General features: G+C 59.0%; 50 protein-coding genes and 1 tRNA gene (1 of these 51 running past the window's edge). 27 read left to right on the top strand and 24 right to left on the bottom strand.

Annotated features, from left to right (window positions below):
* The 3 genes from ALO80_RS16210 to ALO80_RS16205 all read right to left on the bottom strand — a co-directional run.
* On the bottom strand, nucleotides 1–147 hold the 5' portion of the coding sequence (locus ALO80_RS16210) for a cellulase family glycosylhydrolase (protein ID WP_054987062.1). The gene continues 1,026 nt to the left of window position 1, outside the view; only the first 147 of its 1,173 coding nucleotides appear in the window; its start codon is at nucleotides 145–147; its stop codon lies beyond the left edge, outside the window.
* Between the two features lie 10 nt (nucleotides 148–157).
* A complete protein-coding gene (locus ALO80_RS29690) occupies nucleotides 158–343 on the bottom strand; it encodes a Com family DNA-binding transcriptional regulator (RefSeq protein ID WP_082441191.1) in 186 nt (61 codons plus the stop codon).
* A gap of 271 nt (nucleotides 344–614) precedes the next feature.
* Nucleotides 615–1,058 carry a hypothetical protein gene (locus ALO80_RS16205; protein ID WP_055006377.1) on the bottom strand — a complete coding sequence of 148 codons (444 nt, stop codon included), beginning with the start codon at nucleotides 1,056–1,058 and terminating at the stop codon, nucleotides 615–617.
* A gap of 189 nt (nucleotides 1,059–1,247) precedes the next feature.
* Here ALO80_RS16205 and ALO80_RS16200 point away from each other — a divergent pair, with 189 nt between their 5' ends.
* From ALO80_RS16200 to estP, 4 genes are all read left to right on the top strand, one after another.
* The gene (locus tag ALO80_RS16200; RefSeq protein WP_055006378.1) at nucleotides 1,248–1,859 is read left to right on the top strand and encodes a LexA family protein; all 612 of its coding nucleotides are present in this window, start codon (nucleotides 1,248–1,250) and stop codon (nucleotides 1,857–1,859) included.
* Nucleotides 1,860–2,010: 151 nt separating this feature from the next.
* Complete coding sequence (locus tag ALO80_RS16195; protein WP_054987059.1) at nucleotides 2,011–2,259, top strand: DUF1654 domain-containing protein; 249 nt, start codon at nucleotides 2,011–2,013, stop codon at nucleotides 2,257–2,259.
* Between the two features lie 119 nt (nucleotides 2,260–2,378).
* Entirely contained in the window at nucleotides 2,379–2,621 is a 243-nt protein-coding gene (locus ALO80_RS16190) for a pyocin activator PrtN family protein (protein WP_054987058.1), read from the top strand.
* A 105-nt stretch (nucleotides 2,622–2,726) separates the two neighbouring features.
* Complete coding sequence (gene estP / locus ALO80_RS16185) at nucleotides 2,727–4,649, top strand: esterase EstP (RefSeq protein WP_055009721.1); 1,923 nt, start codon at nucleotides 2,727–2,729, stop codon at nucleotides 4,647–4,649.
* Nucleotides 4,650–4,721: 72 nt separating this feature from the next.
* On the opposite strand, the gene trpE is transcribed toward estP, so the two are convergent.
* The 9 genes from trpE to ALO80_RS16140 all read right to left on the bottom strand — a co-directional run bounded on the left by trpE (nucleotide 4,722) and on the right by ALO80_RS16140 (nucleotide 15,478).
* Nucleotides 4,722–6,203, bottom strand: coding sequence for an anthranilate synthase component I (gene trpE / locus ALO80_RS16180; RefSeq protein WP_054987056.1), 1,482 nt, complete (start codon nucleotides 6,201–6,203; stop codon nucleotides 4,722–4,724).
* Between the two features lie 70 nt (nucleotides 6,204–6,273).
* A complete protein-coding gene (locus ALO80_RS16175; RefSeq protein WP_055009720.1) occupies nucleotides 6,274–7,092 on the bottom strand; it encodes a phosphoglycolate phosphatase in 819 nt (272 codons plus the stop codon).
* Entirely contained in the window at nucleotides 7,089–7,763 is a 675-nt protein-coding gene (gene rpe / locus ALO80_RS16170; protein ID WP_054987054.1) for a ribulose-phosphate 3-epimerase, read from the bottom strand. Before rpe ends, ALO80_RS16175 begins: the two co-directional genes overlap by 4 nt.
* Nucleotides 7,764–7,882: 119 nt before the next feature.
* Nucleotides 7,883–8,704 carry an ABC transporter permease gene (locus ALO80_RS16165; RefSeq protein ID WP_054987053.1) on the bottom strand — a complete coding sequence of 274 codons (822 nt, stop codon included), beginning with the start codon at nucleotides 8,702–8,704 and terminating at the stop codon, nucleotides 7,883–7,885.
* A gap of 11 nt (nucleotides 8,705–8,715) precedes the next feature.
* Nucleotides 8,716–9,963, bottom strand: a complete 1,248-nt coding sequence (locus ALO80_RS16160) for an ABC transporter permease (protein ID WP_054987052.1) — start codon at nucleotides 9,961–9,963, stop codon at nucleotides 8,716–8,718.
* A 77-nt stretch (nucleotides 9,964–10,040) separates the two neighbouring features.
* Nucleotides 10,041–11,075 (bottom strand): polyamine ABC transporter substrate-binding protein, encoded by a 1,035-nt coding sequence (locus tag ALO80_RS16155; protein WP_055009719.1) that lies wholly within the window; start codon nucleotides 11,073–11,075, stop codon nucleotides 10,041–10,043.
* Nucleotides 11,076–11,157: 82 nt separating this feature from the next.
* Nucleotides 11,158–12,282 carry an ABC transporter ATP-binding protein gene (locus ALO80_RS16150; protein ID WP_055009718.1) on the bottom strand — a complete coding sequence of 375 codons (1,125 nt, stop codon included), beginning with the start codon at nucleotides 12,280–12,282 and terminating at the stop codon, nucleotides 11,158–11,160.
* Between the two features lie 521 nt (nucleotides 12,283–12,803).
* Nucleotides 12,804–13,433, bottom strand: coding sequence for a response regulator (locus ALO80_RS16145; protein WP_055009717.1), 630 nt, complete (start codon nucleotides 13,431–13,433; stop codon nucleotides 12,804–12,806).
* Complete coding sequence (locus ALO80_RS16140; RefSeq protein WP_055009716.1) at nucleotides 13,430–15,478, bottom strand: sensor histidine kinase; 2,049 nt, start codon at nucleotides 15,476–15,478, stop codon at nucleotides 13,430–13,432. Before ALO80_RS16140 ends, ALO80_RS16145 begins: the two co-directional genes overlap by 4 nt.
* 78 nt (nucleotides 15,479–15,556) lie before the next feature.
* Here ALO80_RS16140 and ALO80_RS16135 point away from each other — a divergent pair, with 78 nt between their 5' ends.
* Complete coding sequence (locus ALO80_RS16135; RefSeq protein ID WP_055009715.1) at nucleotides 15,557–16,543, top strand: alpha/beta hydrolase family protein; 987 nt, start codon at nucleotides 15,557–15,559, stop codon at nucleotides 16,541–16,543.
* A gap of 15 nt (nucleotides 16,544–16,558) precedes the next feature.
* Here the strand turns inward: ALO80_RS16135 and ALO80_RS16130 are convergent, their stop codons facing one another.
* From ALO80_RS16130 to ALO80_RS16120, 3 genes are read right to left on the bottom strand one after another with little or no spacing between them, the layout of a single operon-like run.
* Nucleotides 16,559–17,326, bottom strand: coding sequence for a TerB family tellurite resistance protein (locus ALO80_RS16130; protein ID WP_054987046.1), 768 nt, complete (start codon nucleotides 17,324–17,326; stop codon nucleotides 16,559–16,561).
* The gene (murU, locus tag ALO80_RS16125) at nucleotides 17,327–17,998 is read right to left on the bottom strand and encodes an N-acetylmuramate alpha-1-phosphate uridylyltransferase MurU (RefSeq protein WP_055006385.1); all 672 of its coding nucleotides are present in this window, start codon (nucleotides 17,996–17,998) and stop codon (nucleotides 17,327–17,329) included.
* Between the two features lie 54 nt (nucleotides 17,999–18,052).
* A complete protein-coding gene (locus ALO80_RS16120) occupies nucleotides 18,053–19,078 on the bottom strand; it encodes an aminoglycoside phosphotransferase family protein (protein WP_055009714.1) in 1,026 nt (341 codons plus the stop codon).
* 129 nt (nucleotides 19,079–19,207) lie between these two features.
* On the opposite strand from ALO80_RS16120, the gene ALO80_RS16115 reads away from it, so the two are divergent.
* From ALO80_RS16115 to ALO80_RS16065, 11 genes are all read left to right on the top strand, one after another.
* Entirely contained in the window at nucleotides 19,208–21,988 is a 2,781-nt protein-coding gene (locus tag ALO80_RS16115; protein WP_055009713.1) for an LPS-assembly protein LptD, read from the top strand.
* Nucleotides 21,969–23,291 (top strand): peptidylprolyl isomerase, encoded by a 1,323-nt coding sequence (locus tag ALO80_RS16110; protein WP_055009743.1) that lies wholly within the window; start codon nucleotides 21,969–21,971, stop codon nucleotides 23,289–23,291. The genes ALO80_RS16115 and ALO80_RS16110 overlap by 20 nt, the downstream gene beginning before the upstream one ends.
* Nucleotides 23,288–24,277: a 4-hydroxythreonine-4-phosphate dehydrogenase PdxA gene (gene pdxA / locus ALO80_RS16105; RefSeq protein WP_055009712.1), complete on the top strand. Its 990-nt coding sequence runs from the start codon at nucleotides 23,288–23,290 to the stop codon at nucleotides 24,275–24,277. The genes ALO80_RS16110 and pdxA overlap by 4 nt, the downstream gene beginning before the upstream one ends.
* Nucleotides 24,274–25,080 (top strand): 16S rRNA (adenine(1518)-N(6)/adenine(1519)-N(6))-dimethyltransferase RsmA, encoded by an 807-nt coding sequence (gene rsmA / locus ALO80_RS16100; protein WP_055009711.1) that lies wholly within the window; start codon nucleotides 24,274–24,276, stop codon nucleotides 25,078–25,080. The genes pdxA and rsmA overlap by 4 nt, the downstream gene beginning before the upstream one ends.
* Nucleotides 25,081–25,193: 113 nt before the next feature.
* Nucleotides 25,194–25,574: a Co2+/Mg2+ efflux protein ApaG gene (apaG, locus tag ALO80_RS16095; RefSeq protein ID WP_054987095.1), complete on the top strand. Its 381-nt coding sequence runs from the start codon at nucleotides 25,194–25,196 to the stop codon at nucleotides 25,572–25,574.
* A complete protein-coding gene (locus tag ALO80_RS16090; protein ID WP_055009710.1) occupies nucleotides 25,574–26,449 on the top strand; it encodes a symmetrical bis(5'-nucleosyl)-tetraphosphatase in 876 nt (291 codons plus the stop codon). The genes apaG and ALO80_RS16090 overlap by 1 nt, the downstream gene beginning before the upstream one ends.
* A gap of 23 nt (nucleotides 26,450–26,472) precedes the next feature.
* Nucleotides 26,473–26,793: a thiosulfate sulfurtransferase GlpE gene (gene glpE / locus ALO80_RS16085; RefSeq protein ID WP_055009709.1), complete on the top strand. Its 321-nt coding sequence runs from the start codon at nucleotides 26,473–26,475 to the stop codon at nucleotides 26,791–26,793.
* A 285-nt stretch (nucleotides 26,794–27,078) separates the two neighbouring features.
* Nucleotides 27,079–29,001: a PrkA family serine protein kinase gene (locus tag ALO80_RS16080; protein WP_055009708.1), complete on the top strand. Its 1,923-nt coding sequence runs from the start codon at nucleotides 27,079–27,081 to the stop codon at nucleotides 28,999–29,001.
* 121 nt (nucleotides 29,002–29,122) lie between these two features.
* On the top strand, nucleotides 29,123–30,394 hold the full coding sequence (locus tag ALO80_RS16075; protein WP_054987037.1) for a YeaH/YhbH family protein: 1,272 nt from the start codon (nucleotides 29,123–29,125) through the stop codon (nucleotides 30,392–30,394).
* The gene (locus ALO80_RS16070; RefSeq protein ID WP_055009707.1) at nucleotides 30,391–31,953 is read left to right on the top strand and encodes a SpoVR family protein; all 1,563 of its coding nucleotides are present in this window, start codon (nucleotides 30,391–30,393) and stop codon (nucleotides 31,951–31,953) included. Before ALO80_RS16075 ends, ALO80_RS16070 begins: the two co-directional genes overlap by 4 nt.
* A gap of 97 nt (nucleotides 31,954–32,050) precedes the next feature.
* Nucleotides 32,051–33,280, top strand: a complete 1,230-nt coding sequence (locus ALO80_RS16065; protein WP_055009706.1) for a multifunctional CCA addition/repair protein — start codon at nucleotides 32,051–32,053, stop codon at nucleotides 33,278–33,280.
* Nucleotides 33,281–33,406: 126 nt separating this feature from the next.
* On the opposite strand, the gene folK is transcribed toward ALO80_RS16065, so the two are convergent.
* Together folK and folB are read right to left on the bottom strand one after the other, a co-directional pair.
* Entirely contained in the window at nucleotides 33,407–33,931 is a 525-nt protein-coding gene (gene folK / locus ALO80_RS16060) for a 2-amino-4-hydroxy-6-hydroxymethyldihydropteridine diphosphokinase (protein WP_055009705.1), read from the bottom strand.
* Nucleotides 33,922–34,275: a dihydroneopterin aldolase gene (folB, locus tag ALO80_RS16055; RefSeq protein WP_003377271.1), complete on the bottom strand. Its 354-nt coding sequence runs from the start codon at nucleotides 34,273–34,275 to the stop codon at nucleotides 33,922–33,924. The genes folK and folB overlap by 10 nt, the downstream gene beginning before the upstream one ends.
* A gap of 74 nt (nucleotides 34,276–34,349) precedes the next feature.
* Between folB and plsY the strand changes: the two genes are divergently transcribed.
* On the top strand, nucleotides 34,350–34,919 hold the full coding sequence (gene plsY, locus ALO80_RS16050; RefSeq protein WP_055009704.1) for a glycerol-3-phosphate 1-O-acyltransferase PlsY: 570 nt from the start codon (nucleotides 34,350–34,352) through the stop codon (nucleotides 34,917–34,919).
* Nucleotides 34,920–34,954: 35 nt separating this feature from the next.
* On the opposite strand, the gene tsaD is transcribed toward plsY, so the two are convergent.
* Entirely contained in the window at nucleotides 34,955–35,980 is a 1,026-nt protein-coding gene (tsaD, locus tag ALO80_RS16045) for a tRNA (adenosine(37)-N6)-threonylcarbamoyltransferase complex transferase subunit TsaD (protein ID WP_055009703.1), read from the bottom strand.
* A gap of 198 nt (nucleotides 35,981–36,178) precedes the next feature.
* Between tsaD and rpsU the strand changes: the two genes are divergently transcribed.
* The 6 genes from rpsU to ALO80_RS16015 all read left to right on the top strand — a co-directional run bounded on the left by rpsU (nucleotide 36,179) and on the right by ALO80_RS16015 (nucleotide 44,745).
* The gene (gene rpsU / locus ALO80_RS16040) at nucleotides 36,179–36,394 is read left to right on the top strand and encodes a 30S ribosomal protein S21 (protein ID WP_002551877.1); all 216 of its coding nucleotides are present in this window, start codon (nucleotides 36,179–36,181) and stop codon (nucleotides 36,392–36,394) included.
* A gap of 493 nt (nucleotides 36,395–36,887) precedes the next feature.
* Nucleotides 36,888–38,843: a DNA primase gene (gene dnaG, locus ALO80_RS16035; protein ID WP_055009702.1), complete on the top strand. Its 1,956-nt coding sequence runs from the start codon at nucleotides 36,888–36,890 to the stop codon at nucleotides 38,841–38,843.
* A gap of 67 nt (nucleotides 38,844–38,910) precedes the next feature.
* Nucleotides 38,911–40,761 carry an RNA polymerase sigma factor RpoD gene (rpoD, locus tag ALO80_RS16030; protein ID WP_055009701.1) on the top strand — a complete coding sequence of 617 codons (1,851 nt, stop codon included), beginning with the start codon at nucleotides 38,911–38,913 and terminating at the stop codon, nucleotides 40,759–40,761.
* A 279-nt stretch (nucleotides 40,762–41,040) separates the two neighbouring features.
* Nucleotides 41,041–43,518, top strand: coding sequence for a bifunctional diguanylate cyclase/phosphodiesterase (locus tag ALO80_RS16025; RefSeq protein ID WP_055009700.1), 2,478 nt, complete (start codon nucleotides 41,041–41,043; stop codon nucleotides 43,516–43,518).
* Between the two features lie 15 nt (nucleotides 43,519–43,533).
* A tRNA-Ile gene (locus tag ALO80_RS16020) sits at nucleotides 43,534–43,610 on the top strand.
* Nucleotides 43,611–43,929: 319 nt separating this feature from the next.
* Nucleotides 43,930–44,745 (top strand): formate/nitrite transporter family protein, encoded by an 816-nt coding sequence (locus ALO80_RS16015; RefSeq protein WP_055009699.1) that lies wholly within the window; start codon nucleotides 43,930–43,932, stop codon nucleotides 44,743–44,745.
* Nucleotides 44,746–44,918: 173 nt separating this feature from the next.
* Here the strand turns inward: ALO80_RS16015 and ALO80_RS16010 are convergent, their stop codons facing one another.
* The 6 genes from ALO80_RS16010 to ALO80_RS15985 all read right to left on the bottom strand — a co-directional run bounded on the left by ALO80_RS16010 (nucleotide 44,919) and on the right by ALO80_RS15985 (nucleotide 53,385).
* Nucleotides 44,919–45,494 (bottom strand): LysE family translocator, encoded by a 576-nt coding sequence (locus ALO80_RS16010; protein WP_055009698.1) that lies wholly within the window; start codon nucleotides 45,492–45,494, stop codon nucleotides 44,919–44,921.
* Nucleotides 45,495–45,543: 49 nt separating this feature from the next.
* Nucleotides 45,544–46,380: an AraC family transcriptional regulator gene (locus ALO80_RS16005; RefSeq protein WP_055009697.1), complete on the bottom strand. Its 837-nt coding sequence runs from the start codon at nucleotides 46,378–46,380 to the stop codon at nucleotides 45,544–45,546.
* Nucleotides 46,381–46,509: 129 nt separating this feature from the next.
* Nucleotides 46,510–47,103 carry a 4'-phosphopantetheinyl transferase family protein gene (locus ALO80_RS16000; protein ID WP_055009696.1) on the bottom strand — a complete coding sequence of 198 codons (594 nt, stop codon included), beginning with the start codon at nucleotides 47,101–47,103 and terminating at the stop codon, nucleotides 46,510–46,512.
* Nucleotides 47,100–51,140, bottom strand: a complete 4,041-nt coding sequence (locus tag ALO80_RS15995) for a Pls/PosA family non-ribosomal peptide synthetase (protein ID WP_055009695.1) — start codon at nucleotides 51,138–51,140, stop codon at nucleotides 47,100–47,102. Before ALO80_RS15995 ends, ALO80_RS16000 begins: the two co-directional genes overlap by 4 nt.
* A gap of 329 nt (nucleotides 51,141–51,469) precedes the next feature.
* Complete coding sequence (locus ALO80_RS15990; RefSeq protein WP_055009694.1) at nucleotides 51,470–51,973, bottom strand: GNAT family N-acetyltransferase; 504 nt, start codon at nucleotides 51,971–51,973, stop codon at nucleotides 51,470–51,472.
* A gap of 116 nt (nucleotides 51,974–52,089) precedes the next feature.
* Nucleotides 52,090–53,385 (bottom strand): M20 family metallopeptidase, encoded by a 1,296-nt coding sequence (locus ALO80_RS15985; protein WP_055009693.1) that lies wholly within the window; start codon nucleotides 53,383–53,385, stop codon nucleotides 52,090–52,092.
* A 337-nt stretch (nucleotides 53,386–53,722) separates the two neighbouring features.
* Here ALO80_RS15985 and ALO80_RS15975 point away from each other — a divergent pair, with 337 nt between their 5' ends.
* The 4 genes from ALO80_RS15975 to ALO80_RS15960 all read left to right on the top strand — a co-directional run.
* Nucleotides 53,723–54,790, top strand: coding sequence for an FUSC family protein (locus tag ALO80_RS15975; RefSeq protein ID WP_054988196.1), 1,068 nt, complete (start codon nucleotides 53,723–53,725; stop codon nucleotides 54,788–54,790).
* Between the two features lie 9 nt (nucleotides 54,791–54,799).
* Nucleotides 54,800–55,261 carry an Lrp/AsnC family transcriptional regulator gene (locus tag ALO80_RS15970; protein ID WP_002555556.1) on the top strand — a complete coding sequence of 154 codons (462 nt, stop codon included), beginning with the start codon at nucleotides 54,800–54,802 and terminating at the stop codon, nucleotides 55,259–55,261.
* Between the two features lie 151 nt (nucleotides 55,262–55,412).
* Nucleotides 55,413–57,092 carry a flavin monoamine oxidase family protein gene (locus ALO80_RS15965; protein WP_055009691.1) on the top strand — a complete coding sequence of 560 codons (1,680 nt, stop codon included), beginning with the start codon at nucleotides 55,413–55,415 and terminating at the stop codon, nucleotides 57,090–57,092.
* Nucleotides 57,093–57,107: 15 nt separating this feature from the next.
* Nucleotides 57,108–57,671, top strand: a 564-nt coding sequence (locus ALO80_RS15960) for a nitrilase-related carbon-nitrogen hydrolase (RefSeq protein ID WP_055009690.1), incomplete at its 3' end; no start/stop codon positions are given.

Below are 57,671 nucleotides of genomic sequence, written 5' to 3'. Positions count from 1 at the left end.
GGTAGTGATGGTTCCACGAGTGGGCCACTGGTAATGAGTCCCTGCCTCGCCCGGCACGATCTGTCCGGCGTTAGCCACCGAACCCAGGTTGATACCTACCAGCGGAATATTCTTGAGCTGGCTGACCGCAGAACTGTTATTGGACATGATGACACCTCTAGTTAGCACCGCGAGGCAGCAACGACGTTGCTGTACCTCTTTCGCTCAACGGCGATAACTCGAGGCTCGCGGCCTTCACATGATTCAACGTCCCGCAGCGGGAACATTTGATCTGGAGTTCTGTGTATTCACCCATGCGGGCCAAGAGCTTCTTGCATTGCCCACATCGAAAGTCTTTCAGCATGTGCACTGGCCTCCGTGTGCCTGGCCCAACGAAAAAACCCGCCGAAGCGGGTTCTGGGTTCGTTGCGAGTGGCCGTTTGTTGTTGCTGATCAGCCTGTTTCCGGCTGCTGTCCTGAGGCGCAAATCGCATATCGTGGTGCCTTTTTACCCCCCTCCGGAAAGCCTGGGAAGGGGCAGTTTCGGGGTGGGTCGAGTTTGACCGGAGTTCAACACGGGTTCGGCCACAGCTGTGCAATCGACCCGGATAAACGGCGTGAAACAGTGCTTTCATTCACCCCTGTGCGGCCTTGTTGACGACGGCGTTGTTGCTTCTGGAAGCGCTGCGCTCAGCGAGAATCGCCAGCACTTGTTGGTGAAGCCTGTTGATCCAGTTGCGGTAGGTGCGGTCTGCGCCTTCATTGATGCCCACCAGGCGCATCTGCTCGCGCACCGGCAACGACTCGACATAACGCAATGTCGCCAGCTGGGCCAGTTCAGGCCAACGACTCTTTGCCGGGCTGCGCGACAGCTGCGCAATAGCCGCCTCCACTTCGCTGCTTATATAGTCCAGACCGCTGCCATTACCCACCAGCGCGCGCGAGCCGGGTGTGCGACGCGGAATGTACGCGCCCCATTCCATGATCCCGGCCATCGGGCTGCTCAATCCGCCGCCCAGGCCAATGCGCTTGCGCTGTTCGCCCCAATGCTGCATCACGGCTTCTACTTTCTCGATCATCGTGTCTCTCCTGTAGGACCTTTCTAAAATCACTGCACAGCGTCTTTCGCTGCACAGAACCAAGGCCGAACAATACATTTTGTATTTTTTAAGTACAATAAAGCATTACATTCTGTATATTGATCAACACCCTACAGCCTGTATGATTCGCGCATGAACAGAAAATGGTATGAAGTCGCAAGACAGGTCATGGAAACTCAGGACATCAGCCAGGAAGAAATGGCTGAGCGAATGGGCGTAACGCCCGGTGCCGTGGGGCATTGGCTGAATGGCAAGCGTGAGCCGAAGATCGAGGTCATCAATCGATTGCTAAGCGAGCTGGGCCTGCCTATCCTCGCAACCTCGATCCCGTCGAGCGAGCCCGGCCTGCATAACGTGGCACCTACGGTGCAGCCTTCGCGTTTCTATCGCTATCCGGTCATCAGCTGGGTTGAAGCCGGTGGCTGGAGCGAAGCGGTCGAGCCCTACCCCGCAGGCTTTTCCGACACCTTCGAGATCAGCGATTACAAAGCCAAGGGCCGTGCTTTCTGGCTTGTGGTGCGCGGCGACTCGATGACCGCACCCGCAGGCCAGAGCATTCCCGAGGGCATGCTGATCCTTGTCGACACCGGAATCGAGCCCACGGCCGGCAAGCTGGTCATCGCCAAGCTGCCTGAAAGCAACGAAGCCACGTTCAAAAAGCTGGTCGAAGACGCCGGGCGTTATTTTCTCAAACCGTTGAACCCGGCCTATCCAATCCTTCCGGTCACAGAAGAGTGCAAGCTTATTGGTGTCATCAGGCAGATGACCATGCGCCTCTGAAACCCGCATGATCCGCTCAAGCCCCGCTAGCCGGGGCTTTTTTGTACGCCTTGTTCGGCTTCGGCTGATGTCCACGTAGGAAACATTTGTAGCTTGCGTGGGATACACCCCTCAATTACTGTATGCACATACAGTAAAAAGGAGTCCACTCATGCTCGATCAGCCCCTCGACACCCCGCAACACGACGCTTACCTGGCCCTGGCACAGCGGATTCAGGACGCCATTGCCAGCGACAAGGCACAGATCGAGCATCAGGTCCTTTTGATCAGAGAACCTGGCGAATCAGTTGCGCATTGGGAGCGCCTCATTGACCAGATCAGCGAAGCCGAGGGAATTACTGTGACCCGCAACTCTGAAAACGGCACCGCCCATGTGTCCTGGTACATCGACTCCCTGTGAACGAAATGATACAGAATGTATTTAAAATACAAACTGTATTGTAAAAGATCGCTACATATCGTATTGTTTGCCTGTGCCCTTCTTGAGGGCTTCACATGCAAACCACAGGGAGTCATGGAATGAACGAAATACTGGATCAACTTCGCAAAGAATTCGCCACGCCGTGCCCTTCACTGAGTGCCGTCAGAGAGCGTTATTTTTCGCACCTGTCGAACGACAGAAACCTGCTGCGCAAGATCAACGCAGGGCGCATCGACTTGAAGGTCAGCCGTACAGGCGGCAGCCGCCAGGGCCACCCTTTCGTCTATCTGCACGATCTGGCCGATTACCTGAGTGCCATCGTGACCAACAGGGCTGCCTGAGGTCAAAAAAGCACCGCCGCCGATCGATTACGTTCATCAAACTTTGCAGTCATGAAAAATCTTGCTACGTTTCCGGTACAAAACAAAAACAATCAGGATCCTTTCATGACCAAGACATCGAGGCGCTGGCCGTTCGCGGCCTGCCTGTTATCGCTGGCCTGCGGCACCACTGCGGCTGCGCCCTATTCGACCATGGTGGTGTTCGGCGACAGTCTGGCCGATGCCGGACAGTTTCCGGACACTGCCGGGCCGAGGGGCTCTACGCTGCGGTTCACCAACCGTGTCGGGCCCACGTATCAGGACGGCAGCGGTGAAGTCTTCAATCTGAACTCGTCGACGCTGATCGGCAGAATGCTCAACGTCCCGGCAGGTGATCTGGCGGCGTCTACATCGCCGGTCAATGCAGCACTGGGCGCGCCGGATGGCAATAACTGGGCAGTCGGCGGTTATCGAACGGACCAGATTCTGAACTCGATCAACTCGCAATCCACTGTCGTCGACCCGAACACCGGCACGCTGTTACGCAGCCGGACCGGTTATCTGCCCGCCAACAGTTTTCGCGCTGACCCTAACGCTCTTTACTACCTGACCGGAGGCGGCAACGACTTTCTGCAAGGTCGTGTGTTGAGTGCCAGCAGCGCCGCGCAAGCCGCCAATCAGCTGGCTGACAGCGCGCAAGCCCTGCAACAGTCCGGTGCGCGCTACATCATGGTCTGGTTGCTGCCGGACATCGGTAAAACGCCAGCCTTGAGCGGTTCACCTTTGGCCTCGGCGAGCTCCGCACTCAGCGCGGGCTTCAATCAGCAACTGGTCAGCCGACTGGCGCAGATCAATGCCCAGATCATCCCGCTGAATGTTCCGTTGCTGATCAATGAAGTCCTCGCCGAACCGGCCCGCTTCGGTTTCGATCCCAACGAAAACCTGATCGGCACCTGCTTCAGTGGCGACAGCTGCACAGAAAGCGCAGCCAATGGCCGATCCAGTGCGACGCCGAACCCGAACCGGGTATTTTTCAATGACCGCGTCCACCCGACCGAAGCCGGGCAACGACTGCTGGCCGACTACGCCTATTCCTTGCTTTCGGCACCCTGGGAAATAACCCTGCTGCCAGAAATGGCCAATGGCACGCTGCGTATGCATCAGGACGAGATTCGTGCGCAATGGCTTAGCGACTGGGGCAACTGGCAAGGCATTGGCCAGTGGCAAAGCATCGTCGCCGCAGGCGGTCAGAAAATGGATTTCGACGCGCAGGACAGCTCGGCTGATGCGGACGGAAGAGGCTATAACCTGACCATCGGCGGCAGCTACCGGTTTGCCGAGAATTGGCGCACAGGGGTTGTCGCCGGGGCGTATCGTCAGAATCTCGAAGCCGGGCCAAGGGATTCGGACTACAAACTCAACAGCTACATCGCTACTGCTTTTCTGCAATATCAGGCCAATCATTGGTGGGGAGATCTTGCAGTATCCGGCGGCAAGCTTGATTACGAAAATGCCGAGCGCAAGTTCGCGCTGGGCGTCAGCGAGGGCCAGGAAAAAGGCGATACCGACGGTGAATTGTGGGCGGTCAGCGGGCGAGTCGGTTTCGACATAGCAGAAGCTGCCAGTCGCTGGCATCTGTCGCCCTTCGTCAGTGCCGACTACGCGCATATCGATGTCGATGGCTACTCGGAAAAAGGCGATCGTTCGACAGCGCTGACCTTCAGTGACCAGACCCGCAAGTCACGACGTGCAGGCGTCGGTGTACAGGGCAAATTCGAGGTGACCCCGAGCACGCAGGTCTGGGGCGAAGTGGCCCGCGAGCGCGAGTTCGAGACCGACCAGCAGAACGTGACCATGGCACTCAACAGCATACAGTCCGTCGACTTCACCCTGGAAGGCTACACCCCGCAACGCGACCTGAACCGGGCAACGCTGGGCGTCAGCCAGAAGCTCACTCAGGACCTGACACTGCGTGGCAACTACAACTGGCGCAAGAACGACGACGTGACCCAGCAAGGAGTGAATGTTGCGTTGAGCCTGAGCTTCTAGACAGGCCGCTGGACAGCCTCACTATCGTGCGATGCTCTGCGTCCACTTTGGAACGCAGAGCAGCAAGCCTGCTCAGTCCTCGGCAGTTTGCGAGGCCAATGCTACGGCGCGGAACATGGCGCGGCGTTTGTTGAGGGTTTCTTCCCATTCCAGTGCCGGCACCGAGTCGGCGACGATGCCGCCACCGGCCTGTACATGCAGCTCGCCGTTCTTGATCACCGCAGTACGAATCGCGATAGCAGTGTCCATGTTGCCATTCCAGGCCATATACCCCACGGCACCGCCATAGACGCCGCGCTTGACCGGTTCCAGCTCGTCGATGATTTCCATGGCGCGGATTTTCGGTGCGCCGGACAACGTGCCCGCCGGCAGAATCGCCCGGAGCGCATCCATTGCAGTCAGCCCGCTTTTCAGCTGGCCAGTGACATTGGACACAATGTGCATCACGTTGGAGTAACGCTCGATGACCATCTTTTCGGTCAGTTTGACCGTACCGACCTCGGACACCCGCCCGACGTCATTACGCCCCAGATCGATAAGCATCAGGTGCTCGGCAATTTCCTTGTGATCGGAAAGCAGGTCTTCCTCCAGCGCACGGTCAGCCTCTTCAGTGGCTCCGCGAGGACGGGTACCGGCAATTGGACGCACGGTGATCAGGTTGTCCTCGACCCGTACCAGCACTTCAGGCGAACTGCCGACGACATGGAAGTCGCCGAAGTTGAAGAAATACATGTAAGGCGTCGGATTGAAGCAGCGCAACGCCCGATACAGGTCGATGGGCGCGGCCTTGAAATCGATGGACATCCGTTGCGACGGCACAACCTGCATGACGTCGCCTGCGAGGATGTATTGCTTGATCGTATCGACCGCTGCCTCGTAATCGCCCTGGGTAAAGCTGGAACGAAACACCGGATCGGCCGCCGGTGGCCTGTCCAGGTCCAGACCACGACGCGGTGTGATCGGCTGACGCAGCTTGTGCATCAGCTCGTCGAGCTGGGCAACGCCACTTGCGTAGGCCTCCTGCTGCGCCGGATCGACCAGCACGATGGCGTGCATCTTGCCCGCCAGGTTGTCGAACACCACGACCGCATCAGACACCATCAACAGGATATCCGGCACGCCCAACGGGTCCGGGTTCGGGCAGTTGGCCAGACGCTTCTCGACATAACGCACGCAATCGTAGCCAAAGTAGCCCACCAGCCCGCCGTTGAAGCGCGGCAGCCCGGTGATGGTCGGTACGTTGTAGCGCGCTTTGAAGGTCTCGACGAAGTCCAGCGGGTCTTCAACATCCAGGCTTTCGATCTCGACGCCGTCATGGGTCACGCTGACGTGATGACCATGCACGCGCATCACGGTGCGGCATGGCAGGCCGATGATCGAATAACGCCCCCATTTCTCGCCACCCTGCACCGACTCCAGCAAGTAGGAGTTGGGCTGGTCGGCAAGCTTGAGGTAGATCGACAGCGGCGTATCGAAGTCGGCCAGGGTTTCGCGGGCAAGCGGAATGCGGTTATAGCCTTCAGCGGCCAAACGCAGGAATTCTTCACGGTTCATGAGCAACCTCGTGGTTTGAGGAAAAAACGGTCAGTCAGGCAAACGCGCCGGCAGGCCGGCCAGAATCAAGTCAGGCGCGCCAACGCCAGCGGGCCAGGGCCTTTATGACTTTCATCCAGAGTTTGCGAGTGACCACCACGACGGATTCTCTTGAGGAGGGGCGTTTGATGTCGGGCAACAGTATCTCAGCGTCCATGTCCAGGCAACCGGGAATCAGCCTGCGCAAATCATCGATCACCATTGCCGGGTTTTCTTCGGCAATCGGCCGCCCGTGGTTGTAGCCATAGCTCAGCGCGACGCAAGCCACACCGGCAGCCCTGGCGGCCTGCACATCACTGCGCGAGTCGCCGACAAACAGCGATTGCGAGGCCGGCACACCCGCCATTTTCATCACGAAAAACAGCGCAGCAGGATCAGGTTTTTTCTGCGGCATGGTGTCACCGCCGATGATCCAGCGAAAGAAACGCCCCAGTTTCATCTCATCAAGCAGCGGCGCGACAAAACGCTCCGGCTTATTGGTGATGAGGGCCATTTCGACGCCCATCTTCTGCAGCCATTTCAGGGTTTCACGCACGCCGGGGTATACCACGGTGAACGCGTGTTTTTGGGCATAAGCGCGCATGAAGATTTCCAGGCCCTGCTCGGCCAGTGCGTCATCGACACCACTGTGGTCGAGGTTATTGGCCAGCGCGCGGCGCACCAGTACCGGCGCACCGTTGCCTACCCAGGCCCGCACTGATTCCAGCCCGGCAATCGGGCGACCGAGTTCGCAGAGCATGGTATCCACCGCCACGGCCAGATCGGGAACCGAGTCCACCAGCGTCCCGTCCAGATCGAACATGATCAGCCTGGGCAACTTGCCTGCAAACAGCTGCTCGAAGCCGCTCATGCGCGGGATGACGCCAGTTCTGTACGCATTTTTTCGATCACTTCCCGGTAGTCCGGCGCGTTGAAAATGGCCGAACCGGCAACGAAGGTGTCGGCACCTGCCGCTGCAATTTCGCGAATATTGTTGACGTTCACGCCGCCGTCGATTTCCAGGCGGATGTCGCGTCCGGAGGCATCGATCAGCGCACGTGCCTCGCGCAGTTTGTTAAGTGTTCCGGGAATGAACTTCTGCCCGCCAAAACCCGGGTTGACGCTCATGAGCAGGATCATGTCGACCTTGTCCATGACGTACTCCAGCAGGTTCAACGGAGTGGCCGGATTGAATACCAGGCCCGCCTTGCAGCCGCCTTCACGGATCAGTTGCAATGAGCGATCAATGTGCTGGGTCGCTTCCGGGTGGAAGGTGATGTAGGTGGCACCGGCCTCGATGAAATCACCGATGATGCGATCCACCGGGCTGACCATCAGGTGCACGTCGATCGGTGCAGTCACGCCATATTTACGCAGGGCGCTGCAGACCATCGGACCAATGGTCAGGTTCGGGACGTAATGATTGTCCATGACATCGAAGTGGACGAAGTCAGCGCCGCAAGACAGCACATTGTCGACTTCCTCACCCAGACGGGCGAAGTCAGCGGAAAGAATCGATGGGGCAATAACGAAGGGCTGCATGACGCACCTGTTTGAGCAGAATCACGGTGCGCGGATTGTACGCCAAGCTTCGCCTGGAGCGTTAAGCTATGAGCGGCAAGCCAGAGCAAACCATAAGGCTTGCGGCTTGCCACTGCACGTCAGTGCCCCGTTCTCAGTTTTTCGCTACGCCCCCTCAGCCATTCGAGCACCAACAGCAGCAGCACCGAGAAGCCGATCAACAACGTCGCAGCGGCGGCGATGGTCGGGCTGAGGTTTTCGCGAATACCGCTGAACATCTGCCGTGGCAAGGTCGCCTGCTCCGGTCCGGCGAGGAACAGCGTGACCACCACTTCGTCGAACGAGGTTGCGAAGGCGAACAGTGCACCGGAAATAACACCCGGCGCAATCAATGGCAGGGTCACGCGCCGGAACGCAGTCAGTGGCGAAGCACCAAGGCTCGCAGCAGCGCGCACTAGATTGTGATTGAAACCCTGCAAAGTCGCCGACACGGTAATGATCACGAACGGCACACCCAGCACCGCATGGACCAGAATCAGCGAGGTGTAGCTATTGCCCAGGCCCAGTGGCGCGAAAAACAGGTAACTGGCAACACCGACAATGACCACCGGCACCACCATCGGCGAAATCACCAGCGCCATGACCAGCGCCTTGCCAGGGAAATCGCCACGGGTCAGACCAATTGCCGCCAGCGTGCCGAACCCCATCGCCAGAAGCGTCGCGGCGGGGGCGACGATCATGCTGTTCTTCAGAGCGCGCATCCACTCTGCGGAGTTGAAGAAGTCCTGATACCACTGCAAAGAGAAGCCTTGCAGCGGATAGACCAGAAAACTCCCGGAATTGAATGAAAGCGGCACGATGACCAGCACCGGCAGCACAAGAAAGAGCAGCACCAGCGCACAGATAATGCGCAAGGCGTAATACCAGATGCGTTCGATCGGCGACGTGTAGGGGTTCAACATGGTGACACTCCTCAGCTCAGGCGCAGGCGGCTGGCGCCGACCAGCCAGCTATAAATCAGGTACAGCACAATGGTCGCCAATAGCAGAAGCCCGCCGAGCGCTGTAGCCATGCCCCAGTTGATGCTGGTGTTGGTGTAGAAGGCGACGAAATAGCTGACCATCTGATCGTTCGGGCTGCCCAGCAAAGCCGGGGTAATGTAGTAGCCGATCGACAGAATGAACACCAGCAGACAGCCGGCGCCGATCCCGGCATAGGTCTGCGGGAAATACACGCGCCAGAAACTGGTAAACGGATGGCAGCCCAGCGAAATGGCGGCACGCATGTAAGTCGGGGAGATGTTCTTCATCACGCTGTAGATCGGCAGAATCATGAACGGCAGCATGATGTGCACCATCGAGATGTACACACCCACCCGGTTGAAGACCAGTTCCAGAGGCTTGTCGATGATGCCCATTGCCAGCAACGCGCTATTGATCAGGCCACTCGACTGCAACAACACGATCCAGGCGGCAACGCGCACCAGAATCGAGGTCCAGAACGGCAATAGCACCAGAATCATCAGCAGGTTGCTCTGCCGCGCAGGCAGGCTGGCCAGCAGATAAGCCAGCGGATAGGCCAGTACCAGGCAGATGGCGGTAATCACCAGGCCCATCCAGAAGGTACGGGCGAAGATATCGAGATAGATCGCCTGATCCGGGGTCGCCGGGGCAACTTCCCCCAGATCATCGATGCGGTGGTCCACCGCCGCCAGCAGGTAATAAGGCGTAATACTGCTGGTATTGCGGCGCACCGCCTGCCAATAGGCCGGGTCGCCCCAACGTTCGTCCAGTGCTTCGAGCGCTTCTTTATAAGAGGCCGGTTCAGTCTTGAACGGCAGCGCGCGCGCGGTCTTGCTCAACAGGCTGCGATAGCCGGCCAGTTCTATGTTCAGACGCTTGGACAAATCGCCCAGCGTGGAATTCTTGCGCGTTTCGGCCAGGTCCAGGCTCAACGCCTTGTAGACCGACTCGGGCGGCAGCCCTTTACCATCCCACTTTTGCACTTCGACCACAGTGCCGGGCAGCGCAGCCACCACTTCAGGGTTGTCGACACTTTTGTAGAGCAACGCAGCGATCGGCACCAGAAACACCAACAGCAGGAAAATCACCAGCGGAGCGATCAATGCCTGAGCCTTCCAGCGATTGACCCGTTCGGCGCGAGCGAGACGTTGCTTCAAGTTAGGGCTGGCGCCTTCAGTCAAGGGCACGGCGATGGCCATAGCGAACTCCGGAATCTTTCAACGAGAGGGCGTTCCCTAGAACAGGGAACGCCCGGATCTGACGCGATGCAGCCTGATTACTTGGCAGCCCAGGCAGTGAAACGCTGCTCGAGGGATTCGCCGTTGTCGGCCCAGAACGCCACATTCATCTGTACCTGATCCTTGATGTTCTCAGGTGTGGTCGGCATGTTCTGCAGGGTCTCCTTGTCCAGCAGCTTGACCGCCTGAGTGTTGGCCGGGCCGTAGGCAATGTTCTGCGAGTAGATCTTCTGCTGCTCGGGTTCCAGCATATAGGCGATGAATTTCTTCGCCGCTTCTGCGTTTTTCGAACCCTTTGGAATGGCCCATGCGTCGAAGTCATACACGCCGCCGGTCCACACCACTTTGAGGTTGCTTTCTTTCTGCACGGCGGCGATCCGACCGTTATAGGCAGAGCTCATCACCACGTCGCCGGACGCGAGGTATTGCGGCGGCTGTGCGCCCGCTTCCCACCATTGAATGTTTGGCTTGAGCTCATCGAGCTTCTTGAACGCGCGGTCCTGGCCATCTTTGCTGGCCAGCACTGTGTAAACGTCCTTGGGCGCTACGCCGTCGGCCATCAGAGCGAATTCCAGAGTGTATTTGGCACCTTTGCGCAGGCCACGCTTGCCAGGGAATTTCTTGGTGTCCCAGAAATCCGCCCAGCCGTTCGGCGCGGTGGCGACCTTGTCGGCGTTATAGGCCAGCACCGTCGACCAGACAAAGAAGCCCGCGCCGCAATTGGTGATTGCACCAGGCACGAAGTCAGCGGCATTGCCCAGCGCCTTCGGGTCCAGTTCTTCAAACATGTCTTCGTCGCAGCCGCGGGCAAGCTCAGGCGACTCCACTTCTACCAGGTCCCAGGAAACGCTTTTGGTGTCGACCATGGTTTTGACCTTGGCCATCTCACCGTTGTACTCACCGGCGATGATCTTGCCTTTGCCGGCCTTTTCCCACGGCGCGTAGAAAGCTTTCTCCTGGGCGGCCTTGTTGGCACCGCCAAAGGAAATCACAGTCAGATCGGTCGCGGCCATGGCTTGCGCCGCGCACATCATGCCCAAAGTGATGGCGGTGAACTTCAAAGATTTCAACATATGTTCTTTTCTCCACGAGCAGTGTTGGTAAGCGATTGGGATGGGCGATCAGGTCGCCTCTGTTATTGCTTTTTTTGGTAGATCAATGCACTTGCTGCAAGGGGTCGAGCGCACGAACGTGCTCGACTTGCCAGCCGATGGGCACCACGTCGCCCACGCTCAGGCCAGGGTCCAGTTCGGCAATCGGCTGTTTGACGAAGAAGTCGTTTTTGCCTGCTACCTCCAGACGCACGCGAACGTGGTCGCCCAAGTAGATAAACTCGGCAACACGACCGGAAAAACGGTTTGCACAGCTCTCGCTGCGACCGTTGAGACTGATGCGCTCGGGGCGGATCGACAGGGTCACCGGACCGCCAGGCTGGCCGACGTTGATCGCCAGCGCATGTACTTTCTCGCCCCGTTCGAGTTCGACGACACAGCGGTCGCCGTCCTGACTGACCAGACGCCCGTTGAGACGGTTGTTTTCACCAATGAAATTGGCCACAAACGTGTTCTTCGGCTCCTCGTACAGGCTGCGTGGCGGCGCGATTTGCTGGATCTCGCCCTGATGGAAAACGGCTACCCGGTCGGACATGGTCAGGGCTTCGCCCTGATCGTGGGTCACGTAGACCACCGTTACACCCAGACGCTGGTGCAGGTGCTTGATCTCCATCTGCATGTGCTCGCGCAGTTGCTTGTCGAGCGCGCCGAGCGGCTCGTCCATCAGCACCAGTTGCGGTTCGAATACCAGCGCACGGGCCAGGGCAACACGTTGCTGCTGACCACCGGACAACTGCGCCGGGTAGCGATGCGCAAACGTGTCCAGCTGGACCATGCCGAGCGCCTTTTTCACTTTCTCGCCGACATCGGTCTTGCTCATGCCCCGCACTGACAGGGGGAATGCGAGGTTCTCGGCCACCGTCATGTGCGGAAACAATGCGTAGTTCTGGAACACCATGCCAATGTCACGCTTGTGCGGCGGCACATTGTTGATGGCGCGACCACCGAGCAGGATCTCGCCGGCAGTCGGGGTTTCGAAACCGGCCAGCATCATCAGACTGGTGGTCTTGCCGGAGCCCGAGGGTCCGAGCAAGGTCAGGAACTCACCTTTGCGAATATCCAGGTTGAGGTCTTTGACGATCAGTGCTTCGCCGTCGTAGCTCTTCTGCACACCACGAAAGCTGACCAGAACATCACTTGCTCCAGCGCTTGTATCGACGTCGCTCATTACCCACACCTTTGTTTTGTCTGCGTGGGCTCAAGCCTAGAGCAGCCCGTATGCCACGCAAATCGGGGGCCGGGAGAGAATCGCCTAGGCGAGGTGGAAGGCTGGGGGTAGGGATTGCCCTACAGAGATGGCGCGATTGAGCACGTCGGCGACGTCTGATCGTTCCAGCGCTCAGCGTGATACACAAGTCCTGACGAGCGCAAAAAAAGAGGTTTCGGGCTTCTGCCCGAAGGGCGTGGGAGCGGACCGGGCGACGCTTCGCTTGTCCGCGAAGACGGTATTTCAGACGATGCATTCCGGCGCTTACACCGGCCCATTCGCGAACAAGTTCGCTCCCACGGCCTCCGGCCAGAATCAAAGGCAGACTTGTGTACAACGATGAGCGTTCCAGCGCAGGGTGTGGGAGCGGACTTGTCCGCGAAAGGGCTGGTGCGTTCACCGAAAGAGCATCGTTTGAATACTGTCTTCGCGGACAAGCGGAGCGTTGCACGATAGTGATGAGCAGAGTGTCGTTTTCAGACTCAGAGCAGCTTGTGCTCCATCGCGTATTTGACGAGATCGGCCAGCGAGTTGAGCTTCATTTTCTGCATCAGCCGCGCCTTGTGGGTGCTGATGGTCTTGCTGCTCAAGGCCAGTTGCTGGGCGATGTCGTTGACGTTGGCACCCTGGGCCAGACGCTCGAATACCGAAAACTCGCGTTCCGACAATAAAGAATGCAAAGGCCGGCTATCAGTGAGGCCCACTTCAAAGACCATGCGGTCGGCCAGGTCCGGATCGATATAGCGCCCGCCCGCCGCCACCCGACGGATCGCCGTCAGCAGCAGCGCAGGATCACTGTCCTTGGTCGCGTAGCCCGCCGCGCCGACTTTCAGCGCACGTGCCGCCATTTGCGCTTCGTTGTGCATCGACAGCACCAGAATGGCCGGTGGATTGGCCAATGCGCGAATCCGCGGAATCGCCTCAAGACCATTGACGCCGGGCATCGAGATGTCCAGCAACACCACTTCGCAGGGCACGTGGCGCAAGGTTTCGAGTAACTGCTCGCCGTTGCTGGCCTCGCCCACCACCTGCAGATCCCTGGCCAGGGCGATCAGTTGTTTGATCCCTTCACGCACGATGGTGTGGTCTTCGGCTACCAAAACACGAATCACTGTCTTCGCTCCTGTGCGACGGGGTCCAACGGGATATAGGCGCGCAAGGTTGTGCCTTCACCCACCTCACTGTCCAGCTCAAGTCTGCCACCGAGCATCAGCACCCGCTCACGCATCCCTACCAGACCGAATGAAACCGCCCTGCCCGACTCGATGGAAAACCCCTGCCCGTCATCGGCGATACTCATGCACATCACGCCATCCTGCAACGTCAGGCTGATCTCTACGGTATGCGCTTGTGCGTGGCGCATCACGTTGGTCAACGCCTCCTGAAGAATCCGGAACATGCCAGTGGCCCTGGCGTCACTGAGTGCCGGGAGATTATCCGGCACCTGCACCAGACAAGGGATCTGCGTGCGCGCCTCGAAACGGCGCGCCTGCCACTCGATGGCCGACGCGATGCCCGCGTCGAGAATCGGCGGCCGCAATGCAGTGGCCACATCACGCACCAGTTGAAACAACTGCGCGATGAGGCGCTTCATACTGTCCAGCCGCTCACTCAGGCCGGGGTCCAGGTCGGCATAGGCCAGTTCGCACATCGAGGTTTCCAGCTTGAGTACGGTCAGCATCTGCCCCAGTTCGTCATGAACCTCACGGGCAATACGCGCCTTCTCTTCCTCACGCACGCTTTCCAGGTGCGCGGACAGTTCACGTAACTGATCATGTGCGCGGCGGCGCTCGCTGGCATCACTGAGAAACACCACCAGGTATTCCGCCTCTCGGAAGCGCAGGAAGCTCAACGAGACATCGGCAGGCAGCAGGCTGCCATCGGCGCGCAGGCAATGGGTCTCGAACACTTGCGGGCTGTCTTCGCGAGTACGCGCGTTCTTCCACAGGTTGAGCCAGCGATCCATGTGCAGACCGGGCTCGAAATCGATCAGCGGCCGCTCTACCACGTGCCCCGGCGCATAGCCCAGCATGAATTCCGCTGCGCGGTTGGCATAGCGCACCCGGCTGTCCCAATTGACCCAGAGGATGCCCACGGTGCTCTGGTCGATGGAAAATTGCGCCAGGCGCAGCGCTTCCTCGCCTTCGACACGAAGGGCGAGTGCTTCACGCGCAGAGAGCAGCTCTCGCTCCAGCGCCTGCTGCTGACGACGCTGCCAGACCACGATGGCAAAACAGGCCAGCAGCATCACCAGCAGCAGAATGCACAGGTTTTTCCAGAGCTTGGTCGACTCGATGAAATGCGAAGGGGTCAACGGCATCCAGCGTGCGTGCAGTTGTTCCAGTTCCTTGGCCGGAATCACCCGCAACGCTTCGCTGATGATGTCGGCCAGCTCGGGCATGTCGCGGCGTGAAGCCACCCGTAACAATTGTGGCAGCCCGATATCCCCTACTACCGCCAACCCGGCAAACTCCGGCTCGCGGAGCAGACGGCTGAGCTGCGCCTCATCGACCACGGCATAACGTGCCTGCTGACTGAGCAACAATTGCAGCGCCTGACGCTCCAGCGGCACCCCTTGAAGGTTCAGGTGCGGAAAATTGCTGCGCAGGTAATCGGCGGCAGAGCCTGGCATACGCACTGCAATGCGGGAAAGGCTGTCGAGCTTCTCCAGGTCCACGGTGGTGCCGCCGTCACGCTCGCCGATCAACAGTTGCGAAACACGCAGATACGGATCGGAAAACAGCCACAAGCGCAGCCCCGCAGGGGTCTGCATCAGGCCTGGGGCGACATCGATCTCACCATTGGCCAAAGCTTTCTCAAGCGCGGCCTGGTCGGGAAAGTTTCGCCACAACAATTCGACCGGCAGCGCCGCCGCCAGCGCATTCATCAGGTCGACATTGGCACCCGACAGCTGCTGCAAGCGTTGATCGAACTGGGCGTAAGGCGCACGCAATACCAGACCAACCCGCAGCGGACCGTGCTGGCCGAGCCAGCTACGCTGTGCTGAACTCAACGGTGCCGTTGCAGACGTTTCCGGCACGTCAGCCTGCACGTTCGCCATCTGAACCATCAAGAGCAACGCCAGGCAGCCGATAAACCCGCTGCGCAGAAGACCAATCATCAATGTGTCGCTCTCGTGTGTTCGTATGACGGCCATGAGCCGCGCAGGCTCAGGCCTGACAAAAGCCGATCAACCCATTAGGCTGCCGGGATAGTTTCTGGCTTGGAATATCCGATGTCCTACACCTTTCGCGCAACGTTTCCTGCATTGTTTCTGTCATTGATGCTGCCTTGCACGCTGCCTGCTCTGGCAGCCGACCCGGTCCCGGCCAAGGACGCCGCTGCCGAAACACCGGTCGAGCGCGCACCATTGCTCAGCCGCTCGCAGGAAGACGCCATAGCGCTCGAGCGCCAATTGCCTCGTGAGGATCAGCAGCAACTTCAGGCCGGCGACGAAAATTTCCTTGCGCTCTGGAAGCCGGCGAACAGTGACACGCCTCAGGGCGCAGTCATCATCGTGCCCGGTGACGCCGAGTCGCCGGACTGGCCGGACGCCGTTGGCCCGCTGCGCCGCAAGTTTCCTGATGTCGGCTGGTCTAGCCTGAGCATCACCATGCCGGATCCGGTCGACAGTACGCTGGTGGCACGCGAGCCGGACGCCGCTCCAGCCGATGCAAATGCCACCAAACCCAACGAGGCCACCAAGGACACCACCGCGAAAGCCCAGGACCCGGCAGCTGAAGCCGAGGCCCAGGCCGCTGCCGCCACCGCAAAGGCAGCCGCCGACGAGGAACTCGACAAGGCTCAGGCCGAGCGCATCTTCGCCCGGATCGAAAGTGCCGTCAGCTTTGCGCAGCAAAACAAGGCCCGCAGCATTGTGTTGATCGGCCATAGCAGCGGCGCGTACTGGGCAGCCAGATTCCTCAATGAGCGCACATCGCCTGCTGTGCAGAAGCTGGTAATGCTTGCTGCGCGCGAGCCTGTCAATGCTGCGCCCTCGCTGCTGGACATGGTGCCCAGGCTGAAAATCAAGACAGCCGACTTCATCTACAAGAACTCGCCGGACCAGGCGGCCAAGGCACGCTTGCAGGCCAGCAAACGCACCAAGGGGCCAGGTTTCATGCAGATTGCGCTGATCAACATTGTTGGCAACGAAGAGACCGAACAGGAGCAGCTATTTCGCCGGGTTCGCGGCTGGGTAGACGCCAAAGAGGAAAAATAAGCGTGACGCGCAGGCTCAGTTGAACCCGCGTCGGGCTTTGACCACACGATAGGCATTATGCAGCTCGCTGGTCTTCTCGGTCGCCACACGCACTTGCTGGGGGTTGGCACCCGAGCCGGCAATCTTGTCGGGATGATGGCGACTGAGCAGCCTTCGGTACGCACGTTTGATGTTCAGCGGATCGGTGTCGGGCTTTATCCCCAAAAGCGTCATTGCACTTCTGTAGTCATCACTGCTGCTGACCGGCGAACGCTTCATCGGGTCGTGATCGGCAGCCAGCGCCTCGACTTGTGGCCCGGTCCAGCCAAGCCACATGCCCCACACCCCGATCAACTCACGCTCGACCCGCGAAGCCTTGCCGTCCGCCCAGGCCATACGCCAGCAGGCACGTAGCAAATCCTCGGCGATGTCCGGCTGCCCCTGCAGCCCACGCAGATAACTGCGCAGGCCATCGGCTCCATCGCGGCCGCGCTTGAAAGCAGTGATGGCGCGCAACTGGTCTGTATCGTTCAGATTCAAACGACGCATCTCGGTGCGGGCCTGATGGATATGGCTGGCTAACACCCGTCCGTCACTCTTGGCCAGGCGGCCCAGCAACACAAACAGCAGCCCGTCCTCGGGGATCGTCGCCCGGCCGCCGAGACGCTCACGCAGGTGCGCCCAGCTCTGCAACTTCAATCGCCGATCCAGCGCCTGGCCTAACAGCGCCCCTAACATGGCACCCGGAATGCTGGCAATTGCATAGCCGACGCCAGCGCCGATCAGTGTGCCAGGCCAGAGCATTCAGCGGCTCTCCGCAAGCAACTGCTCGACTTCTGCCAGACGCTCGTGAGTCCCGACATCGACCCAGCGCCCCCTGTAATGCTCACCTGTTACCAACCCTTGGTGCATGGCCTCCCGCAACAGTGGCGCGAGCTTGAACTCACCGGGTTCACAGTTGGCAAACAGCTGGGGGTGCAGGATGGCGATGCCACTGTATGTCAGTCGCTGACCCGCCGAATCGTCATCGCGCACCTGACCGTCGACCAGCGAGAAATCGCCAGTCGGGTGGTGTGCCGGGTTATCGATCAGCACCAGGTGCGCCAAACCGGCAAGCGGCATGCGCAATGCACTGAAATCGTAATCGGTCCAGATATCGCCATTGATCACCACAAAGGGCTCGAAACCCAGCAACGGCAATGCCCGATGAATACCGCCGCCTGTTTCCAGCGGCTGGCCTTCCGGGGAATACCGGATGCTCAGGTCGAAACGCTGACCGTCACCCAGATAATCCTCGATCTGCTGTCCCAGCCACGCATGGTTGATGACCAGCTGGTGAAACCCGGCTGCGCGCAAGGCGTTCAGGTGGTACTCGATCAACGGGATCCCCCCGGCACGCACCAGTGGTTTGGGCGTGTGCAGGGTCAACGGGCGCATTCGCTCACCTTTACCGGCGGCGAGAATCATCGCTTTCATGCAGTCCTCTTCAACACAATCAAGGTTTCTTTCAAAATGGCCGTCTCAGCCGTATCAGACAGCGGTCTCTACCGGCTGCTGCAGGCTGGTGAGCAACTGACCGAGTTGAGCCAGCTCGGGGCGACGCGACAAAACCGCCTCTATATAAGCGAAAAAGCGCGGGACGTCTTCCAGATAGCGCGGTTTTCCATCGCGGTGGCAGATACGGGCAAAAATACCGATCACCTTCAAATGGCGCTGTACCCCCATCAAATCACTGGCACGCTCGAATGCTGCAAAATCTTCCTGCACCGGTATGCCAATGGCCCGCGCCTGATCCCAGTAGGTTTTGAGCCACTCGCTGAAGCGCTCTTGCGGCCAGCTCAGGAAGGCGTCCTTGAACAGACAGGTCACGTCGTAGGTGACCGGACCGTAGACGGCGTCCTGAAAGTCCAGCACGCCAGGATTGGGCTCGCTGATCATCAGGTTTCGGGGCATGTAGTCGCGATGCACCAATACCTTGGGCTGTGCCAGAGCACTGTTGATCAGCAACTCGCTGACCTGCTGCCAGTCAGCCAGCTGGGCCTCGTCCATCTCGATCCCCAGGTGACGCTTCACGTACCACTCGGGGAACAGCTCCAGTTCACGGCGCAGCAATGCGACGTCATACACCGGTAATGGCGCGTCCATCGGCAATTGCTGATAAGCCAGCAGTGCCTGGATTGCATCGGCGAACAATGCATCGGCGTTGTCGGTGTCGATGACATCCAGATAGGTCTGACGGCCCAGGTCATTGAGCAGCAAAAAGCCTTGTGTCAGGTCTTCGGCATAAATTTTTGGAACATTAATGCCCGACTTTTCCAGTAAATGAGCGATATCTACAAACGGTTTGCAGTTTTCCTGTGGTGGAGGGGCGTCCATGACAATAAAAGTTCGGCCTGCCCCCTCCCAGCGAAAATAACGACGAAAACTTGCATCGCTGCTGGCCGCAGTCAATGTAGCCGGGGGTACAGCGCCCCAATTCTGCGCGGCAAACAGTGCTGGCAACTGCTCATCGAGCCAAACTTTCAGGGATTGCAGGCGTATATCTTGATCTGACATTACAAGGGTCTCCGACGGCGCTAGCCGTCAAGCGGGTCATGCTTTATTATCCGGAATCTTTTTCAGCCCATCGAGAGGCGTGCGGCCCCCCCGCGGGCAGATGGCGCGCAGGAAGCCCGGACTAATAAGATGGCATTGAAATCCCCCGCGTTTCGTAAAAAATTTCCGTTGCTCGTAACCGGCAGTCTGCTGGCGATGCAACCTCTGGCCACTCAGTTCGTGGTCGCCGCGGAACAGTATGACTGCTCAGTCTCTGCTTCGGGTGCCTGGAACTGTGCGCCGAAACCCAATGCTGCTGCAGTGGATCTGCCTCCGCGCCCCGTGCATGACACGACGTCGGTCAGTTCCAACGGCACAGTGACCTCGCAAAGTACGTCTTCGGGTGAGCAGGTTGCGGGTACGCAACTGGTTACCGAGGCCAAGGGCAAAGGTCTGAGGTCGCGTAGTGCTGACTACAGCCACCTCGATTGGGTTCCTCGCGAAAAGCTTACCGCAGCGCAACTGGCCGAAACCGGCCCGTATTGCTCGGGTGCCTACGTCGAGCCGATCCGTCCTGGCATGGACGACAAGACGCCGATGAAAGACGCGCCGATGTTCGTGGGAGCCAAGGCTTCGCGTTACGAACAAGAGGCACAGGTCGCGACGCTGGCTGGCGATGTCGTGATGCGTCAGGGCAGCATGCAGGTACAGGCCCAGGAGGCCGCCCTGCATCAGGCCGAAAACCGTGGCGAGCTGAACGGCGATGTCCGTCTGCGCGACAACGGTGCGCTGATCGTGGGTGACAAGGCCGAACTGCAACTCGACACCGGCGAAGCCCGGGTCGACAACGCCGAATACGTCCTGCACAAGTCGAACATTCGCGGTAATGCCCTGTACGCCAAGCGTGCAGAGAACGCGATCATCCGGCTCAAGGACGGTACGTACACCACGTGCGAACCGAACAGCAACGCTTGGACGCTCAAGGGCAACAACATCACGCTGAACCCGGCCACCGGCTTCGGTACGGCGACCAACGTTACCCTGCGGGTCAAGGACATACCGGTTCTGTACACGCCGTATATCTACTTCCCGATCGACGACCGTCGACAGTCCGGCTTCCTGCCACCGACCATTGCGGCCGGCGGCGACAACGGCTTTACGCTGGTTACCCCGTACTATTTCAACCTCGCGCCGAACTATGACGCCACGTTGTACCCGCGCTACATGGCCGATCGTGGCTTGCTGATGGAAGGCGAGTTCCGCTACCTGACCAGAGGCAGTGAAGGCCAGTTTGGCGGCGCGTACCTGAACGACGAAAACGACGACCGCAAACAGCAGTCCGATTACGACAAGACCCGCTGGATGATCAACTGGCAGCACAAGGGTGGCCTTGATACACGCTGGCTGACCCAGGTCGATTACACCGACATCAGCGACCCGTACTACTTCCAGGATCTGGAAACCGATCAGATCGGCGTCAAACGGACTGACTTCCTCAACCAGCAGGGCTCCTTGACCTACCGTGGCGACAGCTTCTCGGCAATGCTCAACGCTCAGGCTTACAAGCTGGCGACGGTTGCCAACGTCACGCCTTACAACCGTCTGCCTCAACTGACACTCAATGGTACGTTGCCTTACAACCCCGGCGGGCTGAAGTTCGATTATCAGACTGAAGCCGTCCGCTTCGAACGCGACCTGCGCAGCGGCGCGTTCATTGATGAAGACGGCAACTCCGAGACACGCCTGGACAACAATATTACTGGTCTGGCTCGCGCCAACGGTGATCGTCTGAACCTGGCTCCGTCCGTCAGCCTGCCGATGAACTGGACCTATGGCTTCCTGACGCCGAAACTGAAGTATGTCTACACGCAATACGATCTGGATCTGGACAGTCAGGGCAAAAACTCGCTGCTGGCCGGCGAGGAGTACAGCAGCAGTCAGAGCCGCAGCGTGCCGATCTTCAGCGTCGACAGCGGCCTGTACTTCGATCGCAATACCAACTGGTTCGGCAAGGATTACCGCCAGACCCTGGAGCCGCGCCTGTTCTATCTCTATGTTCCCGAGAAAGACCAGACCGACATTCCGGTATTCGATACCAGCGAAAGCACGTTCAACTTCGCCTCGCTGTTCCGTGACAACCGCTTCACCGGTTCCGACCGCATAGGCGACGAGAACAAACTGTCGCTGGGCGTCACTAACCGCTGGATCGAGAACAACGGCTTCGAACGTCAAACCTTCAGCATCGGTCAGGCGCTGTATTTCGAAGACCGTAAAGTGCAGCTTCCTGGTGTCGCATTCGCAGACCGTGATGATGCGCGCTCCAGGGTCTCGCCGTATGCTCTAGAATACGTATACCGCTTCAACCGCGACTGGCGCTTCAACTCCGATTTCAACTGGGATCCGGACAGCCGAAGCACCCGTTCGGGCAGCGCGATGTTCCACTACCAGCCTGAAGACAACCCGAACAAGGTCGTCAACGTCGGCTACCGCTATCGCAACGACCAGATTCGTTACGACGAAAGCACCGGTCGCTGGGTTGTGGGTGGTGGCGACTACGGCACACCGGGCTCGCCTAATTATGTGAAGGACTACTACAAGATTCAGCAGCACGATTTCTCGGTCATCTGGCCAATCGTGCCGCAGTGGAGCCTGATCAGCCGCTGGCAGTATGACTACAACCGCGAACGCACCATCGAAGCGTTCGGCGGGTTCGAGTACGACAACTGCTGCTGGAAAATGCGTCTGGTCAACCGCTACTGGATCGACTACGACGAATTCAGCCAGGCAGCGCCTCAGAACGAGAAAGGCGACCGCGGCATATTCCTACAAATCGTGTTGAAGGGGCTCGGCGGTGTAACTGGCGCCAAGGTAGACAGCTTCCTCGACAAAGGCATCCAAGGTTATCGTGAACGTGAAGACCAAGCTTTCTGATTGTCTGCGCCCGCTGATGCTGGGCGCGTTACTCCTGAGCGGTGCCGTGCATGCGGCGGTTCAACCTCTGGACAGTGTTGTGGCCATCGTCGACAACGACGTGATCATGAAAAGCCAGATGGACCAGCGTGTACGTGAAGTTCAGCAAACCATCGCCAAGCGTGGCTCTGGCGTACCGCCTGCCGAGGCGCTGCAACCGCAGGTTCTGGATCGTCTGATTCTGGAAAATCTGCAATTGCAGATGGGCGAACGGTCCGGCATTCGTGTCTCCGACGACGAGCTGAATCAGGCAATCGGTACCATCGCCCAGCGCAACAACATGAGCGTAGAGCAGTTCCGCGCCGCGCTGGCGCATGATGGCTTGTCCTATAACGATGCTCGCGAGCAGGTGCGCCGGGAAATGATCATCAGCCGTGTGCGTCAGCGCCGGGTGGCTGAACGCATCCAGGTCTCCCAGCAGGAAGTGAAAAACTTCCTTGCATCCGATCAGGGCAAGGCTCAGCTGTCCGAAGAGTTTCACCTGGCCAACATTCTGATCGCCACACCTGACAGCGCCTCCTCGGAGACCATCCAGGCTGCAGCCGTCAAGGCCAAGGGCATTTACGATCAGTTGAAAAAAGGTGGTGACTTCACCCGCCTCGCGGCGACTACCTCCTCCAGCGAAAACGCACTGGAAGGCGGCGATATGGGCTGGCGCAAGGCTGCGCAACTGCCACCGCCATTCGGTGACATGCTCAGCGCCATGCCTGTGGGTGACGTGACGCCTCCGGCGCGCACGCCGGGCGGTTTCATCATTCTCAAGTTGCTGGAAAAGCGCGGTGGTCAGGGTCAGGCGCAAATGCGTGACGAAGTGCATGTGCGTCATATCCTGATCAAGCCAAGCGAAATCCGTAATGAGGAAGAGACCAAGCGTCTTGCCCAGAAGATCTACGACCGCATCGAGAATGGTGAAGATTTCGCCGAACTGGCGAAAAGCTTTTCGGAAGATCCAGGTTCTGCACTCAATGGTGGCGATCTGAACTGGGTTGATCCGAACTCCCTGGTTCCCGAATTCCGCCAGGTCATGAGCGAAACACCGCAGGGCGTATTGTCCAAACCGTTCCAGACCCAGTATGGCTGGCATGTTCTGGAAGTGCTCGGCCGTCGCTCCACGGATGCCACCGATCAGGCTCGCGAGCAACAAGCGCTGAACGTATTGCGTAACCGCAAGTACGACGAAGAGCTGCAAACCTGGCTGCGTCAGATCCGTGACGAAGCCTACGTTGAAATCAAACTTCCTGGCGCGACACAGGCTGCACAGTGAAACCCAAGCGTTTCGCCCTGACACCCGGCGAGCCGGCCGGCATAGGTCCCGACCTCTGCCTGCTGCTCGCCACGCAGCCTCAGCCACACCCCCTGATCGCCATCACCAGTCGCGACCTGCTCCTTGAGCGGGCCGCGCAACTGGGCATGAAGGTCCGTCTGCTCGACGTCACGCCCGATACGCTTCCCGACCTGCCTGCACCTGCCGGCAGTCTGTACGTCTGGGATACGCCCCTGGCAGCTCGGGTGGAAACCGGCGTACTGAACAAGGCCAACGCCGCGTTCGTCCTGGAAACCCTGACTCGCGCAGGCCAGGGCTGCCTCGACGGGCTGTTCAGCGGCATGATCACTGCCCCGGTGCACAAGGGTGTGATCAACGACGGTGGCATCGCCTTTTCCGGACACACCGAATTCCTCGCCGAGCTGACCCACACCGATCAGGTGGTGATGATGCTGGCAACCGGCGACCTGCGCGTTGCTCTGGTGACCACTCACCTGCCGCTGCGCGAGGTGGCCGACGCCATCACACAGGACCGGCTGGAGCGTGTGACACGCATTCTGCATGCCGATCTGGTCAACAAGTTCGGCATTGCCCACCCGCGCATTCTGGTCTGCGGCCTCAACCCTCATGCTGGCGAAAGCGGGCATCTGGGCCGCGAGGAAATCGACATCATCGAACCGACTCTGGAGCGCCTGCGCAACGAAGGCCTGGATTTACGCGGCCCGTTGCCTGCCGACACTCTGTTTACCCCCAAATATCTGGAGCACTGCGACGCAGTGCTGGCGATGTATCACGATCAGGGCTTGCCCGTGCTGAAATACAAAGGTTTCGGCGCAGCGGTCAATGTGACGCTTGGCCTGCCAATCATCCGCACCTCTGTCGATCACGGCACGGCGCTGGATCTGGCCGGCAGCGCGAACATTGACACCGGCAGCCTGCACGTTGCACTGCAAACCGCCTACCAGATGGCCGAGACCCATTCATGACCGAGCAATACCAACACCGGGCGCGCAAGCGTTTCGGGCAGAACTTCCTGCATGATGCAGGCGTTATCGACAAGATCCTTCGCGCCATTCGTGCCAGGCCTGAAGACCGACTGCTGGAAATCGGGCCGGGCCAGGGCGCGCTGACCGAGGGGTTGCTCAACAGCGACGCACAACTGGACGTGGTCGAGCTGGACAAGGACCTGATCCCGATCCTCACCGGCCAGTTTGGCAACAAGCCGAATTTCAACCTGCATCAGGGCGATGCACTGAAGTTCGACTTCAACAGCCTGGGTGCAGAACCACGCAGCCTGCGTGTCGTCGGCAACCTGCCCTACAACATCTCGACGCCGTTGATTTTTCATCTGCTGCAGAACGCCAGCCTGATCCGCGACATGCACTTCATGCTGCAGAAGGAAGTGGTCGAGCGCATGGCGGCCGGCCCCGGCGGCGGTGACTGGGGTCGCTTGTCGATCATGGTTCAGTACCATTGCCGCGTGGAACATCTGTTCAACGTCGGACCGGGGGCGTTCAACCCGCCACCCAAGGTGGACTCGGCCATTGTTCGCCTCGTCCCTTACGAAACGCTGCCCCACCCCGCCAAGGATCATCGCGTGCTGGAGCGGGTCGTACGCGAAGCATTCAATCAGCGTCGCAAAACCCTGCGCAACACACTCAAACTGTTATTGAGCAGCGACGAGATCACCGCTTCCGGAGTAGACGGCAGTCTGCGTCCCGAGCAACTCGATCTGGCCGCATTCGTCCGTCTGGCAGACACTCTGAGCGAAAAAGTTGTGACAGAGTGAACCCTCGGGGCAGGCGAACGGCACTGGCGTTCGTCATTTCCCGCCTACTTGTCCTAGACTGATCTACCTGCCGCACACGCCCTTTTTTCGTTATGGATTTCAAGGCCTACTGCATGCCCGATTCTCGTTACAAGGTCGACGTCAGCGTCGTCACACGTTTTCTCTCGGAACAGTCGCAACCCGAGCAGAACCGCTTCGCGTTCGCCTACACCATCACTGTGCACAACAACGGTGAACTGCCTGCCAGGCTGCTGTCGCGGCACTGGGTCATTACCGACGGTGACGGCCAGGTCGAAGAAGTGCGCGGCGAAGGCGTGGTTGGTCAGCAGCCGCTGATCAAGGTCGGCCAGAGCCATACCTACAGCAGCGGTACGGTCATGACCACCAAAGTCGGCACGATGCAGGGCACTTATCAGATGCTGGCGGAAGACGGCAAACGCTTCGATGCGGTCATCGAGCCCTTCCGCCTGGCCGTTCCGGGTTCACTGCACTGATGGCGGTGTACGCCGTCGGTGACCTGCAAGGCTGCCTTGAACCTCTGCAATGCCTGCTTGAGCACGTCCACTTCAACCCGGAGCATGATCGGCTCTGGCTGGTGGGCGATCTGGTCAACCGTGGTCCGCAATCGCTGGAAACACTTCGCTACCTGTACTCAATCCGTGAATCGCTGGTCTGCGTGCTCGGCAACCATGACCTGCACCTGCTTGCCGTCGCCCGCAAAAACGAACTGCTCAAAAAAGGCGACACCCTGCGCGAAATTCTCGACGCGCCTGACCGTGACGACCTGCTCGACTGGGTGCGTCGGCAAAAGCTCATGCACTACGATGCCGAGCGCAACGTCGCTATGGTGCATGCCGGTATAGCGCCGCAGTGGTCGCTGAAAAAGGTCCTGAAGCACGCCGCTGAAGTCGAGCACGCACTGCACGACGACCAGCTGTATGGTGACTTTCTCGACGGCATGTACGGCAATGAACCTGCCAAGTGGGACAATGACCTGCAAGGCGTGCCACGCTTGCGGGTCATTACCAACTACTTCACCCGGATGCGCTTCTGCACCAGCGACGGCAAACTCGACCTCAAGAGCAAGGAAGGCGTAGAAACCGCGATACCGGGCTATGCACCCTGGTTCAGCCATCCCAAACGCAAGACCCGTGCGCTGAAAATCATTTTCGGCCACTGGGCGGCGCTGGAAGGCCGCTGCAACGAGCCAGGCGTCTTTGCGCTGGACAGCGGCTGTGTCTGGGGTGGCTCGATGACCCTGCTGAATGTCGATACCCTTGAACGTCATCAGTGCAATTGCAATGCTGTCGGCCATGCCGCCAACGGGCTTGTCACACGCATCCAGCCCGGCACTGCCACCACCCCCTAATCTCAGGCTCAGGAGCCCAGGCAATGACTGAATTCAAACGTATTCCACCTGAACAGGCTCATGCACTGCGCGAACAGGGCGCAGTGCTGGTCGATGTGCGCGATCCGCAGGCTTTCCAAAGCAATCATATTCCTGACTCGGTACATCTGGATAATCACTCGATTGCCGACTTCATCGCCAATGCCGATCTGGATAAACCGCTGGTTGTCGTCTGCTACCACGGCAATTCCAGCCAGAGCGCCGCCGCCTATCTGGTCGGCCAGGGTTTCTCCGATGTATACAGCGTGGACGGCGGTTTCGAGCTGTGGCGCAACACCTATCCTGAAGAAACCGCGCAAGGCTGATACAAAATATTTTTATGACAGCTGATCCCGCGTTCTACGCGGGCTCGCGAGTCATCTGACGAACGGTCAGCCCGTCTTCTCGCGCATCCCTTCTTTATCTTTCCGAATCCGAACTATCCTTAGCCTCAGGCCATCCGTATTCAGGGGAGAGCCGGTACACCGGCGCGTGGGTCATCGGTAGTTACTTTTAGGGTGTTCTGGGGGGAAACAGCAGCCATAAACCGGTCGCTGCCAGCATCGACTGACGATCCGCCGCCGGCTCCACGTATCGAGCGAGGTGACGTCATGAGTATATTCAGCCACTTCCAACAACGCTTCGAAAGCACACGACAAGAAGAGCTCTCGCTACAGGAGTATCTGGAGCTCTGCAAACAGGATCGCAGCGCCTACGCCTCTGCGGCAGAACGTCTTCTGCTGGCCATTGGCGAGCCCGAACTGGTGGATACCTCCACCAACTCCAGGCTGTCGCGAATATTCTCCAACAAGGTGATACGGCGCTATCCAGCCTTTGCCGACTTCCACGGTATGGAAGAATGCATCGACCAGATCGTTTCGTATTTCCGCCATGCCGCCCAAGGTCTGGAGGAGAAAAAGCAAATTCTTTACCTGCTCGGCCCGGTAGGCGGCGGTAAGTCGTCCCTGGCCGAAAAGCTCAAGCAACTGATCGAAAGAGTCCCGTTCTACGCCATCAAGGGCTCGCCAGTCTTCGAATCGCCTCTGGGCCTGTTCAATGCCACCGAGGACTGCGCGATTCTCGAAGAAGACTTCGGGATTCCGAGACGCTACCTGAGCACCATCATGTCGCCCTGGGCGACCAAACGCCTGGCCGAGTTTGGCGGCGACATCAGCCAATTCAAGGTTGTGAAGCTCTACCCATCGATTCTCAACCAGATCGCGGTAGCGAAAACCGAGCCCGGTGACGAAAACAACCAGGATATTTCCGCGCTGGTCGGCAAGGTCGATATCCGCAAACTTGAAGAATTCCCACAGAACGACGCAGACGCCTACAGCTACTCGGGCGCACTGTGCCGGGCCAACCAGGGCCTGATGGAATTCGTCGAGATGTTCAAGGCACCGATCAAGGTCCTCCACCCGTTACTGACCGCCACGCAGGAAGGCAACTACAACAGCACCGAGGGACTGGGAGCGATCCCGTTCACCGGCATCCTGCTGGCACACTCCAACGAATCGGAATGGCACAGCTTCCGCAACAACAAGAACAACGAAGCCTTCATCGACCGTATCTACATCGTGAAAGTGCCGTACTGCCTGCGTATCAGCGACGAGATCAAGATCTACGACAAGCTGCTGTTCAACAGCTCCCTGTCGAAAGCGCACTGCGCGCCCGACACGCTGAAAATGCTCGCGCAGTTCACCACGCTGTCACGCCTCAAAGAGCCGGACAACTCCAACATCTACTCCAAGATGCGCGTGTACGACGGCGAGAACCTGAAAGACACCGACCCAAAGGCCAAGTCGATTCAGGAATACCGCGACAGCGCGGGCGTCGACGAAGGCATGAACGGTCTCTCCACCCGTTTCGCGTTCAAGATTCTGTCCAAGGTCTTCAACTTCGATCCGCACGAGATTGCTGCCAATCCGGTGCATCTGCTGTACGTGCTGGAACAGCAGATCGAACAGGAGCAATTCCCGGCTGAAACGCGCGAACGTTATCTGCGTTTCATCAAGGAATACCTGGCCCCCCGCTACATCGAGTTCATCGGCAAGGAAATCCAGACGGCGTACCTGGAATCCTACAGCGAGTACGGTCAGAACATCTTCGACCGCTATGTGCTGTATGCGGACTTCTGGATTCAGGACCAGGAATATCGCGATCCGGAAACCGGCGAGATTCTCAACCGGGTGGCCTTGAACGAGGAACTGGAGAAGATCGAGAAACCGGCCGGCATCAGCAACCCGAAAGATTTCCGCAACGAAATCGTCAACTTCGTGCTGCGTGCCCGCGCCAACAACAACGGCAAGAACCCGACCTGGCTCAGCTACGAGAAGCTGCGGGTGGTGATCGAGAAGAAAATGTTCTCCAACACCGAGGACCTCCTGCCCGTCATCAGCTTCAATGCCAAGGCCAGCAAGGAGGATCAGCAGAAGCACAACGACTTCGTCACACGAATGGTCGAGAGGGGCTACACGGACAAGCAGGTTCGTCTGCTTTCCGAATGGTATCTGCGCGTGCGGAAATCGCAGTAAAGCAGCTGCAAGCTTCAAGCTATCAGCTGCAGGCGAAAGGTGATCGATACCCTGACCCGGGATGGATGGCCTGCTCGCTTGCAGCTTGAAGCCTACAACTTGAAGCTCCCCGGAGGAGCCTATGAGCTATGTGATCGACCGACGTCTCAACGGCAAGAACAAGAGCACGGTAAACCGGCAGCGGTTTCTGCGGCGTTACCGTGACCACATCAAGAAGGCAGTGGAGGAAGCCGTCAGCCGGCGCTCCATCACTGACATGGAACACGGCGAACAGATCAGCATTCCCGGACGCGATATCGACGAGCCGGTCCTGCACCACGGTCGCGGCGGCAAGCAGACCGTTGTTCATCCTGGCAACAAGGAGTTCACCACCGGCGAGCACATTGCCCGCCCTCAAGGAGGCGGCGGCGGTAAAGGGCCTGGCAAGGCAGGCAACTCCGGCGAAGGCATGGATGAGTTTTCGTTTCAGATCACTCAGGAAGAGTTTCTCGAATTCATGTTCGAAGACCTGGAGCTGCCGAACCTGGTCAAACGCAACCTGACCGGCACCGACACTTTCAAGACCGTGCGCGCGGGCATCAGCAATGAAGGCAATCCTTCGCGCATCAACATTATCCGCACCCTGCGCTCGGCGCACGCACGCCGCATAGCGCTGTCCGGCAGCAGCCGCGCAAAACTGAAAGAGGCCACTGCCGAGCTTGAGCGCATGAAGCGCGAAGAACCTGACAACTTCGGCGACATTCAGGAACTGGAAGTAGAAATCGATCGATTGAAAGCACGTATTCGCCGCGTGCCGTATCTCGACACGTTCGACCTCAAATACAACCTGCTGGTCAAGCAACCCAACCCCAGCTCCAAGGCGGTGATGTTCTGCCTGATGGACGTCTCCGGCTCCATGACCCAGGCGACCAAAGACATCGCCAAGCGCTTTTTCATCCTGCTGTACCTGTTTCTCAAGCGTAATTACGACAAGATCGATGTTGTCTTCATCCGCCATCACACCAGCGCCCGCGAAGTGGACGAGGAAGAGTTTTTCTATTCGCGGGAGACCGGCGGCACTATCGTTTCCAGCGCATTGAAACTGATGCAGGAAATCATGGCCGAGCGCTATCCAAGCAGCGACTGGAACATTTACGCGGCACAGGCCTCGGACGGGGATAACTGGAACGACGATTCGCCCATCTGCCGGGAAATCCTGACCAAACAGATCATGCCTTTCGTGCAGTACTACACTTACGTGGAAATCACGCCGCGTGAGCATCAGGCCTTGTGGTACGAATACGAACGTATCGGTGAGGATTATGCCGACACGTTCGCCCAGCAGCAGCTGGTCTCTGCCGGTGATATCTATCCGGTATTCCGCGAACTCTTCCAGCGAAGGTTAGTGTCATGACCGCCAGAGAGCAGAAGCGCCAACCCCTTTCCACAGGGTCAGAGTGGACATTCGAACTGATCCGGGCCTACGACCGTGAAATCGGCAGAATTGCCGAACGGTACGCGCTGGACACTTATCCCAACCAGATCGAAGTCATCACTGCCGAGCAGATGATGGATGCCTACGCGTCAGTGGGCATGCCTCTGGGCTACCATCACTGGTCCTACGGCAAACACTTCCTGAGCACCGAAAAATCCTACTCACGCGGCCAGATGGGGCTGGCCTACGAGATCGTGATCAATTCGGACCCGTGCATTGCCTATCTGATGGAAGAAAACACCATCTGCATGCAGGCACTGGTCGTCGCTCACGCATGCTATGGCCACAACAGCTTCTTCAAGGGCAACTACCTGTTCCGCACCTGGACCGATGCCAGCTCGATCATTGATTATCTGGTCTTTGCCAAGCAATACATCATGCAGTGCGAGGAACGCCACGGCATTGATGCCGTGGAGGACTTGCTCGACTCCTGCCATGCGTTGATGAATTACGGTGTAGACCGCTACAAGCGACCGTACCCGATTTCCGCCGAAGAGGAACGGCGCCGTCAGAAGGATCGGGAAGAGCATCTTCAGCGGCAGATCAACGATCTTTGGCGCACCATTCCGAAGAACGCCGAAAAAGGCAACAAAGAGGACAACGCACGCTTCCCTGCCGAGCCGCAGGAAAACATTCTTTACTTCATCGAGAAACATGCACCGCTGCTGGAGCCCTGGCAGCGAGAAGTGGTACGCATCGTACGCAAGATTGCGCAGTATTTTTACCCACAACGCCAGACCCAGGTGATGAACGAAGGCTGGGCGACGTTCTGGCATTACACGCTGATGAATGACCTGTATGACGAAGGCCTGGTCACCGACGGCTTCATGATGGAGTTCCTGCAGTCGCACACCAGCGTGATTTTCCAGCCCGGTTTCGACAGTCCCTACTACAGCGGCATCAATCCCTACGCGCTGGGTTTTGCCATGTATCAGGACATCCGGCGGATGTGCGAAAACCCTACCGATGAGGACCGGCAGTGGTTTCCGGAAATTGCCGGCAGCGACTGGCTGACGGCGATCAAGTTCGCGATGACCAGCTTCAAGGACGAGAGCTTCATCCTCCAGTACCTGTCGCCCAAGGTGATTCGCGACCTCAAGCTGTTCAGCATCATGGACGACGACCAACAAGAAGACTTGATGGTGCCGGCTATCCACGATGAAAACGGTTATCGGACCATCCGCGAAATCCTCGCTGCGCAGTACAACCTGGGCAACCGGGAACCCAACGTGCAGATCTACAGCATCGACCGCCGTGGTGATCGCTCGCTGACCCTGCGCCACCAGCAGCACAATCGCAAACCGCTGGGCGACTCGACAGACGAGGTGCTCAAACACCTGCACAGGCTGTGGGGTTTCGACATCCACCTGGAAACCCTTCAGGGCGATCAGGTAGTCAAGACGCATCATGTACCTCCAAAAGGCGAGCATGCCGACAGTGAATATCCCCGGCTTGATATGGCGGTCGTCCATTTGTAAGCGCTAGGGAAAAGGCTGTCCAAACGCTTGTCCATGCAGCTTTAGCCTCCGCAAGTACGGCACAAGGTTTATCCTGTCGCGCTTACGGAGGTTTTTTATGCAGATTTATAAAGTTGGCGGCGCTGTACGCGACCGTCTGCTGGGGCAACCTGTCACTGATATCGATTGGGTCGTGGTCGGCGCAAGCACCGAGGAGATGCTGGTCAAAGGCTATCGCCCGGTCGGCACAGACTTTCCGGTCTTCCTGCATCCGCTGACCAATGAGGAATACGCGCTGGCGCGCACCGAGCGCAAAAGCGGTGTGGGTTACGGGGGCTTCGTGTTTCACGCAAGCCCCGAGGTGACGCTTGAGCAGGACCTGATTCGGCGCGACCTGACGATCAATGCAATGGCTGAAGACAAGGACGGTAATCTGACCGACCCCTATAACGGCCAAAAGGACCTTGAAGCGCGAGTATTGCGTCACGTTTCCCCTGCATTCGCCGAAGATCCACTCAGGGTTTTGCGTGTGGCACGCTTCGCAGCGCGTTATGCGGCATACGGTTTCACCATCGCCCCCGAAACGATGAAACTGATGCGACAGCTCAGTGAATCCGGCGAGCTCAAGGCCCTGACCGCCGAGCGCAGCTGGAAGGAAATCTCGCGTGCCCTCATGGAAGAACAGCCTCAGGTGTTCATCCAGGTACTTCACGACTGCGGCGCGCTCAATGAACTGATGCCCGAGGTCGAAGCATTGTTTGGCGTGCCGCAGCCCGCTGCACATCACCCGGAGATCGACACCGGCGTGCATGTCCTCAGCGTGCTTGAGCAATCGGCCATTCACAAACAGCCGCTGACCGTGCGCTGGGCCTGTCTGCTGCACGATCTGGGCAAGGGGCTGACGCCGGAAGCCGAATGGCCCAGGCATATTGCCCATGAGCATACCGGCCTGCGCCTGATAAAGGCGGTCAACGAGCGTTTTCGTGTACCGCGGGAGTGCCAGGAACTGGCGCTATTGGTCGGCCAGTACCACACCCACGGCCACCGGGCACTGGAGCTGAAACCCTCGACCTTGCTGGAGTTGCTGCAAAGCTTCGACGTCTACCGCCGCCCGCAGCGCTTTGAAGAGTTCATTGTGGCGTGCGAGATGGACGCCCGAGGACGCCATGGCTTCGAGCAGCGCAGTTATCCACAGGCCGATTACCTGCGCGGTGCGGCCGAGGCCGCGCGATCCGTTTCAGTACAGCCGTTGCTGGAAAAAGGCCTGCAAGGCAAAGAGCTGGGTGATGCGTTGAAGAACGAGCGCTTGAGGGCGCTGAAAACCTACAAGGCTGAGCACGTCGCCTGACAGGCTCTCGTGCGCGGTTACTATCGCTACTACGCTCCAGCGTGGTAGCGCAGCCCTGGACGCTCTGCGTCCGATCTTCAGCCTTTGACGTTCACGACAGGCGTCTGCACTGAAGCCCCCCAAACCTCAGCTACGCAGCAAATCCTCAGGCGTCAGCGCCAGCCCGCGCCATTCAAACGCCACCGGCCAAAGCTGCTGATCAATCTGCGCGTCCGCCCAGAGCTGGCTGAACGGCACGCCCACGCCCGGATGCAAGCGTTCGGGGGCAATCAACGCCAATGGGCGCAGCACGAAAGCATTCTTCAGAATTTCCGCCCTTGGCAGGATCAGCCCGTCGAAATTGCCGACCTGATCGCCATACAACAAGACATCGATATCCAACGGCAGCCCTTTGCGGTCAGGGGCATAGCGGCCGTTGTCTGCCTCGATGAATTTCAGGCGACGATCGAGCTCCATCAACGGCAGGTCGGTCAGCGCCGAAACAACAAGATTGAAAAATGGCCCGCTTTTGATACCCACCGCATGGCTTTCAAAAACCGGCGAGCAGTTCAGGTCAGCCAGAAAGCCATCCAGCGCATCGAGCCCGGCATGCAGGTGCCGCTCGCGCTCGATATTGCTCCCCAGGCCGAGGAAAATCCGCGTCAGCGACATCCGCGCTCGATCTCCACGCCGACACCGGCAGCGGCCGCTACAGCGCCCGGCTTGGTCAGCTTCAGGTGCAGCCAGGGGATATTGAATTCGCTCATCAGCACTTCAGCCAGTCGTTCGGCGAAAGTCTCGACCAGCTGAAACTGTGCCTGCTCGGCGAAAGCCTGAATACGCGTCGAAACACTGGCGTAGTCGAGCGCCTTGCTCAGGTCGTCGCCTGCAGCCGCAGGGCGATTGTCCCAGGCAAAACTGAGGTCCAGACGCAGGCACTGGCGAATGCCACGCTCCCAGTCATAGGCGCCGATGACCGTATCAACCTCAAGGCCCTCGATGAAAACTCTGTCCAAGCACTACTCTCCGCTGCACGACAAGGGCGCGATGCGCCGTTAGAATCAGGGCATCCTCGCCCGGAATGGTTAGCATGTTTTGGTTACTGGCCACCTTCGCCTACCTGCTCGGCTCGCTGTCCTTCGCCATCCTGCTCAGCCGCCTGAGCGGCAGACCGGACCCACGCGCCAGTGGCTCCGGCAATGCCGGCGCTACCAACATGCTGCGTCTGGCCGGTAAAAAACTGGCCATCCTGACCCTGCTCGGCGACCTTTGCAAAGGCCTGATCCCGGTTCTGCTCGCCGGCAGCTGGGGCCTCGATCCATCGCAACAAGGCTGGATCGGTGTCTGCGCTGTGCTGGGCCATCTGTTTCCGCTGTACTTCCGGTTCCGTGGCGGCAAAGGCGTGGCGACAGCCGCCGGTGTACTGCTGGGCCTTTACCCGCCCGCAGCCGCACTGGCGATAGCGGCCTGGCTGCTGACGCTCTACCTGACGCGCACCAGCTCGCTCGCTGCGCTGATCGCCACACCCCTGACCCTGCCATTGCTGGCGTGGCAGGAACCCCATGCGCTGCTGCCGATGAGCGTGTTGACGCTGCTTATCGTCTGGCGCCATCGCGGCAATCTACGCGACCTGCTCGCCGGACGCGAACGACATTTCTGAGGGGCGGGATGAAACCTTCTCACCCTCGCCTGTCGTTACAGCCCAGGTAACTGCTCCATAGGCCAGCGCGCCTGCACGCTGATGCTCAAGTCTTCCTTCTGCCCTGCCTGCAAACGCTGACAACCGGCAAAGGCGATCATTGCGCCGTTATCGGTACAGAACTCGGGTCGGGCGTAGTAAACATGCCCGCGCAGATCGCCGAGCATGCTTTCCAGCGAAGCCCGCAGGGCCTTGTTGGCGCTGACGCCGCCAGCGATGACCAGGCTCTTGAGCCCGGTCTGCTTGAGCGCACGCTTGCACTTGATCGTCAAAGTCTCCACTACCGCCTGCTGGAAGGCCAGAGCGATGTCGCAGCGGGTTTGCTCGCTGTCGTCTCCAGCGCTCTGACAGTGCTGCCAGGTATTGAGCGCAGAGGTTTTCAGGCCGCTGAAACTGAATTCCAGCCCGGGCCGATCGGTCATCGGTCGGGGAAAGGCAAAACGCCCCGGCACGCCCTGCATGGCCGCCCGTGAAATCTCCGGCCCGCCCGGATACTGCATGCCCATCATCTTCGCCGTCTTGTCGAACGCCTCGCCTGCCGCATCGTCCAGGGTCTCGCCCAGCAGCTCGTACTGGCCGATACCATCGACGCGTACCAGCTGCGTATGACCACCGGACACCAACAAGGCGACAAACGGAAACTGTGGCGGATTGTCTTCCAGCATCGGTGCCAGCAGATGGCCTTCCATGTGATGCACGCCCAGCGCCGGGATATCCCAGGCGAACGCCAGCGCCTGGGCGCACGAAGCACCGACCAGCAATGCGCCCACCAGGCCAGGCCCGGCCGTGTAGGCAATGGCGTCGATGTCAGTGGCCACACAGTCCGCCTGCGCCAGTGTCTGGCGAATCAGCGGCAGCATGCGCTTGACGTGATCACGCGAAGCCAGCTCCGGCACCACGCCGCCATAGGCCCGGTGCAGATCGATCTGGCTGAATAATGCGTCCGCGAGCAAACCGCGTTCGCTGTCGTACAACGCGACACCGGTCTCGTCGCAGGAGGTTTCTAATCCCAGTACTAGCATGGGGTTGCGCCTTGTAGGGGGCAGATTTGAAGGCGCGCATAATAGTCGTCGACCGAGGTGCCGACCAGCGGTTTTCGATCAGAGGCTTTGCATTCCTCTCAATGAGGGGTTAACATCCGCAACCCTTAAAAACCGACGTACTTTTGTGCAGTGTTTGCACTAAGCGTTGACCCCGGTAATGAATGAAGGTAGCTCTGGATGCCAGCCGTCAAAGTTAAAGAGAACGAACCCTTCGACGTAGCTCTGCGTCGTTTCAAGCGCTCCTGCGAAAAAGCCGGTGTTCTGGCTGAAGTTCGTAGCCGCGAATTTTACGAGAAGCCGACTTCGGAGCGTAAGCGCAAGGCAGCAGCTGCTGTCAAACGCCACGCCAAGAAAGTCCAGCGCGAACAGCGCCGCGCCGTTCGTCTGTATTAATTTACAGACCTTCGTCGCAAGCTTCTGCCTTGCCCGGCCAACCAGCCGGGCTGTTGGCAGTTAAAGCTTCGCTGTTTTGCGTCAGCTAGATTGATTGACCCTGTCCAGGCCGCAGATGCGACTTCGACACTCATTCAAGCACGTCTAGCCTGTTCACAGGCTACATTGGCCATGCCCATCCGGGCAGCAGATCGGCCAATGACCAGACGAGTATGCCTTGATGACTTCGCAAGAAGCTCAGCCAAGGCAGCGTCTTCCGTGTCCCCAGGCTTATGTACTCCGGTTTTGTCACACTCAGGTGGGCACTGGCGCATGAAGCTCTTCCAACCTGCCAGCAGGCTCGATTTCATTTCCTTCCAGGCCACCACCGTCCATCGGCTGCAAAGACGTGCCCGTTTGTTGCCGATGCGTTGAAAAAGACGGCTGACAGGCCGGCGCAACGCTCGTAGAGTCACCCGATACTTTCGCACCACGCTTGAATGATGAGAACGCCATGGCCGGGCTGATTCCCCAGAGCTTTATCGACGACCTTCTGAACCGCACCGACATTGTCGATGTAGTCAGTTCGCGCGTGCAGCTCAAGAAAGCCGGGAAGAACTACACCGCGTGCTGCCCTTTCCACAAAGAGAAAACACCCTCTTTCAGCGTCAGCCCGGACAAACAGTTCTATTACTGCTTCGGTTGCGGCGCAGGCGGTAACGCGCTCGGCTTCATCATGGACCACGACAATCTGGACTTTCCCCAGGCTGTCGAGGACCTCGCCAAGGCGGCAGGCATGGAAGTGCCTCGCGAACAAAGCGTAAAAGGCCAGAAGCCCCGTCAGCCAACCGATTCCCCGCTCTACCCGCTACTGACTGCCGCCGCCGAGTTCTATCGCCAGGCCCTGAAAAGCCATCCGTCGCGCAAGGCTGCCGTGGACTACCTCAAGGGTCGCGGGCTCTCTGGCGAAATCGCAAGGGACTTCGGCCTGGGCTTTGCTCCGCCTGGCTGGGACAACCTGTACAAGCACCTGAGCAGCGACTCGCTGCAACAAAAGGTCATGATCGATGCCGGCCTGCTGATCGAGAACGCTGAAACCGGCAAACGCTACGACCGCTTCCGTGATCGAGTGATGTTTCCGATCCGCGACTCGCGAGGGCGCGTCATTGCCTTTGGTGGCCGGGTACTGGGCGATGACAAGCCCAAGTACCTGAACTCTCCGGAAACACCGGTTTTCCACAAGGGTCAGGAGCTGTACGGGCTGTTCGAGGCGCGCAAATTCAATCGCAATCTCGATGAAATCATCGTGGTTGAAGGCTACATGGACGTCATCGCCCTGGCCCAGCAAGGTTTGCGCAACGCTGTGGCCACGCTGGGCACAGCGACCAGCGAAGAGCATTTGAAGCGCCTGTTCAGGGTCGTGCCCAACGTGCTGTTCTGCTTTGACGGCGATCAGGCCGGGCGCAACGCTGCCTGGCGCGCACTGGAAGCCACCCTGTCGAACCTGCAGGACGGGCGACGGGCGCGCTTTCTGTTTCTTCCCGAGGGCGAAGACCCGGATACACTGGTGCGCTCCGAAGGCACCGACGCGTTCAAGGCACGCATCAATCAGCATGCTCAGCCACTGGCCGATTACTTTTTCGAGCAATTGACCAAAGAGTCCGATCCGCGCTCGCTGGAAGGCAAGGCGCACATGGCCACACTTGCGGCGCCCCTGATCGACAAAGTGCCTGGCGCGAACCTTCGCATTCTGATGCGCCAGCGCCTGACTGAAATCACCGGGCTCACCGGCGAAGCCGTCAGCCAGCTGGTGCAGAGCGCACCGGCAGATGCGCCGCCGAGCTACGACCCCTACGTCGATTATGACGCCATGCCTGACTTTGCCGATTACCAGCCACAGGGCGGTTATGAGCCCCAGCAGAAATGGACGGCAAAGAAAACCGGCGGTCAGAATCAAAAAAAATGGGACAACAAATCCTGGGGCAAAAAAGGCAAGCGTCAGGACTTCGAACCCCGAACGCCGCGCGTGCCGACCGCTGTCGAGCCGCCCATGCAGGCCGCTTTGAGAACCCTGCTGCATCACCCCGAACTGGCCGAAAAGGTCGAAAATGCAAGCCATTTCGCTGCAGAAGACCAATCCAACGCACAATTGCTGGTCGCACTTATCGAAGCCAGGCAAAAGAATCCCGGCTTGCGGTCGTTACAGTTGATAGCACGGTGGCATGGCACTGAACAGGGTCGTTTGCTGCGCGCACTGGCAGAAAAGGAATGGCTGATTGAGGCCGACAACCTTGAACAACAGTTTTTCGACACTATAACTAGCTTATCCGCTCGCCAACGCGAGCGCAGTCTGGAACATCTGATCAGCAAGGCTCGGCAAACCGAGTTGAGCGCAGAAGAGAAAATTCAGCTTAGGGAACTGCTAAATCGCAATGTTCCCGCACAAACCCCGACCTCAACTGGCGCGTGAGGTCATAGCTCGGGTATAATCCTCGGCTTGTTTTTTGCCCGCCAAGACCTTCAGTGGATAGGGTGTTATGTCCGGAAAAGCGCAACAGCAATCTCGTATCAAAGAGTTGATCACCCTGGGTCGTGAGCAGAAGTATCTGACTTACGCAGAGGTCAACGACCACTTGCCTGAGGATATTTCAGATCCCGAGCAGGTGGAAGACATCATCCGCATGATCAACGACATGGGGATCCCGGTACACGAGAGTGCTCCGGATGCGGACGCCTTGATGCTGGCCGACGCCGATACCGACGAGGCAGCCGCAGAAGAAGCGGCTGCAGCGTTGGCAGCGGTCGAGACCGATATCGGGCGTACCACCGATCCCGTTCGTATGTACATGCGTGAAATGGGCACCGTTGAACTTCTGACCCGTGAAGGCGAAATCGAAATCGCCAAACGTATCGAAGAAGGCATCCGTGAAGTGATGGGCGCAATTGCGCACTTCCCAGGCACGGTTGACCATATTCTTTCCGAATACACGCGAGTCACCAGTGAAGGCGGTCGCCTGTCCGATGTTCTGAGCGGCTATATCGACCCGGACGACGGCATCGCGCCGCCTGCCGAAGTGCCTCCGCCTGTAGACCCCAAAGCCGTCAAGGCCGAAGGTGCCGATGACGACGAAGAAGAATCGGCAGACGGAAGCGACGACGAAGACGAAGTCGAAAGCGGTCCCGATCCGGTCATCGCCCAGCAGCGCTTCGGTGCGGTTTCCGATCAAATGGAAATCACCCGCAAGGCGCTGAAGAAATTCGGTCGCGACGACAAGCACGCCATTGCCGAAATGGTTGCACTTGCTGAACTCTTCATGCCGATCAAACTGGTTCCAAAGCAGTTTGAAGGTCTGGTAGAGCGTGTCCGCGGTGCTCTCGAGCGTCTGCGTGCTCAGGAACGCGCCATCATGCAGCTGTGTGTACGTGATGCACGTATGCCGCGCGCCGACTTCCTTCGCCAGTTCCCGGGCAACGAAGTCGACGAAAGCTGGACTGACGCACTGGCCAAGGGCAAGGGCAAATACGCCGAAGCCATTGGTCGTCTGCAGCCTGACATCCAGCGTTGCCAGCAAAAGCTGTCTGCACTGGAAGAAGAGACCGGCCTGAAAATAGCCGAGATCAAGGACATCAACCGTCGCATGTCGATCGGTGAGGCCAAGGCCCGCCGCGCGAAGAAAGAGATGGTTGAAGCCAACCTGCGTCTGGTGATCTCCATCGCCAAGAAGTACACCAACCGTGGCCTGCAATTCCTCGATCTGATCCAGGAAGGCAACATCGGCTTGATGAAGGCTGTGGACAAGTTCGAATACCGTCGTGGCTACAAGTTCTCGACCTATGCCACCTGGTGGATCCGTCAGGCGATCACTCGCTCGATCGCCGACCAGGCACGCACCATTCGTATTCCGGTGCACATGATCGAGACGATCAACAAGCTCAACCGTATTTCCCGGCAAATGCTGCAGGAAATGGGTCGCGAACCGACCCCGGAAGAGCTGGGCGAACGCATGGAAATGCCTGAGGATAAAATCCGCAAGGTATTGAAGATCGCAAAAGAGCCGATCTCCATGGAAACCCCGATCGGCGACGACGAAGATTCGCATCTGGGTGACTTCATCGAAGACTCGACCATGCAGTCGCCAATCGATGTCGCCACTGTTGAAAGCCTGAAAGAAGCGACACGCGAAGTGCTGTCGGGCCTTACTGCCCGAGAAGCCAAGGTTCTGCGTATGCGTTTCGGCATCGACATGAATACCGACCACACGCTTGAAGAGGTCGGTAAACAGTTTGACGTAACCCGCGAGCGGATTCGTCAAATAGAAGCCAAGGCACTGCGCAAGCTGCGTCACCCGACAAGAAGCGAGCACCTGCGCTCGTTCCTCGACGAGTAATCGCACCAGCGAGTCAACAAAAACCCCGGCCTGCTGGGGTTTTTGCGTTTCTGACCAAGAGAAATTCAGATTTGCAGGCTCAGTCGTCAATTGGCCCAATCAAACAGTTGTCAGACGTCGGTCTAATTGCAGGCTCGGACGAATTGACCTACAACTAAGTATCACATCGGACACAAGCGCTTTTCGGGTCAAGCCTTGGATCAATGATCGTTACGAGGCCGCGCCACAATATCATCAGCGATAGCCAGACACGGACGTACGCCGCATATGCGTGGAGCAATGATCGACACCAATGATCGGGAAGCGTCATGCCTGTCCGAGGGCAAATTCGCCTCGGTCTTTGCCCAGTGCCCGGATGCCATGATTATCGCCAGCCTTGCCGACGGGCACATTATGGATGCCAACGAGGCGTTCGTTGAGCGGACCGGGCTCGCACTTGACGACGTTATCGGGAAGACGCCCACTGAGCTGAACCTGTGGGCGGTGCCGGGCATAGGCCCGAAAGTCCTGCAGCAATTGCAGACCGGCAATATCCACAATCTGGAAATTCCTTTTCGGCGCAAGAACGGAGAAACCTTTTCCGGACTTATGTCCGCCCAGCCTTTCGAGCAAAGCCCTACGCCAGCCGTTCTGGTGATCGTGCGTGACATCACCCAGCTCAAACAGGCCCAGAAGCAACTGCAGCTTTCCGAAGAGAAATTCGCCAAAGCGTTTCATGCCTCGCCTGACGGCCTGGCGATCACCCGTCAACAGGACGGCATGCTTCTGGAGGTCAATGAAGGGTTCTGCCGCATCACGGGCTATAGCGAACAGCACTGCCTGGAGCACTCGACATTCGACCTGGGCATCTGGGTAGATCTAAGCGAACGCTCCAGGCTTATTGAGCAACTGAAGCGGCACGGCTCCGTCCGCGACTTCAAGGCCAGGCTTCGTAACGCCGACGGCAGTATCAGGCTGTGCGAACTGTCGTCCCAGCCGCTCGTCATCACTGGCGACGACTGCCTGCTGACAATTGCACGGGATATAACCGAAAGCAGGCAAATGCAGGAAAAACTGCACCTGGCCGCAACGGTTTTCGAGAGCACCGCCGAGGGCGTGCTCATCACCGACACTGACCAGCGCATCAATGCCGTCAACCGAGCCTTCACTGAGATCACCGGCTACAGCGAGGCCGAGGCCATTGGCCAGACGCCCCGCCTGCTTGCCTCGGGCCAGCACGACAGCGCGTTCTATGCCTCGATGTGGCATCAGCTTGCAGCCGAAGGTCACTGGCAGGGCGAGATCAGCAATCGGCGCAAGGACGGCGAACTTTACCCAAGCTGGCTGACGATCAATGCAGTGCGTAACAAAGCCAACCGCACCACCCACTTCGTCGCCGTCTTCGCCGACATTTCCAGCCTTAAACACGCTCAGGCGCGCCTCGACTATCAAGCCCACCACGACCCGCTCACCGGCCTGCCCAACCGAACCCTGTTCGAGAGTCGCCTTCAATCGGCATTACTGCACAGTGAAGAATCCGGCAGCCTCGGCGCGGTGCTGTTTCTCGATCTGGATCGCTTCAAGCACATCAACGACAGCCTGGGCCATCCGGTCGGCGATCTGCTGCTCAAGGGCATTGCACACCGGCTCAAGGAGACACTGCGTGATGTCGACACCGTCGCACGCCTTGGCGGCGACGAGTTCATCGTTCTGCTGCCCGGCCTGCTGCAACCCAGCGACGCACAGAGCATCGCCAACAAACTGCTGGCCTGCTTCAACACCCCGTTCGAGGCTGGCGAACATGAGCTCTACATCAGCCCGAGCATCGGTAGCTGCGTGTTCCCTACCGACGGGAATGACGTGGCCACGCTGGTAAAAAATGCCGACGCCGCGATGTACCGCTCCAAGGCCAAGGGCCGTAACCGGGTAGAAAGCTATACCCACGATTTGACCACCCAGGCCAGCGAACGCATTGCCCTCGAACAAGAGTTGAGAAGAGCGCTTGACCACAATCAGCTTGCCTTGGCGTACCAGCCCAAAATCAGTCTCCTGACCCACACACTGGTGGGCGCAGAAGCGCTGATCCGCTGGAGCCACCCGACCTTTGGCGAAGTGCCGCCCGAACACTTCATCCCGCTGGCGGAAGAAAACGGCATGATCCTGCAGATCGGCGACTGGGTGCTGGAGCAAGCCTGCCGCCAGATGGGCGAATGGCGCAAAACCCGCCAGCCGTTCGGCCCACTGTCAGTGAACCTGGCAGGCGCCCAGTTGCGCCAGACGAATCTGGTCGAACGCATCGAGCAACTGTTGGCTGACAACGGCCTGGAGCCAAGCTGCCTGCAACTGGAAATCACCGAACACTTCATCATGAGCCAGACCCAGGAAGCGCTGGCCGTGCTGCACAAACTCAAGACACTGGGCGTACAACTGGCCATCGACGACTTCGGCACCGGCTATTCGTCACTGAGCTACCTCAAACGCCTGCCGCTGGACATCCTCAAGATCGATCAGTCCTTCATTCGCGGCTTACCCGAAGACACCCACGACGCCGCCATTGTCCGCGCCATCATCGCGCTGGGACGCAGTATGCAACTCACCGTGATCGCCGAAGGCGTCGAGAACAGCGAACAGCAGCAATTCCTGACCAGCGAGGGCTGCGAACAGATACAGGGCTACATCATCAGCCTGCCCCTTCAACCCGATGAATTCAGCGAAAGATTTCTTCTTATGAATCTTTCGGACGTTTCGGATAGCACAGCCGCGAAACCGCCGTTATAATCCGCGACCTACTGAGGGCCCATAGCTCAGTTGGTTAGAGCAGAGGACTCATAATCCTTTGGTCCACGGTTCGAGTCCGTGTGGGCCCACCATACTCAAAGCCGCGCACTGCGCGGCTTTCGCGTTTCTAATCGATTCAATTTGCTGCGTATCCGGCATCTACAAAAGAACCTCGTAACCCCTCCAAAAAGCAGTCCATCGCCGCACACAAGACGAAACCTACCAACCGCACCATAAGCCCAACCCCCACAGCATCACCCCTCGTCATCGACCCTTTCAATCACCCGATCAAAACATCCGATTGGCCATCTTCCGAAACATTCCGTAACGTCACGGCCCGGTGCGACAGATGCGCGCACCGCTTGAGCTTTTAGTCCCCATGCTCAGCCCACGACCCCGCACGAGCCCGCCATGTCTTTGAACACCCCGCAGCAAATCACTGAAATTGCCGTCGAAAGCGGTGTCAAGAAGGCCCACTTGAGCTTGTCATCGTTGATGATTCTGGGCTTTCTGGCAGGGGCTTTCATTGCCCTCGGGTTTCTTCTCGATATTCATGTCAGCACCATGATCCCCCACGAGTGGGCTTCGCTGGGCAATCTGCTTGGCGCTGTGGTGTTTCCGGTCGGGCTGATTCTGGTGGTGCTGGCTGGCGGCGAGTTGCTGACTGGCAACATGATGAGCCTGCCCATGGCGCTGTTCGCCGGGCGTATCGGCTTGGGTCAGTTGGTGCGCAACTGGCTGCTGGTGACGCTGGCCAACCTGATCGGCGCGCTGTTTGTCGCCTATTGTTTCGGCCATCTGGTGGGCCTGACTGAAGGCCCCTTCATGGCCAAGACCGTGGCCATCGCCAATGCCAAGGTGGGGGCCAGCTTCGAACAGGCCTTCATCTCAGGGATTGGTTGCAATTGGCTGGTGTGCCTAGCGGTGTGGCTCAGCTACGCGAACAAGGACGTGATCGGTAAAGTGGTCGGCATGTGGTTTCCGGTGATGGCCTTCGTTGCGATCGGCTTTCAGCACATCGTCGCCAACATGTTCGTCATACCTGCGGCGATCTTTGCCGGCGCGTTGAGCTGGGCGCAGTTCGGCGACAATTTCGTTCCGGTATTCTTGGGTAACGCGGTGGGCGGCGCGGTGTTCGTCGGTCTGGCCTATCATTTGGCCTTTTCCAATACGGCAACCCGAGCTGCTGAGCTGTCCAGGAGCAGCGGCGCGCAAACAACGGAATAATCTGACGTCATACAGGCTCTGCGGTGAAAAGCAATGACGACCGCAGAGCAAACCAGCAAGTTGAAGAGCAGAACTCACGTCACAAGAAAATAGTTGAGTGGCTCGACAAGACTACCTTTTGAAATGAAACCGACTCGTCGCATGCCAGCCTGCGCTTACTGAAGCCCCCCACTTCACACACTGTCCATAAAACCTATCCATGCGGCCAGCAGCAATAAAATCGCCAGAACTCGATTCATCCGCTGCACTCGCCAAGGCGATGTGAGCCAGCGTGTAGAGGCCGAGCCCATCAGCGCCCAGACGCCGATGCAGGGCAACGAAATCAGAAAGAACACCAGCGCCAGGTGCAGCACCGGGTTGCGCTGGCTGAACACACTGACTACCGCCAGCGCCATGACCCAGGTCTTGGGATTTACTACTTGCAGCGCTGCGCCGCCGATAAAGCCCATGGGCAGGCTCTTTTGCCGCTCGATTGAGTCGGTCGGGCTGACACCTATCTTCCAGGCCAGCCAGGTCAACCACAGCACGCCAATCCACGCCATGACGCGCTGGGCATTGGGGATCTCGAGTAATGAGTGGCCGACACCCATGCCGACGAGCAACACCAACAGTGCAGCGCCGGTGCAGGCTCCCAGAATCAACGACACGACGGCGCGCCAGCCAAAGCGGGCACTGTTGCTTAATACCAGGATATTAGTGGGGCCAGGAGTGATCGAGGCGACGAAGGCGAACAGAATGAAAGGCAGCATGATCGGCAATCCAGGGCTGAAAAAGCCCATACTGCGACACGCACAGGGATCAGTCTGGAAGGTTTGAGCAGCGCATGCGATAGGCCGCAGGGCTCAGCCCATAGGCGCGCATGAACCAGCGGCCCAAATGGCTTTGGTCAGCGAAGCCCAGGTCGCTGGCTACCTGAGCTGGCCAGCTCCCGGCTGCCAGCATTCGTCGGGCCTTGGCCAGGCGCAGTTGTACCAGATAGGCATGAGGCGGTAGGCCGAAGGCGGCCTTGAACGCCCGCGTCAGGCGAAAGCGGTCGACGCCACAGACAACTGCCAATTCGCTCAAGCCCACGTCCTGATGCAGATGCGCGTGCAGATAATCCCGCGCCCGCAAGGCTACCTGCGGCAAGCGCGGATCGTGATCGTTCATACGTCGCCATTGCACCCGATCAATGAGCTGCGCCAGTAATTCATCCAACGCGCTTTGACGAACGATGCGTAGCTCTTTTTGGTGCAGCGCCGTGAAAGCGAACGTGACCGCGTGAGCCAGCCGTGATTCGGTTTGCAGGGTGTTGGCGAAAGAAGGCAGATGCTTGTCGGGAGCCTGTTCGGACAACCCACTGAGTTCACGGCTTAGCCACTGCGGGTCCAGATACAGCATCTGATAGGTGAACCCATCGGCGCACGGGGCATCGCCATCATGGATTTCCCCTGGCTCCAGCGTGAGCACCTGCCCGGGCGTACTGGCATGGCGCTGACGGCGGCAATTGAACTGCTGCACACCTTGCCGGGTAACGCCCACCAGATAACTGTCATGCCAATGGGGATCATAGGCATGCCCCTGAAAGTGCGCGTGCAAGGTCTCGATGCCTGTATCAAGGTCGCGAGCGAGGTCTATCCAGTGGCTGGACGGCATAAAACACCTGAATCGATGAAAGCGACTGGTTATCGCTGACGTCAGGGGGCGAGTCTAGAACATTCGTGCATGTCGCCAAACACTCACACCGCTCGGTAGATCCATAAAGACTCAAGGCCCCGGCCCTGACTAGCCCCGTGCATGCAAAGCCATCACGCCAACCAATCCCTCCCCCAATCCGACCTCGACCTTCACTCCCTCCAGACACTTCACCTGCCCCCATTCCCCAAGCCCTACCCCGTGCAATTTCAGACACGCTTCGCGCTCACACCATGCTCTGGCAAAAGCAACCGGACGCATCGACCCCGGCACGCGCGCTAATCCGGCAGCAACATCCGCCCCCAGATAATCCTGCGCAACAGCATGCCAGTCCGGCACATCCTGAACCCGCATCACATCAACCCCCACTGCCCCGCGAAGGTTGACGGCAGCCAGAGACAATCCGGCTTCGTGACTGATGGAAAACCCGGGTTCCGGGAGCCCGTCGACCATTAACCGCGGTGCAGTGCCTGGCGTGCTGATGAACGTGATTGCGCCAGGCAGCAACCCGAGCCATTGGCTCAGGGCTTTGCACACGCACGCTCTGATGCGATCTCTGGCCTCGTTTCTGCCAGTGCCAGCGGTAATCGTGCAACTGATCAACAGTACGCCGTCATGCGGTAAAGGCTTTGGGGGAGCAAGCTGGCCATCTTCGTCGAATGCCCAGCTAGCCCCTGCGCTCATCCCTTGTCAGGTGCCGCCGGACAACCGGCCCAGCGACTATAGGCGGGAATGTGTTCGCCCTTCATCACCAGCGTCAGTGCGCCGAGGTGTGCGTCATTGCCGACTACGGCGCTGTAGAGCACGGCGCTGCGTGGTCCCATGTACACGCGTTCGCCGATGGTCACGTGGTCGATTTTCATCACCCGGTCTTCGAACAGGTGTGTTTGCGGACAGGCACCGGCGTTCAGTTCGCTGTCCGCGCCGATGCTGACGCAATCGAATTCAGTGATGTCGGTTGTGTCCATGTAAACCCCTCGACCGATCTTGCAGCCGAGCAGGTTGAAGGCCAGCGGTAACCACGGAGTACCGCGCAGGTAACGCATGAAGTTTGGCGCGGCCATGCCTTCATAGAGGCTGGTGATGCCTTCCGAGAGCCACACGAAAGGTGTCCACATCGGGTCTGCACGTTTGCGATAACGGCCCATCACCAGCCACTTCAGGGCCGCGATCAGCAGAAAGTTACCCACGCTGTACGCCAGACCGATCATGGCAAGGTAGACCAGCACGGCACCCCAGCGCTCTTGGTCGGCGAGTGGCATCAGGTCAAGCATCACGGTGTAACCGACGGCGATCACCACGGCGTGCGGGGTGACGATGCGCACACCTTCGACCAGACCTCGGGCCAGCCGACGCAGGGGTGATGGCTTGAATGTCAGGGATTCGGGAGCACCGCTCACCTGCTCGCGGGCAGGCAGGTGTATCGGCGGCGAGCCCAGCCAGGTATCACCATCGGCCATCCTGGTGTTGGGCGGCGCGCAGGAGTGCACACCGATCAGGACGTTTTCAGGCAGTACCGCACCGTCTGAAATGTAACCGCCGTTACCGACAAAGCTGCGATGGGAGACAACGGTGGGGCGCATGGTCATCCAGCCGCCATCGATGTGCTCATCGCCCAGCATCACTGCATCGGCGATAAAGGTTTCATCGCCCAGGGTCAGCATGTCGGGGATGACGCCCTGGGCGCTGGAAATCTCGGCATCGCGCCCTACTTTTGCGCCCAGCAGTCGATACCAGAAGGGCGAGTAGACCGTGGCGTAGATGCCGGACAGCACATTGAGGCTGGCCTCCTGGATCTGACTGATCAGCCACTTGGCACAGTAGGTAGTACTGTGCACCGCATAGCGGCCGGGTTCGAGGCGTGGGAAGACAATCCAGCGCAACGCCGCAGATGCCAGAACGGTCGCGACAATCAGCACCGCGCTGGCCGGGAACGCGAGTATGAAATAGCGAGCAAGCTGCCCTGCCGCGCCACTGCCCTGAAACCATGGCAACACCTGCCGGGTGTCGAACCAGTCGATCAGGAAAAAGGTCGGGAAGACCGGAATGAAGAACAGCGTCGCGACCAGCAGAATACCGAAGGCGAAGAACAGTTTTTCTGCACGCAGACGCGCAGGGCTTGTCAGGGGCCTCGCAGGCTGGGCAAGTGTGTCAAACGCGCCGGTATCATGCGCTGGCGAGCCCTGCCAGACACGCCCTGCGGGAACCTCCCGACCGTCGGCCAGGGCCGATTGTGCTTCCAGATGCCCCCACGGGCCTATCGCGGTATTGCCTTCCATGATCACGTAAGAACCCACACAGGCATTGTCCTGCAAGGCGATACGTCCCAGATGCAACTGGCCGCGCTCGACACGTGCGTTCTCGAAGCTGACGCCGTTGCCGACGCTGACCCCGTCACAGATCTCCAGCAGATCATGGGCACGCACTGAGGCCCCACCGATAATCACCTCCTGCCCGATCTTTGCGCCCAGCGCTCGCAACCACACGGGATAGAGCGAAGAACCGCTCAGCAGGTAGGTGGGTGCCGACTCGACCATGCGGTCGGCAGCCCACCAGCGAAAGTAGGTGACGCCCCACAATGGATATATTCCAGGCTTCAGACGTCCCGCGATCAGCCATTTGCCCGCCAGCGCAATAAAAAACTGTAGAACGGTGGCAATCAGAAACACCGAGATCGACGCAAGCGTCGCCAATGCTACAGAGTCGTCAGGCGAGCCGGTCAGCAGGTGATACGTAAAGAACGGTGCAAGCCACTGAGTCATTCGCAGGCTGACCATGACCGGCAATGCCAGCGCCTGAACCACACCGCAGCGCCAGCGACGCCACGCTGACGGAGGCGTCCAGTCCACCGGGGCAGCCATTTCCTGCGGTGCCTGATCGAGCACATCGGCAATCGCGCCGATACGCCGCTGCTGGTAAATGTCGCTCACTGTGATTTGAGCAAAGCGAGGGTTGGCACGCAGGGCCGTGGCCAAACGTGCCGCAAAGAAGGAATGCCCACCCAGATCGGTGAAAAAGTCCGCATCACGGCGGACCGGGATACCAGGAAAGAGCGTGGTCAACGCCGCAAACAATGCAACCTCACCTTCAGTTTCAGGCACATCGGACTCTGCGTCGGCTGCCTTGGCATTGACCGTCAACTCGCGGGCCTTGAGCGCTTTGCGGTCGATCTTGCCGGACGTGAGACGCGGCATGCTATCGAGCAGCTCGAAGTGTCCCGGCACCATGTACGGCGGCAACTGCGCCTGCAATACCTTGCGCAACTGGCTCGTGAATGTGGAAGGCATCGACGTGTCGCACACCAGGTACGCAATCAACTGATCAACACCATGCTCATTGCGCAACAGGACGGCGACGGTGCCTACGCCGGGTTGTTGCGCCAACAGCGCTTCGATCTCGCCCAGTTCGACACGAAAGCCACGAATTTTTACCTGATCGTCGGCTCGTCCGAGGCATTGCACCTGCCCTTCATCGTCGATCCGGGCAAGGTCGCCGGTGCGGTACAGGCGCGCGTCGTGGTAGCCGGTCGACCAGGGATTGGGCAGAAATTTCTCTTCAGTCAGGTCTGGCCGCCCCAGATAGCCTTCAGCCAGACCGGGGCCGATGATGCACAGTTCGCCGACTTCGCCATGGGGCAGCAGGCTGGGTGCCAGGCTGCTGCCGACCGCCGGGTCGCTGGCGATCACCAACAGCCCGTAATTGGGTAACGGCGTACCGATCGAGACCGCACGACCACGCGATAACCGCGCCAGACTCGCCGACACGGTGGCTTCGGTAGGCCCGTATGTGTTGAACATTTGCCGGTTCGGCGTTGCCCAGCGTTCGACCAGCGATTCAGGACACATCTCGCCGCCCAGATTGATCAGGCGCAGGCTTGGCACGTCTTCGCTGAACAGCGCCAGCAAGGTGGGCACCGCATGCAACACGCTGATGCGCTGCTCGTTCAGCAGGCGCGACAGGGTTTCGGGATCGCCACTGGTTTCCTTCGGGCCTATCCACAGCGTCGCGCCCACCAGATAGGCAATCCAGATTTCCTCGAACGACATATCGAACGCCACGGAAAAGCCCTGGTAAACCCGGTCGCTGGACCGGACACCCAGTATCGCGTTTTCGCTGCGCAGAAAATGACAGATGCTGCGCTGGGAAATCAGAATGCCCTTGGGCTTGCCGGTTGAACCCGAGGTATAGATCACATAGGCAGGATGATCGGGCAGTACCCCTCTGCGCCGCACCAACGTTACATCGGTCTGCGCCAGCAATTGTTCGGCAGTCCACACCGTCATCCCGGTATCGGCCAATACCGGGCTCAGCGCATTGCAGGACACCAGCCCTATTGCGCTGGCATCTTCCAGACAGACCTGCAGGCGCTCCACCGGCGTATCCTGATCCAGAGGCAACCAGGCGGCCCCCGCCTTGGCGATACCGGCCTGCATCACCAGAAGCTCAATACCGCGCGGCAACCACAGACCGACAATGTGCCCCGGCCGCACGCCTGCCTTGATCAGCGCAGACGCCACCTGATCGGCCTGCCCATTCAGCTCCCCATAACTGATCCGGCGCTCGCCGAAGATCAGCGCCACTTGCTGCGGATCTCGCTGGGCGCTGGCTTCCAGCAGATCGGCCAGCACTTCCTCACGCAGCAGTTCAGGTTGAACAGGTCCGTAAATCACGTCCGCCAATTGATCGTTCTGGCAGGTCTGCAGCAGGTTCAGGTTATTCATGGCAGCAGGTATTAGCTCGTCTGAAGGAGGTGCCTGAGTTTTTTGGTGAATAGCCGGTGCGTCAGCGAATGGCCTGCACGTTGTGGACGTCAGGTGTCGGAAATGTGTCTGCTTTGATACATTTCGGCCGGAACACTGCAGCTCTCATCAGGGCGAAAGAACAGGCTGGCAAGGCGAATATGGCAAACGCTGGCTGTACGAATCTTGAACAACAAAACGAAGGTGGCGGATGGCCCACAGGGTGCTGATGTGTCGACCCTGCGGCGCTATGAGGAAGGCACAGCTTGCTGAAATGGATTACTGCACTGCAGACAGATACGGGCGCGGGGCTACAGCAGACGCCACAAGGTCTCACGCGTCTCAGGGTTGAAAGACTGCGACTGGCGCTGGATGACGCTTATCAGCCCATCGCCGATACGATCCGTCGGCATCGGGTAAAAGCCCTGTTGCCGAAACCATGGGCCATTCCAGCGTGGTTCGCGAAACGTCGTCAGGCTTATCGCTTTCCGCTGAAGGGAATGCGCATACGCCGCGACAGAAGACAGCAGGATTTTTCCAACACCCTGGCCTGAAACACCCGGCTCGACCGAGATATTGTCCAGGTACACGTCATCATCCAGCGGACGCATGGCGGCGAAACCGATGACCTCTTTGCTGTGCCTGTCGACGGCAACCATAACCCGACAGGCTTCGAATCTGTCCGCGCCCAGCGGAGGGCTTTCGGCGACATGGGCAAGAGAGGCAATGGAGGTGTACCGGTGACGAGCCCGCACAGAAAGACGCTGCAACTGATCCAGATCGTTGTCTTGCGACAGCCGAAGGTAAAATTCCATCTGTTTTTCTCCCTTGCTGCTCGACATGCAGGTAAGGACGGCAGCAGACATCAAGTGGTGCAGCCGTCCCTGTGCTGTTCAGATCAGCAGGGCCTCAGCGCCCGGCCGCAGAACAGCTATTTGCCATAGCGGCTGATGAAGAGAGCCGCCCGCTTGGTCACCACGGGCAAGGAAGCCAGATCGATGGTCTCATTCTCGCTGTGAGCCCCCTGCCCCCAGGCACCAAGACCGTCCAGGCTCGCCGTAACATATTTGTTCACATAGGAAATGTCAGCACCGCCTCGTTCTGCAGACGGAGCCGACTCCAGCGCAGGTCCATCAAGGTCCTGGCTGATCTTGCTGTAGGCCTGGAGAAGTTCACGATTGCTTTCGCGATCAGCCATGACCGGCATGATTGCCTTGATCTTCAAATCGCTGTGGGTCTGTGGCAACGAGTGGCTGGCTATTTCCTGCAGGCGTGCTTCGGCGGAACTGCGCTGTTCTTCACTGCTGAAGCGCAAATCGCCGTGCACGGACGCTATTCTGGCAATTGTGGTTTTTCTTCCGGAAGCAGTGCCCTGGCCGCTGGCCACATCTTCCTGAGCCGTGGCGCCTCCCAGAATCAGCCCGGGGTTGATTGTCAGGCCCTGCTCGCCGGAGAGTTTCGAGCGAATCTCGTCAAGCACTCGCGCCGACTCGTACACCGCACCGAAACCGCTCTCCGGCTGAAAAATAGTCGCTGAGTGTTTGTCTATGCCGGTACTGGTCAAAAACCATTCGCTCAATCCCCTGCGCTCAGTGATCAATTGATTGGGTGACAAGGCGAATTCGAACCCCAGCGCTACATCACTTCTTTTCGCTTCGGCAATCAGCCATTCCCTGGAGATCTCGGTCGGCTTGGCCGCAAGCTCCTCGTCGCCAACCAGCACCACAGAGATATTCATGTCCTGCAATGAGCCGCTGTGCTTGAGCGCCTGCAAGGCGGACAGCAGGGTCACCAGACCACCCTTGTCGTCGATCACTCCGGGACCTTTGGCTTTTTTGCCGCCATCGATCAAGGTAAATTCCTGAAACTTGCTGGTGGCTGGAAACACTGTGTCCAGATGGCCGATCAACAGAATCCGTTTCGCAGACTTGTTGCCGTCGTGCACGGCGACAAGGCTGCCGGCGTGGTTCATTCCTGCCGGCAGCTCGTGCCAGCGGGTGTCGAAGCCCAATGCCTCGAACTCAGGCTTCAATAGATCGCCGACCTTGACGACACCTTCGACGTTATCCGTGCCGCTGTTGATGTTCACCAGCTTCTCGAGCAGCGCGACCTGCTCGGCACTGTGAGTGTCGACGTACGAAGTAATGCTCTGTTCATCAAGCATCGTTCCCGCCAATGCGCCATGGCAGAAAAACAGCGTCGAGAGCAGGGAAATACTTTTTTTCATGACAGATAAACTCCGCTTGGCCATTAATGATTACCGGGCCATTGCGCCTGGAATCCTCATCAGATTGCCCACAAGGAGCCATGCTGTGCCGTCATAAGTGTTGGCAAGGCTGTTACGGTTCCATTGCACCGGCAAGTGAACCACTGTGAAGGCAGACGAGCGGTCATTGAGCGCGGCAGGCGGCCAACTTTCGCAGCCTGACAGGATCGAGCAGGCAATGGACATCCGAAGGGGGCCGGCAACATACCCCACCCATCTGATGCGGAAATGTGGCTTACTGAGACCGGCCATCATCCAATCAGGGAATCTCTTCCCTACCCTCGCGGTCTCTTAACGCATGACGAATTCGCGCTCTGCTTTCATACCCTCCTGGCTTCGCCCTGTTCTGCGTCCCTTGCTGGACCCGTATCGCCGTTATCGGCATGCGCGGCTGATCCACGCGGCGCGGATTGCGGTGGGCTTGCTGGTGACCATTCTGTTGACCACGGGCCTCAATCTGCCGCATGGCGAATGGGCGTCGGTGACAATGCTGATCGTCATCGGCGGCTTGCAGCATCACGGCAATATCGGCAAGAAGTCGGTCGAGCGCGCTTATGGAACATTGATCGGGGCCGGTCTTGGCCTGATTGTGGTAGTCCAGCAGGGCTATCTGGAAATGCCGCTGCTGACCTACGCAATGATGTCGGTGATGTGCGGCTTTTTTGCTTATCACGCTATCGGCAAAGGGGGTTACACCGCGCTGCTGTCGGCGATCACCCTGTTCATCGTGGCCGGTCATGGCTACAACCCGATCAGTGACGGGCTGTGGCGCACTGTCGATATTCTGATCGGCATCGCGCTGGCGCTGGCCTTCTCCTTCGCACTGCCGCTGTATGCGGTGTTCTCCTGGCGTTACAACCTGGCCAGCGGCCTGCGTGACTGCGCCAAAGTGTACGGACGCATTGTGCAAGGCCAGCCGGTAACGGCTGACGAGCACCTCAAGCTGACTGCGCGGCTCAACGCCACGATGCTGCAATTGCGCTCGCTGCTGCCGTCGGTTTCCAAGGAAGTGAAGATGTCCATGGTCGAGCTGGACGCCATCCAGGGCCATTTCCGCATGTGCCTGAGCACCCTGGAAATTCTTGCCAATATCCGCCCTGCCGACCTGGACAAGGTGGCGGGCGAGTCGTTGAAGGCTTCGCTGGATGGCGATTACCGGCAGATCCGTCGCCAGTTGATCGGCATGGCTCGTGCGCTGCAAACCGGCGCAACCGAGCGCCTGATCCGCACATCGGACAGCGCGCCCGCCCAGCCGGTCATTCCAGCCGAACTGATGGGCTATCACTTGATGACTCAACAGCTGGCACAGAACCTGGACGGGCTGCAGGCCCGCCTGGCCAAGACCGCCAAACGCTGGAAGTTTTAAGGAACTGCCGTGCCCGATACCCGCCCTCCCGTCCTGGACGAAATTGATCGCCAGCTGATCGCCGCGCTGCAAATCAATGCACGCGAAAGCGTTGCCATGCTGGCCCGCCAGCTAGGCATCGCCCGCACCACCGTCACCTCGCGCCTGGCACGTCTTGAAAGCAGCAAGGTGATTACCGGCTATGGCGTGCGTCTCGGCCAGCGCGTGGTCAGTGGCGGGCTGCAAGCGTATGTCGGCATTACTGTCCAGCCACGCTCAGGCAAGGAAGTGCTGCGCCGGCTCAGTGCCATGGCGCAGGTGCAGCAGTTGTGCGCGGTCAGTGGCGAATTTGATTATGTCGCGTGGCTGCGCACCGACTCCCCCGAACAACTGGATCAGTTGCTGGACCTGATTGGCAGCGTGGATGGCGTAGAGAAGACCACCACGTCAATCATCCTCAGCAGCAAGATCGACCGCGGGCAGCCGGTATAAACGAGCGACATCTGGCCGACGCAACACACATCGACCAGAAGACTCGTCACTTAGCATGAACAAACGGCATATCGACGACACTTTGCGTCTTATTAACGTGCCTGCGCTTCTCTAGACTGTTGTTTTTCGCCGTTGCCCCTCAAGGTCAGTCATGAAGAACAACCGTCACCCCGCCAATGGCAAAAAGCCGATCACCCTGTTTGGCCCCGACTTCCCCTTTGCTTTCGATGACTGGATCGAACACCCGAAAGGTCTGGGCAGCATTCCTGCCGAGCATCACGGCGCGGAAGTGGCGATTGTCGGTGCCGGTATCGCCGGGCTCGTGGCAGCCTACGAACTGATGAAGATGGGCCTCAGGCCGGTGGTGTACGAAGCCTCGAAGATGGGCGGCCGGTTGCGCTCGCAAGAGTTTGAAGGTGCCAAAGGCATCGTCGCCGAACTGGGCGGCATGCGCTTTCCGGTGTCATCGACTGCGTTCTTTCATTACGTCGACAAACTGGGCCTTGAGTCCAGACCCTTTCCCAATCCGCTCACCGCGGCTTCCGGCAGCACGGTCATCGATCTGGAAGGCACCACTTATTACGCGCAGATGCTTTCCGATCTGCCGGCGCTGTTTCAGGAAGTTGCCGACGCCTGGGCCGACGCACTGGAAAGTGGCTCACAGTTCAGCGACATCCAGCAGGCCATCCGCGACCGCGATGTGCCGCGCCTCAAAGAACTCTGGAACAGGCTGGTGCCGCTGTGGGACGACCGCACCTTCTATGACTTCGTCGCGACGTCCAAGGCCTTTGCCAAACTGTCCTTCTATCACCGTGAGGTGTTTGGCCAGGTGGGCTTCGGCACCGGCGGCTGGGATTCCGACTTTCCCAACTCGATGCTGGAAATCTTTCGTGTAGTGATGACCAACTGCGACGAGCACCAGCACCTGATCGTCGGCGGCGTGCAGCAAGTGCCGGTCGGCTTGTGGAGCCATGTGCCCGAGCGTTGCGCCCACTGGCCCAAGGGCACCAGCCTGTCGTCCTTGCACCGTGGCGCGCCGCGTCCTGGTGTGAAGCGCATTGCACGTGCCGAGGATGGCAGTTTTACCGTTACTGACAACTGGGGCGATACCCGGCAATACGCCGCCGTGCTGACCACCTGCCAGAGCTGGCTGCTGACGACCCAGATCGAGTGCGAAGAGTCGCTGTTCTCGCAAAAGATGTGGATGGCCCTGGATCGCACCCGCTACATGCAGTCCTCAAAAACCTTCGTGATGGTCGACCGCCCATTCTGGAAAGACAAGGATCCGGAAACCGGTCGCGATCTGATGAGCATGACCCTCACCGACCGTCTGACCCGTGGTACGTACCTGTTCGACAATGGCGACGACAAGCCTGGCGTGATCTGCCTGTCTTACTCGTGGATGAGCGACGCGCTGAAGATGTTGCCGCAGCCTGTCGAGAAGCGTGTGAAGCTGGCGCTCGACGCATTGAAGAAGATCTATCCGAAAGTCGACATCGCAGCACGAATCATCGGCGACCCGATCACCGTTTCATGGGAAGCCGATCCGCACTTCCTGGGCGCCTTCAAGGGTGCGCTGCCGGGCCATTACCGTTATAACCAGCGCATGTATGCACACTTCATGCAGCAGGATATGCCCAGTGAACAACGCGGCATGTTCATCGCAGGCGACGATGTGTCCTGGACGCCGGCCTGGGTTGAAGGCGCTGTGCAGACGTCACTGAATGCCGTGTGGGGCATCATGAACCACTTCGGCGGCAAGACTCACGCCGAGAACCCGGGACCGGGTGACGTATTCCATGAAATCGGCCCGATTGCACTGGCCGACTGACAGAAGGAAAACACCATGCGCGTTGCGCTGTATCAATGCCCGCCGTTGCCGCTGGATGTCGCAGGCAACCTCAACCGCCTGGAACAACAGGTCCAGGCTGCCGCAGAGCAAGGCGTGCAGGTGCTGATCTGTCCGGAAATGTTCCTGAGCGGCTACAACATCGGCGCTCGGGCAGTCAGTGAACTGGCGCAGGCACAGGACGGCCCGGCAGCCAAGCGCATTGCCGCCATCGCAAAAGCCAGCGGCGTTGCGATTCTTTACGGTTATCCGGAGCGCGGTGCCGATCAACAGGTTTACAACGCGGTGCAGCTGCTCGACAGCCACGGCACCAGCCTGGCCAACTACCGCAAGACGCATTTGTTCAGTGAGCTGGACAAGTCGATGTTCGCGGCAGGCGGGGATCATTTCCCGGTGGTCGAATTGAACGGCTGGCACCTGGGCCTGCTGATTTGCTACGACGTGGAGTTCCCGGAGAACACCCGTCGGCTGGCGTTGCAGGGCGCACAGTTGATTCTGGTTCCGACTGCCAACATGGTGCCTTACGACTTTGTCTGTGACGTGACCGTGCGCGCACGGGCA

It is taken from the genome of Pseudomonas caricapapayae (assembly GCF_001400735.1).
Classification (GTDB): domain Bacteria; phylum Pseudomonadota; class Gammaproteobacteria; order Pseudomonadales; family Pseudomonadaceae; genus Aquipseudomonas; species Aquipseudomonas caricapapayae.
The sequence above is the reverse complement of the archived record's forward strand: the minus strand, read 5'-3'. Positions and strand labels throughout refer to the sequence as shown.

Excerpts from the sequence above, each read along its gene's own strand:
- plsY (WP_055009704.1), top strand. The coding sequence starts at position 34,350 with ATGTTTTGGTTACTGGCCACCTTCGCCTACCTGCTCGGCTCGCTGTCC.
- ALO80_RS16000 (WP_055009696.1), bottom strand. The coding sequence starts at position 47,103 with ATGAGCGCAGGGGCTAGCTGGGCATTCGACGAAGATGGCCAGCTTGCT.
- ALO80_RS15985 (WP_055009693.1), bottom strand. The coding sequence starts at position 53,385 with ATGAAAAAAAGTATTTCCCTGCTCTCGACGCTGTTTTTCTGCCATGGC.
- ALO80_RS16065 (WP_055009706.1), top strand. The coding sequence starts at position 32,051 with ATGCAGATTTATAAAGTTGGCGGCGCTGTACGCGACCGTCTGCTGGGG.
- ALO80_RS16130 (WP_054987046.1), bottom strand. The coding sequence starts at position 17,326 with ATGCTCTGGCCTGGCACACTGATCGGCGCTGGCGTCGGCTATGCAATT.
- ALO80_RS16090 (WP_055009710.1), top strand. The coding sequence starts at position 25,574 with ATGGCGGTGTACGCCGTCGGTGACCTGCAAGGCTGCCTTGAACCTCTG.
- ALO80_RS16120 (WP_055009714.1), bottom strand. The coding sequence starts at position 19,078 with ATGTCAGATCAAGATATACGCCTGCAATCCCTGAAAGTTTGGCTCGAT.
- ALO80_RS15995 (WP_055009695.1), bottom strand. The coding sequence starts at position 51,140 with ATGAATAACCTGAACCTGCTGCAGACCTGCCAGAACGATCAATTGGCG.
- ALO80_RS16160 (WP_054987052.1), bottom strand. The coding sequence starts at position 9,963 with ATGGCCATCGCCGTGCCCTTGACTGAAGGCGCCAGCCCTAACTTGAAG.
- ALO80_RS16070 (WP_055009707.1), top strand. The coding sequence starts at position 30,391 with ATGACCGCCAGAGAGCAGAAGCGCCAACCCCTTTCCACAGGGTCAGAG.
- rsmA (WP_055009711.1), top strand. The coding sequence starts at position 24,274 with ATGACCGAGCAATACCAACACCGGGCGCGCAAGCGTTTCGGGCAGAAC.
- ALO80_RS16190 (WP_054987058.1), top strand. The coding sequence starts at position 2,379 with ATGAACGAAATACTGGATCAACTTCGCAAAGAATTCGCCACGCCGTGC.
- tsaD (WP_055009703.1), bottom strand. The coding sequence starts at position 35,980 with ATGCTAGTACTGGGATTAGAAACCTCCTGCGACGAGACCGGTGTCGCG.
- rpoD (WP_055009701.1), top strand. The coding sequence starts at position 38,911 with ATGTCCGGAAAAGCGCAACAGCAATCTCGTATCAAAGAGTTGATCACC.
- apaG (WP_054987095.1), top strand. The coding sequence starts at position 25,194 with ATGCCCGATTCTCGTTACAAGGTCGACGTCAGCGTCGTCACACGTTTT.
- ALO80_RS16135 (WP_055009715.1), top strand. The coding sequence starts at position 15,557 with ATGTCCTACACCTTTCGCGCAACGTTTCCTGCATTGTTTCTGTCATTG.
- ALO80_RS16025 (WP_055009700.1), top strand. The coding sequence starts at position 41,041 with ATGATCGACACCAATGATCGGGAAGCGTCATGCCTGTCCGAGGGCAAA.
- ALO80_RS16080 (WP_055009708.1), top strand. The coding sequence starts at position 27,079 with ATGAGTATATTCAGCCACTTCCAACAACGCTTCGAAAGCACACGACAA.
- ALO80_RS16200 (WP_055006378.1), top strand. The coding sequence starts at position 1,248 with ATGGAAACTCAGGACATCAGCCAGGAAGAAATGGCTGAGCGAATGGGC.
- ALO80_RS16195 (WP_054987059.1), top strand. The coding sequence starts at position 2,011 with ATGCTCGATCAGCCCCTCGACACCCCGCAACACGACGCTTACCTGGCC.
- trpE (WP_054987056.1), bottom strand. The coding sequence starts at position 6,203 with ATGAACCGTGAAGAATTCCTGCGTTTGGCCGCTGAAGGCTATAACCGC.
- glpE (WP_055009709.1), top strand. The coding sequence starts at position 26,473 with ATGACTGAATTCAAACGTATTCCACCTGAACAGGCTCATGCACTGCGC.
- ALO80_RS16010 (WP_055009698.1), bottom strand. The coding sequence starts at position 45,494 with ATGCTGCCTTTCATTCTGTTCGCCTTCGTCGCCTCGATCACTCCTGGC.
- ALO80_RS16140 (WP_055009716.1), bottom strand. The coding sequence starts at position 15,478 with ATGGCCGTCATACGAACACACGAGAGCGACACATTGATGATTGGTCTT.
- ALO80_RS16075 (WP_054987037.1), top strand. The coding sequence starts at position 29,123 with ATGAGCTATGTGATCGACCGACGTCTCAACGGCAAGAACAAGAGCACG.
- ALO80_RS29690 (WP_082441191.1), bottom strand. The coding sequence starts at position 343 with ATGCTGAAAGACTTTCGATGTGGGCAATGCAAGAAGCTCTTGGCCCGC.
- ALO80_RS15990 (WP_055009694.1), bottom strand. The coding sequence starts at position 51,973 with ATGGAATTTTACCTTCGGCTGTCGCAAGACAACGATCTGGATCAGTTG.
- rpsU (WP_002551877.1), top strand. The coding sequence starts at position 36,179 with ATGCCAGCCGTCAAAGTTAAAGAGAACGAACCCTTCGACGTAGCTCTG.
- ALO80_RS16155 (WP_055009719.1), bottom strand. The coding sequence starts at position 11,075 with ATGTTGAAATCTTTGAAGTTCACCGCCATCACTTTGGGCATGATGTGC.
- ALO80_RS16175 (WP_055009720.1), bottom strand. The coding sequence starts at position 7,092 with ATGAGCGGCTTCGAGCAGCTGTTTGCAGGCAAGTTGCCCAGGCTGATC.
- ALO80_RS16165 (WP_054987053.1), bottom strand. The coding sequence starts at position 8,704 with ATGTTGAACCCCTACACGTCGCCGATCGAACGCATCTGGTATTACGCC.
- ALO80_RS16150 (WP_055009718.1), bottom strand. The coding sequence starts at position 12,282 with ATGAGCGACGTCGATACAAGCGCTGGAGCAAGTGATGTTCTGGTCAGC.
- dnaG (WP_055009702.1), top strand. The coding sequence starts at position 36,888 with ATGGCCGGGCTGATTCCCCAGAGCTTTATCGACGACCTTCTGAACCGC.
- ALO80_RS15975 (WP_054988196.1), top strand. The coding sequence starts at position 53,723 with ATGACGAATTCGCGCTCTGCTTTCATACCCTCCTGGCTTCGCCCTGTT.
- estP (WP_055009721.1), top strand. The coding sequence starts at position 2,727 with ATGACCAAGACATCGAGGCGCTGGCCGTTCGCGGCCTGCCTGTTATCG.
- folK (WP_055009705.1), bottom strand. The coding sequence starts at position 33,931 with ATGTCGCTGACGCGGATTTTCCTCGGCCTGGGGAGCAATATCGAGCGC.
- ALO80_RS16205 (WP_055006377.1), bottom strand. The coding sequence starts at position 1,058 with ATGATCGAGAAAGTAGAAGCCGTGATGCAGCATTGGGGCGAACAGCGC.
- ALO80_RS16115 (WP_055009713.1), top strand. The coding sequence starts at position 19,208 with ATGGCATTGAAATCCCCCGCGTTTCGTAAAAAATTTCCGTTGCTCGTA.
- rpe (WP_054987054.1), bottom strand. The coding sequence starts at position 7,763 with ATGCAGCCCTTCGTTATTGCCCCATCGATTCTTTCCGCTGACTTCGCC.
- ALO80_RS16005 (WP_055009697.1), bottom strand. The coding sequence starts at position 46,380 with ATGCCGTCCAGCCACTGGATAGACCTCGCTCGCGACCTTGATACAGGC.
- ALO80_RS16015 (WP_055009699.1), top strand. The coding sequence starts at position 43,930 with ATGTCTTTGAACACCCCGCAGCAAATCACTGAAATTGCCGTCGAAAGC.
- ALO80_RS15965 (WP_055009691.1), top strand. The coding sequence starts at position 55,413 with ATGAAGAACAACCGTCACCCCGCCAATGGCAAAAAGCCGATCACCCTG.
- murU (WP_055006385.1), bottom strand. The coding sequence starts at position 17,998 with ATGAAAGCGATGATTCTCGCCGCCGGTAAAGGTGAGCGAATGCGCCCG.